42 protein-coding genes and 1 pseudogene (1 of these 43 running past the window's edge) are annotated in these 57,671 nt (G+C 72.5%); 18 read left to right on the forward strand and 25 right to left on the reverse strand.

Annotated features, from left to right (window positions below; translation table 11 throughout):
- The 3 genes and pseudogenes from ACZ6JE_RS08735 to ACZ6JE_RS08745 all read left to right on the forward strand — a co-directional run.
- Positions 1-287: pseudogene (locus ACZ6JE_RS08735) on the forward strand (hypothetical protein); the annotation flags it as partial.
- Positions 284-1,369 carry a glycosyltransferase family 4 protein gene (locus tag ACZ6JE_RS08740; RefSeq protein ID WP_464318711.1) on the forward strand — a complete coding sequence of 362 codons (1,086 nt, stop codon included), beginning with the start codon at positions 284-286 and terminating at the stop codon, positions 1,367-1,369. The pseudogene ACZ6JE_RS08735 and the gene ACZ6JE_RS08740, both read left to right, overlap by 4 nt.
- Complete coding sequence (locus ACZ6JE_RS08745; RefSeq protein WP_464318712.1) at positions 1,366-2,820, forward strand: tyrosine-protein kinase domain-containing protein; 1,455 nt, start codon at positions 1,366-1,368, stop codon at positions 2,818-2,820. Before ACZ6JE_RS08740 ends, ACZ6JE_RS08745 begins: the two co-directional genes overlap by 4 nt.
- A 236-nt stretch (positions 2,821-3,056) precedes the next feature.
- Here the strand turns inward: ACZ6JE_RS08745 and ACZ6JE_RS08750 are convergent, their stop codons facing one another.
- The 6 genes from ACZ6JE_RS08750 to ACZ6JE_RS08775 all read right to left on the reverse strand — a co-directional run bounded on the left by ACZ6JE_RS08750 (position 3,057) and on the right by ACZ6JE_RS08775 (position 9,641).
- A complete protein-coding gene (locus ACZ6JE_RS08750; protein ID WP_464318713.1) occupies positions 3,057-4,235 on the reverse strand; it encodes a glycosyltransferase in 1,179 nt (392 codons plus the stop codon).
- Positions 4,232-5,512: a hypothetical protein gene (locus ACZ6JE_RS08755; protein ID WP_464318714.1), complete on the reverse strand. Its 1,281-nt coding sequence runs from the start codon at positions 5,510-5,512 to the stop codon at positions 4,232-4,234. The genes ACZ6JE_RS08750 and ACZ6JE_RS08755 overlap by 4 nt, the downstream gene beginning before the upstream one ends.
- Positions 5,509-6,741 carry a hypothetical protein gene (locus ACZ6JE_RS08760; RefSeq protein ID WP_464318715.1) on the reverse strand — a complete coding sequence of 411 codons (1,233 nt, stop codon included), beginning with the start codon at positions 6,739-6,741 and terminating at the stop codon, positions 5,509-5,511. Before ACZ6JE_RS08760 ends, ACZ6JE_RS08755 begins: the two co-directional genes overlap by 4 nt.
- Positions 6,738-7,877, reverse strand: a complete 1,140-nt coding sequence (locus ACZ6JE_RS08765; RefSeq protein WP_464318716.1) for a glycosyltransferase — start codon at positions 7,875-7,877, stop codon at positions 6,738-6,740. The genes ACZ6JE_RS08760 and ACZ6JE_RS08765 overlap by 4 nt, the downstream gene beginning before the upstream one ends.
- An 8-nt stretch (positions 7,878-7,885) precedes the next feature.
- Entirely contained in the window at positions 7,886-9,142 is a 1,257-nt protein-coding gene (locus ACZ6JE_RS08770; RefSeq protein WP_192061562.1) for a nucleotide sugar dehydrogenase, read from the reverse strand.
- Between the two features lie 91 nt (positions 9,143-9,233).
- Positions 9,234-9,641: a DUF3151 domain-containing protein gene (locus tag ACZ6JE_RS08775; RefSeq protein WP_192061563.1), complete on the reverse strand. Its 408-nt coding sequence runs from the start codon at positions 9,639-9,641 to the stop codon at positions 9,234-9,236.
- Positions 9,642-9,741: 100 nt separating this feature from the next.
- On the opposite strand from ACZ6JE_RS08775, the gene ACZ6JE_RS08780 reads away from it, so the two are divergent.
- A complete protein-coding gene (locus ACZ6JE_RS08780) occupies positions 9,742-11,817 on the forward strand; it encodes a glycosyltransferase (RefSeq protein ID WP_464318717.1) in 2,076 nt (691 codons plus the stop codon).
- Here ACZ6JE_RS08780 and ACZ6JE_RS08785 read toward each other — a convergent pair.
- Complete coding sequence (locus tag ACZ6JE_RS08785) at positions 11,783-12,436, reverse strand: TrmH family RNA methyltransferase (RefSeq protein WP_192061565.1); 654 nt, start codon at positions 12,434-12,436, stop codon at positions 11,783-11,785. The genes ACZ6JE_RS08780 and ACZ6JE_RS08785 overlap by 35 nt on opposite strands.
- A 110-nt stretch (positions 12,437-12,546) precedes the next feature.
- Between ACZ6JE_RS08785 and ACZ6JE_RS08790 the strand changes: the two genes are divergently transcribed.
- On the forward strand, positions 12,547-13,359 hold the full coding sequence (locus ACZ6JE_RS08790) for an HAD-IIA family hydrolase (protein ID WP_192061566.1): 813 nt from the start codon (positions 12,547-12,549) through the stop codon (positions 13,357-13,359).
- A gap of 28 nt (positions 13,360-13,387) precedes the next feature.
- Here ACZ6JE_RS08790 and ACZ6JE_RS08795 read toward each other — a convergent pair whose 3' ends face one another.
- From ACZ6JE_RS08795 to pyrE, 5 genes are all read right to left on the reverse strand, one after another.
- Positions 13,388-14,425 carry a ketoacyl-ACP synthase III gene (locus tag ACZ6JE_RS08795; protein ID WP_320478122.1) on the reverse strand — a complete coding sequence of 346 codons (1,038 nt, stop codon included), beginning with the start codon at positions 14,423-14,425 and terminating at the stop codon, positions 13,388-13,390.
- Positions 14,422-15,093, reverse strand: a complete 672-nt coding sequence (locus ACZ6JE_RS08800; RefSeq protein WP_320478121.1) for a NeuD/PglB/VioB family sugar acetyltransferase — start codon at positions 15,091-15,093, stop codon at positions 14,422-14,424. The genes ACZ6JE_RS08795 and ACZ6JE_RS08800 overlap by 4 nt, the downstream gene beginning before the upstream one ends.
- Positions 15,090-15,317 (reverse strand): acyl carrier protein, encoded by a 228-nt coding sequence (locus tag ACZ6JE_RS08805; RefSeq protein WP_243213886.1) that lies wholly within the window; start codon positions 15,315-15,317, stop codon positions 15,090-15,092. Before ACZ6JE_RS08805 ends, ACZ6JE_RS08800 begins: the two co-directional genes overlap by 4 nt.
- Before the next feature lie 125 nt (positions 15,318-15,442).
- The gene (locus ACZ6JE_RS08810; protein WP_464318718.1) at positions 15,443-17,524 is read right to left on the reverse strand and encodes a hypothetical protein; all 2,082 of its coding nucleotides are present in this window, start codon (positions 17,522-17,524) and stop codon (positions 15,443-15,445) included.
- Positions 17,521-18,072 carry an orotate phosphoribosyltransferase gene (pyrE, locus tag ACZ6JE_RS08815; protein WP_320479449.1) on the reverse strand — a complete coding sequence of 184 codons (552 nt, stop codon included), beginning with the start codon at positions 18,070-18,072 and terminating at the stop codon, positions 17,521-17,523. Before pyrE ends, ACZ6JE_RS08810 begins: the two co-directional genes overlap by 4 nt.
- Positions 18,073-18,181: 109 nt before the next feature.
- On the opposite strand from pyrE, the gene ACZ6JE_RS08820 reads away from it, so the two are divergent.
- A complete protein-coding gene (locus ACZ6JE_RS08820) occupies positions 18,182-19,018 on the forward strand; it encodes an exodeoxyribonuclease III (RefSeq protein WP_464318719.1) in 837 nt (278 codons plus the stop codon).
- A 13-nt stretch (positions 19,019-19,031) separates the two neighbouring features.
- Here ACZ6JE_RS08820 and ACZ6JE_RS08825 read toward each other — a convergent pair whose 3' ends face one another.
- From ACZ6JE_RS08825 to ACZ6JE_RS08835, 3 genes are read right to left on the reverse strand one after another with little or no spacing between them, the layout of a single operon-like run.
- Positions 19,032-19,952, reverse strand: coding sequence for an AEC family transporter (locus ACZ6JE_RS08825; protein WP_192061573.1), 921 nt, complete (start codon positions 19,950-19,952; stop codon positions 19,032-19,034).
- 34 nt (positions 19,953-19,986) lie between these two features.
- The gene (locus tag ACZ6JE_RS08830; protein ID WP_320479448.1) at positions 19,987-20,703 is read right to left on the reverse strand and encodes a sugar transferase; all 717 of its coding nucleotides are present in this window, start codon (positions 20,701-20,703) and stop codon (positions 19,987-19,989) included.
- Positions 20,690-21,868: a DegT/DnrJ/EryC1/StrS family aminotransferase gene (locus ACZ6JE_RS08835; RefSeq protein ID WP_464318720.1), complete on the reverse strand. Its 1,179-nt coding sequence runs from the start codon at positions 21,866-21,868 to the stop codon at positions 20,690-20,692. Before ACZ6JE_RS08835 ends, ACZ6JE_RS08830 begins: the two co-directional genes overlap by 14 nt.
- Positions 21,869-21,971: 103 nt before the next feature.
- Between ACZ6JE_RS08835 and ACZ6JE_RS08840 the strand changes: the two genes are divergently transcribed.
- The 4 genes from ACZ6JE_RS08840 (at position 21,972) to ACZ6JE_RS08855 (ending at position 29,832) form a co-directional block, all read left to right on the forward strand.
- Positions 21,972-23,021 carry a threonine aldolase family protein gene (locus ACZ6JE_RS08840; protein ID WP_243213894.1) on the forward strand — a complete coding sequence of 350 codons (1,050 nt, stop codon included), beginning with the start codon at positions 21,972-21,974 and terminating at the stop codon, positions 23,019-23,021.
- 84 nt (positions 23,022-23,105) lie between these two features.
- Positions 23,106-25,622, forward strand: coding sequence for a M60 family metallopeptidase (locus tag ACZ6JE_RS08845; RefSeq protein WP_464318721.1), 2,517 nt, complete (start codon positions 23,106-23,108; stop codon positions 25,620-25,622).
- A gap of 125 nt (positions 25,623-25,747) precedes the next feature.
- Complete coding sequence (locus ACZ6JE_RS08850; protein WP_192061578.1) at positions 25,748-26,350, forward strand: nitroreductase family protein; 603 nt, start codon at positions 25,748-25,750, stop codon at positions 26,348-26,350.
- Positions 26,351-26,448: 98 nt separating this feature from the next.
- Complete coding sequence (locus ACZ6JE_RS08855) at positions 26,449-29,832, forward strand: M60 family metallopeptidase (protein ID WP_464318722.1); 3,384 nt, start codon at positions 26,449-26,451, stop codon at positions 29,830-29,832.
- Between the two features lie 138 nt (positions 29,833-29,970).
- Here the strand turns inward: ACZ6JE_RS08855 and ACZ6JE_RS08860 are convergent, their stop codons facing one another.
- The 4 genes from ACZ6JE_RS08860 to ACZ6JE_RS08875 form a co-directional block, all read right to left on the reverse strand.
- Positions 29,971-30,969: a glycosyltransferase family 4 protein gene (locus ACZ6JE_RS08860; RefSeq protein WP_464318723.1), complete on the reverse strand. Its 999-nt coding sequence runs from the start codon at positions 30,967-30,969 to the stop codon at positions 29,971-29,973.
- A gap of 32 nt (positions 30,970-31,001) precedes the next feature.
- Entirely contained in the window at positions 31,002-32,021 is a 1,020-nt protein-coding gene (gene galE / locus ACZ6JE_RS08865; RefSeq protein ID WP_464318724.1) for a UDP-glucose 4-epimerase GalE, read from the reverse strand.
- A 61-nt stretch (positions 32,022-32,082) separates the two neighbouring features.
- Entirely contained in the window at positions 32,083-33,435 is a 1,353-nt protein-coding gene (locus ACZ6JE_RS08870) for a hypothetical protein (protein WP_464318725.1), read from the reverse strand.
- Positions 33,432-34,955: an O-antigen polymerase gene (locus ACZ6JE_RS08875; RefSeq protein WP_464318726.1), complete on the reverse strand. Its 1,524-nt coding sequence runs from the start codon at positions 34,953-34,955 to the stop codon at positions 33,432-33,434. Before ACZ6JE_RS08875 ends, ACZ6JE_RS08870 begins: the two co-directional genes overlap by 4 nt.
- Before the next feature lie 124 nt (positions 34,956-35,079).
- Between ACZ6JE_RS08875 and ACZ6JE_RS08880 the strand changes: the two genes are divergently transcribed.
- Together ACZ6JE_RS08880 and ACZ6JE_RS08885 are read left to right on the forward strand one after the other, a co-directional pair.
- Positions 35,080-36,483: a tyrosine-protein kinase domain-containing protein gene (locus tag ACZ6JE_RS08880; protein WP_192061584.1), complete on the forward strand. Its 1,404-nt coding sequence runs from the start codon at positions 35,080-35,082 to the stop codon at positions 36,481-36,483.
- Between the two features lie 34 nt (positions 36,484-36,517).
- Complete coding sequence (locus ACZ6JE_RS08885; protein WP_464318727.1) at positions 36,518-37,135, forward strand: phosphoribosylanthranilate isomerase; 618 nt, start codon at positions 36,518-36,520, stop codon at positions 37,133-37,135.
- A 43-nt stretch (positions 37,136-37,178) separates the two neighbouring features.
- Here ACZ6JE_RS08885 and ACZ6JE_RS08890 read toward each other — a convergent pair whose 3' ends face one another.
- Entirely contained in the window at positions 37,179-39,368 is a 2,190-nt protein-coding gene (locus tag ACZ6JE_RS08890) for an ATP-dependent Clp protease ATP-binding subunit (protein WP_464318728.1), read from the reverse strand.
- Between the two features lie 153 nt (positions 39,369-39,521).
- Here ACZ6JE_RS08890 and ACZ6JE_RS08895 point away from each other — a divergent pair, with 153 nt between their 5' ends.
- From ACZ6JE_RS08895 to ACZ6JE_RS08910, 4 genes are all read left to right on the forward strand, one after another.
- Complete coding sequence (locus ACZ6JE_RS08895; RefSeq protein ID WP_464318729.1) at positions 39,522-43,319, forward strand: hypothetical protein; 3,798 nt, start codon at positions 39,522-39,524, stop codon at positions 43,317-43,319.
- A 53-nt stretch (positions 43,320-43,372) separates the two neighbouring features.
- The gene (locus tag ACZ6JE_RS08900) at positions 43,373-43,807 is read left to right on the forward strand and encodes a DUF3060 domain-containing protein (RefSeq protein ID WP_192061588.1); all 435 of its coding nucleotides are present in this window, start codon (positions 43,373-43,375) and stop codon (positions 43,805-43,807) included.
- A 160-nt stretch (positions 43,808-43,967) separates the two neighbouring features.
- Positions 43,968-47,408, forward strand: coding sequence for an Ig-like domain-containing protein (locus tag ACZ6JE_RS08905; protein WP_464318730.1), 3,441 nt, complete (start codon positions 43,968-43,970; stop codon positions 47,406-47,408).
- A complete protein-coding gene (locus ACZ6JE_RS08910; RefSeq protein ID WP_192061590.1) occupies positions 47,396-47,893 on the forward strand; it encodes a pilus assembly protein CpaE in 498 nt (165 codons plus the stop codon). Before ACZ6JE_RS08905 ends, ACZ6JE_RS08910 begins: the two co-directional genes overlap by 13 nt.
- Before the next feature lie 17 nt (positions 47,894-47,910).
- On the opposite strand, the gene ACZ6JE_RS08915 is transcribed toward ACZ6JE_RS08910, so the two are convergent.
- The 5 genes from ACZ6JE_RS08915 to dnaK form a co-directional block, all read right to left on the reverse strand.
- Positions 47,911-49,062: a class I SAM-dependent methyltransferase gene (locus ACZ6JE_RS08915; RefSeq protein ID WP_464318731.1), complete on the reverse strand. Its 1,152-nt coding sequence runs from the start codon at positions 49,060-49,062 to the stop codon at positions 47,911-47,913.
- Positions 49,063-49,096: 34 nt separating this feature from the next.
- Positions 49,097-49,504, reverse strand: coding sequence for a heat shock protein transcriptional repressor HspR (locus ACZ6JE_RS08920; RefSeq protein ID WP_192061599.1), 408 nt, complete (start codon positions 49,502-49,504; stop codon positions 49,097-49,099).
- A gap of 58 nt (positions 49,505-49,562) precedes the next feature.
- Positions 49,563-50,576 carry a DnaJ C-terminal domain-containing protein gene (locus tag ACZ6JE_RS08925; protein ID WP_192061592.1) on the reverse strand — a complete coding sequence of 338 codons (1,014 nt, stop codon included), beginning with the start codon at positions 50,574-50,576 and terminating at the stop codon, positions 49,563-49,565.
- Between the two features lie 140 nt (positions 50,577-50,716).
- The gene (locus ACZ6JE_RS08930) at positions 50,717-51,415 is read right to left on the reverse strand and encodes a nucleotide exchange factor GrpE (RefSeq protein WP_464318732.1); all 699 of its coding nucleotides are present in this window, start codon (positions 51,413-51,415) and stop codon (positions 50,717-50,719) included.
- Between the two features lie 8 nt (positions 51,416-51,423).
- Entirely contained in the window at positions 51,424-53,304 is a 1,881-nt protein-coding gene (gene dnaK / locus ACZ6JE_RS08935; RefSeq protein ID WP_192061593.1) for a molecular chaperone DnaK, read from the reverse strand.
- Positions 53,305-53,507: 203 nt separating this feature from the next.
- Between dnaK and ACZ6JE_RS08940 the strand changes: the two genes are divergently transcribed.
- Positions 53,508-54,890, forward strand: coding sequence for an MFS transporter (locus tag ACZ6JE_RS08940; RefSeq protein WP_464318733.1), 1,383 nt, complete (start codon positions 53,508-53,510; stop codon positions 54,888-54,890).
- 89 nt (positions 54,891-54,979) lie between these two features.
- Positions 54,980-57,671, forward strand: partial view of a hypothetical protein gene (locus ACZ6JE_RS08945; RefSeq protein ID WP_464318734.1) — the 5' portion only. 59 nt of this gene lie beyond the right edge of the window; the window shows 2,692 of its 2,751 coding nt (coding positions 1-2,692); the start codon lies at positions 54,980-54,982; its stop codon lies beyond the right edge, outside the window.

A 57,671-nucleotide genomic window follows, 5' to 3' on the forward strand; every position in this document is an offset into this window, starting at 1 on the left:
GCGGCGGGGGCGAGGTGGGGGGCGACATCATCAAGACCTACGAGTACCGGGCGGCCGGACTGCCCGTGCTGACGACCCCGGTCGACGGCTGCGATCGCCGCGGCCTCGACGAGGTCGCCGTCCTCCCCATCGATCGGCACGCCGAACGGATCGGCGACTGGCATCGGTCGGGCCCCCGCGTCGCCCGCCGCCCGGCCACCATCCCCCGCGAGGCGACCTGGCGGCTCAAGGCCGAGACCGTCCTCGGCGCCCTCGCCCCGGCGACGGTCGCGCGGAACCCCCGATGAGGGTGGCTCTCGTCGCCGCCCCGCTGATGGCCCGGAGCGGGGTGCACCGCTCGGCCCACGACCTCGTCGCGGCCGCCCGGGCGCGGGGTCTCCCCTGGACCGCCCTCCTCGGCATGCGACCCGACGCGGCCGGGGCGCCGATCGACGCCCCGGGGGTCACCGAGACCATGCTCGTGCGCCACGGCGTCGACGTGCTCCGCGAGGTGCATCGCGCCGTGCACGCCGACCCCGACGTCCGACGGGCCGACGTCGTGGTGTCGCTGGTGCCGCAGAGCGACATGGTGGTCGCGGCGTCGCGCGCCCTGCGCCACGCACCGCGGGTCGCCTGGGTGCGGGGTCTGCCCTGGCCCGCGGCGGGCGAGCAGCGTGGTCTCCGTCGACGGCTGCTCACCGCCCTCGAGTCCAGGGCGCTCCGCACCCTCGACGACGTCTGGGCGACCTCCCCGCTGCTCGCCGGCCAGGTGTCGAGGGCGCGGGTGCCCGCGATCGTGCCCGCCGGCGTACCCGGTCTCCCCCGCACGAGCCACGGCGATCAGGAGGGGCCGCTCGTCTGGGCGGGTCGGCTCTCGGTCGAGAAAGGGCCCGGCGAGTACCTCGATCTCGTGCGCCGCGTCGGGGGTCCGGCGCGCCTCCACGGCTCCGGTCCGCTGGAAGACGGACTCCGCCGTCGACGGATCCCCGGTCTCGACTGGGTCGGCTGGCTGCCGGCCGAACGACTCTGGCGCGACGCCGGCATCGCCGTGACGTCCTCGTACCGCGACGCCTTCGGCCGCAGTCCGGTCGAGGCCGCGTCGGCCGGCGTGCCCGTGCTGCTCAGCGACGGGACGGGCGCGGCACCGGCCCTGTACGTCGATCCCGAGCTCCGGCGGCGATTCGTGCTGCCCCTCGGCGACCACGACGCGTGGGACTCCGCCGTCCGCGACCTCCGCGGCGACGCCGATCTGCGGCGCCGAGTCTCGGACCACGTGCACGCGAACGCCTCCGAGCTGACCATCGAGCGATCCCTCGACCACGCGCTGCAGCGGCTGCGCGCACTGGCACCGCACCTCCACCCCACCACCGAACGGACGACAGGCTCATGACGCTTCTCGACCTCGTCGGCGCCCTGCGCCGGTCCGCCCTGCTCGTCGTCGCGATCACACTGGTCGGCGTCGCCGCCGGCGCGGCCGTCGTCGCGCTGACGACCCCGCTCTACACGTCGTCGACCCTCCTCTTCGTGTCGGTCCGTTCTGCGGCGGCCACGACGGCGGGCGAACTCGTCCAGGGCAACGCCGCCGCCCAGCAGAGGGTGCAGTCGTACGTCGGCGTCGCGACGAGCCCGCGGGTGCTGCAGCCCGTCGTCGACGAGCTCGACGACGGGACGACCCTCTCGTCGCTCGCCCCGCAGGTGTCCGCCGAGACCCCGGTGAACACCGTGAACATCCGCATCACGGTCGTCGACGCGGACCCGGCACGGGCCGCGAGTCTGGCCGGGGCGATCGCCGAGAGCTTCCGCACGGTCGTCGTCGACGAGCTCGAGACCCCCGCGCCCGGCGGCACGAGTCTCGTCGGGGTCGAGACGCTCGCTCCCCCGGTGGTCGCGACGGCGCCGTCCAGCCCCGACCTCGCCGTCGACGTGCTGCTGGGCGGCCTCGCCGGCCTGGCCGTCGGCGTCGCGGCCGCGGCGCTCCGAGCCCGTCTCGACACGCGGATCCGCAGTCGCGCCGACATCGAGGCGGTCACCGGCGGCACCCTCCTCGGGGCGCTCGGCTTCGACCGCGACGCCGAGCAGAGACCTCTGGTCGTCGCCGCCGACCCGCGCAGCCCGCATGCCGAGTCGTTCCGCTCGCTGCGGACGAGCGTGCAGTTCATCGGCCTCGACCGGACGGCGCGCTGCCTGGTCGTCACGTCCGCACTGCCCGCCGAGGGCAAGACGACGACCGTGGCGAACCTCGCGATCGCCCTCAGCGAGACCGGGTCGCGGGTGATCGTCGTCGACACCGACCTGCGCCTGCCTCGGCTCGCCGACGTGCTGGGCCTCGAGGGGGTCGTCGGGGTCTCCGACGTGCTACTCGGCAAGGCGAGTCTCGCCGACGCCGTCCAGCCGTGGGGGCGGGGCGGACTCGACGTGCTGCCGGCCGGGACGCTGCCGCCGAACCCGAGCGAGCTGCTGGGGAGCAACCGCATGGCCGATCTGCTCACCGAGCTCGCGCGGCACTACGACCACGTGCTGCTCGACGCCCCGCCGCTGCTGCCGGTCACCGATGCAGCCGTGTTGAGCCGCCTCGCCGACGGTGCGATCGTCGTGGCCGCGGCGGGCCGATCGACCCGAGGGCAGCTGACCGCCGCCCTCGAGATGCTGACGGCCCTCGACGCGACGTCGTTCGGCGTCGTCGCGACGATGCTTCCCGCGACCGGGCCGCAGGCGTACGGGTACGGGTACGGGTACGGGTACGGGTACGGGTCCGCCGGGCCGCAGGGGCGGAAGCGTGCCGCGGCCTCGGAGCCGCGCCCACCCCGCGCGACCGAGGAGCCCAGCCCCGCGCCGTCCTGAGCCCGGCCACACGCCCCGCCGCCTCCTCCACCTCGCCCCGTCTCCTCCACCTCGTGCGTGCAAATCGCGACCAAGTCGGCGTCTGAAGGCGGTTTCGGGGGCGATGAGGAGCGTTTCGGCACCGTTTTGTCGGGTTCGGCACGCCCAAGCCCACCGGCGCGGTCGGGTTCGGCCCGCCAGACGCCAGCGACACAGCCGTCCCCGCCCACTCAGCCGACGCAGCCGACTCAGCCGACTCAGCCGAGGAGGGCGCGCAGCTCGGTCTCGTAGGCGGCGCAGACGTCGCTCCACGCGTAGTGCCTCCGGGCCCGCCGCCGCCCCGCCTCGCCCAGCTCGGCCCGTCGCCCGGGGTCGTCGAGCAGATCCGTGACGGCGAGGGCGATCGCGCCGGGCTCGGGGGCGACGAAGACGCCGGCCGCGCCGAGCACCTCGCGGTTGTACACGGTGTCGCGGGCCACGACCGGGGCGCCGCAGATCATCGCCTGCACGAGTGCCGGGTTCGTGCCGCCGACGCTGTGCCCGTGGAAGTACACGCCCGCGTTCCGCCAGAGGGCGAAGAGACGGCGGTCGTCGCGGAGGTGCCCGAGGTGCACGATCTTCGGCGAGCGCGCCGCCAGCTCGGCCACGCGGTCGTCGAGCTCGCCGCCGTAGCCGCTCGACCCGACGATCACCACGGTGTGCCGGCGAGCGACGACCTCGGCCGCCGCGACGAACTCCGCGACCGTGTTCTCGGGGACGAAGCGGGCGACGAACAGCGCGTATCCGCCCGGCTCGAGGTGGGCGTCGGCGATCGACAGCTCGGCGGTGACGGGGTCGGGTTCGTCGGCTCCGTAGGGCACGAAGACCCCGTCGACCCCGAACTCGTCGAGCCAGCGGCGCTCGATCTCGCGGGCGTCGCAGACGATGCGGTCCGCCCAGCGCGCCGTCGCCACCGCCCCGCCGCGGAAGACCGCGCGAGCGACGCGACCCCACTTGGCGCGCTCCCACTCGATGCCGTCGACGTTGACGAGCGTCGGCACCCCGCGCCAGCGCAGCAGCGGCAGCCAGAAGCCGTTCGCGCAGTTCATCACCAAGGCGACGTCGGGGCGCCTCCGCACGGCATCGACGATCGCGGTCAACCCGTAGGTCAGCGTGCTGAGCGACCGGGTCTCGAGACCTCGGGTCTCGCGGCGCAGGATGCGCGGGTCGGCGCCATCGGCGCTCGTCGCCCCGGGTCGACCGTAGACGGTGACGTCCCACCCGGCGTCGGCGAGCGCGGGGGCGAGTCGGCGGACGGCCGTCTCGAACCCGCCGTAGTGGCTGGGGTAGCCGCGAGTCCCGATCACCGCGACTCGCGGGCGCCGCCCGGACGGGCCGAGGGGGCCGCCCGGGATCGCGGCGGCAGGACGACGGGACGGGTGGCGGGTGGGTGTCATGCGATGCTCTCCGGTCGGCGGGGGTCGGGCACGGTCGGTCGGCCCGCGAGCGCCGTCGCCCCGGCGGCGAGGACGGTCATGGAAGGCCAGAAGACGTAGTCGAAGGTCACGAGCATCCCGACGAAGACGGCGCAGAGGGCCCGGGCGAGGGGATCGCGCGTCGCGAGGGCGACGACGAGCACGGCGATCATCAGGGCGACGCCGATCACCCCCTGCGTGGCGAGGGTGGTGACGAGCTGGTTGTCGAGCACCCAGAACCCGTCTTGGGGGAACAGCCCCTCGTCGTAGAGCCGCTCGACCGTGCCCACGCCGCTGCCGAACAGGACCTCGGCGAACGGGCGACCGAGGAGGCGCGGCACCGATCGCAGGGTCCCGGCCCGGTTCTCGTACGAACCGGACGACAGGAACCGGTCGGACGCCACACCGAGCTCGTCGACGAACACGACGACGACGACCACGACCCCGAGGAGCGCCGCCGCGGCACGGACGACCCCGCGCCCCTCGGTGGCCGACACGATCAGCACCGCGACGGCGAGCACGGCGGCGAGCACGATGCTGCGACTGCCCGAGAGGAGCATCCCGGCGACGAGGGCCGAGCCGACGAGCACCCTGACCGGGCCGGGGACGCGGCGCCGCGCGGTGATCGTCACCACGAAGGCCACGCAGAGCACGACCCCGTAGGGGATGGGGTGCCCGAGCGTGCCCTGGACCCGCTCGAGCCCGCCGGGCAGGAGCGTGTTCACCAGCACGTACGCGTTCACGTCGCGGTGGCGCAGCCCCCAGGGCACCGGGTCGCCCGTGACGAACTCGACGACACCGAGCGCGACCTCGAGCAGGCCGAGCACGACGACGCCGACCCCGAGCACTCGGAGGTCGGTCTCCGTCACGCGCAGCAGGCACCACGCTGCGCCCACGGCGAGCAGGCCCACGCGCACCGTCAGACCGATGGCCTCGGGGTAGCCGACGGCGGTGGTCACGAGGGCGAGGCCGAACGACAGCCCCGTCAGCCCGACCACGATGCCGCCTCGCCGCCCCACGGGCGCCCCCGGCAGCACCGCGGCGACGGCCAGCAGCACGATCGCGCCGTGGACGGCCCCGGTGCGGACGCCCTCGGGGGCCGCCGACGACGCCGTGCCGACGAGCAGCCCGAGGGCGACCACGAGGAGGGCGCCCCGGCGTGCGGCGGAGGGCACGAGCAGAGCCCCCACCACCATGACGGCCAGGACGATCAGCCCCGCGGCGATGACACCCGGCCCGGTCGCCGGCATCCCGCTCACGCGACGGCCCCCGAGGAGGCGCGGTGCGCGCGGACGAGGAGGGGCACCACCACCGCCGCCTGCACCCCGATCGCCACGGCCTCGGCCGCCGCGAGACCCGCGAGGGCGCCGGTCGCACCGCCGACCGCTCCGCCCCACAGCACGCCCGTCACGCCGACCACGGCGGCGGCCGTCGCCGCGGTCGTCGTCGTGCGGACCGCGTCGAGCGTCACGAGGGCGAGCCCGAACGCCCTCGACTGGCAGGTCAGGGCGACGAGCAGCGCCGTCGCGACGACCGCCGACCCCTCGACCGTGACGGCACCCGTGAAGACGACCGCCACGACCGGCGGCATGGCCGTCAGCACCGTGACGGCCGACGCCGCGGCCAGGCCGGCGTTGAGGACGAGCGACGCGACCGTGCGGCGCGCGGCCACCGTCTCGTCGGGCGAGCCGACCCAGACCTGGAGTCGCTGGGGCACGACCGCGACGATGCCGAGCCCCGCGCGGGCCAGCCGGTCGACGGCGGCGAAGGCGGCCACGGAGCCGGGCGCGACTGCCTGCAGCAGCGCGGCCGGCAGGGTCTTGTACAGCGCGGTGACACCCCGCCCGGCGGTCACCACGAGCTGCCCGCGGACGATCGACGGCACGGCCAGCAGACGCTCGCGGGCCGGTGCGACCCGGACGCCCGCCGCCCGCGCGGTGGCGACCAGCGTGACCGTCACGGCGAGCAGCGAGGCGAGGCCGTACGCCTCGAGCGGCCCGCCGAAGGCGATGACCCCGGCAGCCGACAGGGCGAGGACGACCCGCGGCAGGGCCTCGCAGAGCAGCGTCAGCCCCGGTCGACCGAGACCCACGAAGAGCCAGGTCGGGCTGAGCGCACCACCGGCGACGCCGAGGGTCAGCAGCACCGCCGCCCCGCGGTGCTCGTCGACGAGCAGCGTCACGGTGACGACCGCGACGGGCGCGAGGACGGCGAGCGCGACGAGGCGAGAGGCGAGGGCGTCGTGGTGGATCTCGGCGTGCCTCTGCGGATCGCGCGCGACGCGCTGCGGGCCGACGACCACCCAGCCGAGCTCGGCGACCACGGCGACAGCGGCCCCGACGGACAGGGCGACGGCGCAGACCGCCCAGCCGTCGGCCCCGAAACGCGTCGTCACGGCCGGGACGACGGCGAACGGGGCGAGTGCGACGACGACGGGCGAGGCGCCGTAGAGCAGCAGGGTCGTCAGGTGCCCGACGAGGCGCCTCACCGTCCGACGCCCGGGACGCCCCGGTGCGCCCGCTCGCCGAGGTGCGCGCCGAAGTGGGCGTCGAGTCGAGCGAACCCGCGTGCGACGAGGGCCTCGAGCGCCGGTGCGATCGGTGCGGCTCGCTCGTCCGAAGCGATCGCCGAGGCTGCGACGGCGCCGGTGCCGCTCGGGCGCCCGCGCCTCTCGGCCACGTCGATCAACGCGGCGGCCAGGGAGGCGGCGTCGCCCGGCTCGGTCTGGACGAGCAGCGGCCCCACCACCGCCTGCAGCTCGTCGAGCGCCGCGCTGCGCTGCGTGACGACCGTCCGCCCGCAGGCGAGGCCCTGCCAGACCTTGTTGGCGACGACCGAGAGCGCCTTGGGCGAATCGCCGAAGACGCCGAGCACCACGTCGCTCCGCCCGATCAGGGCGGGGAGCTCGCTCTCGGCGACGGGGTCGACGAACCGGCAGGAGGCGCGGAGACCGTTCCGCTCGACGAGCCGGCGGATGCCGTCGCGGCGGGGTCCTCCCCCGACGAGCATCAGCTCGACCGGGCGTCGCCGCCGCACGAGGGCGAGCGCCTCGACGACCCTCTCGGTGCCGTGGAGGGGGATGTAGTTGCCGTAGTAGAGCACCCGGAGGACATCCGAGGGCGGGGGCGGCGGCAGATCACGGGCCCAGGCGGGGGCCCCGACGGGGAGGGCGACGACGGGCGTCGGCCCGGCCACGGGGCGGAGCGCCTCGGCGCGGGGCTCCGTGTCGATGAGGACCACGTCGGCGAGCCGGACGGCGAGCCGGTCGAGCAGTCGCAGCCGCAGCGCCCGTGCCGATCTCGGCGGGACGCCCCCCCAGTCGAGCACCGCCGTCTCGTGCAGCCCGATGAAGCGGTCGACCACGAGGCGGGCGCCCCGTGCTCTCGCCACCAGCCAGGCCCACGGCGCATGAGTCGTCCGCATCTCGGCCAGCACCACGACGTCGGCGTCACGGGAGCCCTGCCAGAGACCCCGGGCGTCGGCGAGCGCCCGGATGAGGCGCGAGCCGTGCCGCCGGCGGGCGACGACGGTGATCTGCGCACCGAATCGATCGGCCAGGTAGGCGCGGATGCGCGCGTTGCGGGGGTACGCGACGTCGTGGACGCCGTAGTAGAGGACTCTCACGGCCCGCCTCAGAGGGCGACGACGTGGTCGCCCGTCAGCACGTGGCGGGTGTCGAAGGTGGGCACGCCGTGCAGGAGCGACAGGTCGACGCCGTCGTGATCGGTGACGACGACGGCGGCGTCGACCTCGGCCACCACGTCGCGGACGAGATCGACCCGGCGGATGCCCGCGGGCCAGTAGCGCTCGTGCACGTGCGGGTCGACGGCGACGACCTCGGCGCCCTGCTGCAGCAGGGACTGGGCGATCTTCAGCGCCGGCGCCTCGCGCACATCGCCGGAGTTCTTCTTGTAGGCCAGACCCACGAGCAGCACGCGCGACCCGCGGACCGATCGAGAGCAGTCGTTGAGCATCGATTGGACCCGCTCGACGACGTGGTCGGGCATGTGCTCGTTGACGTCGTTCGCCAGATCGACGAACCGGAACGGCTGACCCAGCTGGCGACGCACCTGCCACGACAGGTAGCTCGGGTCGATCGGCAGGCAGTGCCCGCCGACGCCCGGGCCGGGGGTGAAGCGCATGAAGCCGAACGGCTTCGTGGAGGCCGCGTCGATGGCCTCCCACACGTCGACGCCGAGGCGGTGGGCGAACACGGCGAGCTCATTGACCAGCGCGACGTTGACGTGGCGGAAGGTGTTCTCGAGGAGCTTCGTCAGCTCGGCTTCGCGGGTGCCCGAGACCGGGACCGTGCGGAGGACGAGGTCGTCGTAGAACCGCGTGACGGCCGCCAGCGAGGCGGCGTCGATGCCCGAGACCACCTTGGGGGTCTCGACGAAGCCCCACTTGCGATTGCCCGGGTCGATGCGCTCGGGGCTGTACCCGACGTGGAAGTCCCGCCCGGCGCGGAGCCCGGAGCCGTGCTCGAGGAGGGGCACCACGAGCTCCTCCGTCGTGCCCGGGTACGTCGTCGACTCGAGGATGACGGTGGCGCCGTGCCGCAGTCGCCCCGACAACGACCTCGAGGCGCTCTCGACGAACGAGAGATCGGGCAGCCCGTCTCGGAGCGGCGTCGGGACGGTGATGACCGCGACGTCGAAGGCCTCGCCGATCTCGTCGTAGTCGGCGGTGACCCGGTAGCGACCCGAGTCGGAGGCCGCCCGCAGGGCCTCGTCGGTGACGTCGTCGACGTACGACGAACCCGCCAGGAGACCGCCGATGCGATCCAGGTCGAGATCGACGCCGACCACCCGGTACCCGACCTCGACCGCCCGCATGGCCAAGGGCAACCCGACGTACCCCTGCCCGACGACCACGACTGTGCTGCTCATGTCAACGCCCCTCTCGACGCCCCCTCGTGGGGAGTCTGGGACGATCTAAGCACAGACGATATAGCAACCGAAGAATATTACATGGGGCTGTTCATGACTCGATGCCGTCGACGGCCGCCGGGTCGGCGTCGTGCAGGAAGGTCGCGAGGCGCTCGACCTCGGAGGTCTCGCCGATGGCCGCCGCGCCCCGACGCAGCGCGTAGAGGGAGCGGAGCACCCCGCGGTTGGGCTCGTGACTCCACGGGACGGGCCCCTGACCGCGCCAGCCGGCGCCGCGGAGGGCGTCGAGTCCGCGGTGGTAGCCGACCCGTGCGTAGGCGTAGGCCTCGAGATGGGCCCCTCGCGCCTCCGTCTCGTCCGACAGGAGAGCCCAGGCCAGCGACGACCGAGGATGCGCGGCCGCCACCTCGGCGCGGCTCATGGTCTCGAGGGCGGCCAGCACCTCGGGCTCGGCGGGCAGGAGCGTCTCGGGCACACCGAGGAGATTCTGAGAGGGCATGCGGATCAGGTTATCCGGCGACGGGGCTGATCGCCTGACCCTTCCGATCAGCAGTATTTCATGTAAAGTATCTCATGTTTGCTGATCCGACTGGAGAATGATGTCCGAGCCCCACGAGCCCCTCGTATCCGTCGTCATCCCCGCCATCGCCGTCGACGACCATCTGCTCCAAGCGGTCTCGTCGGCGCTCGGCCAGACGTGGTCGCGGCTCGAGGTCGTCGTGGTGCTCGACGGGGCGACGGGGGACGAGAGCGACCTGCCGGTCGACCCGCGCCTCCTCGTGGTCCGCCTCGAGCGACGGAGCGGGACGCCCGTCGCCCTGAACACGGGGATCGCCGCATCGCACGGCGAGTTCGTCGCCCGCCTCGACGCGGACGACCTGGCCGAGCCCCAGCGCATCGCGCGACAGATGTCGGCCTTCGCGTCGCGACCCGAGCTCGTGGCCCTCGGGTCGTCCGTCACGGTCGTCGACGCCGACGGGGCACCCCTCCGGCACCTCGTCGCCCCCACCGGGCCCGATCTCCGACGCTTGCTGCTCACGCGGAACGCCCTGACGCACTCGGCCACGACCTACCGCCGCTCGGCGTTCGACCGCGTCGGCGGCTACGACACGCGCTGCACGCGCATGCAGGACTACGACCTGTGGCTCCGCCTTGCGACCGTCGGCCCGATCGACAACGTGCCCGAGGCGCTCATCTCCTACCGCGTGCACGACGGGCAGCACAGTCGGCGGACTCCGCCGTGGGGCCCGGCGACCCGCAGCGTGCTCGCCGGCCGACGCCGACTGGCGGCCGCGCTCGGCTCGCCGCCGGCGGCCCAGCGGGCCCGCGACGCGGTGTGGATCGCCGCCCAGTTCGTGCGTCACGTGGGCCTCCGCCGCCCCCGGTACCTCCCCTCCCGGCTGACGCGGGGTCCGCGCCGGGGCGTGCTGCTCGTCACGACCGCCGACGGCAGCCTCGACGTGCTCTACGCGGGTCAGCTGCGGCGCTGGATCGCGCGAGGTGTCGGCCCGCTCGCGGTCGCCTCCGCCGACACGGGCCGTCTGGCGGCGGTCGGGCGCCGGGAGCGCGTGGCGACGCACGCGCTCCCCCTCGTCCGCGAGCCGGCTCCCGTCGACGACGTGAAGGCGCTCGGGGCGGCGACGAGGCTGCTGCTGCGTCTTCGCCCTGCCGTCGTGGTCTACGGGACTCCCAAGGCCTCGCTGGTCACGGCCCTGGCGGCGACGATCGCTCGGGTGCCCCGACGGGTCCACGTGCTGCACGGGCTGCGGCTCGAGACCCAGACGGGTCTCCCCCGTCGCATCAGCCTTCTCGCGGAGCGCCTCGTGGCCGTGCTGTCGACCGAGACGGTGGCGGTGAGCCGCCCCCTCGTCGACGTCTGCCGCGAGCTCGGCATCCCGACCGGCCGCACGACCGTGCTGGGCCACGGCTCGGTGGGCGGCGTCGACGTCGAGCGCTTCGAGGCGGCGGGTCGCGACCCCGAGCGGCGGCGCACCGTCCGGTCGGCGCACGGCCTCGACGACGACGACCTCGTCGTGGGCTTCGTCGGGCGGGCCTCCGTCGACAAGGGACTCGTCGAGCTCGTCTCGGCGGTCGACCGGCTCCGCCGGGAGGGCCTCGCCGCGCACCTCGTGATCGTGGGCCCCGACGAGGGCCTGGCCGACCTCCCGCCCGAGACCCGTCGGCTGCTCGGCCAGGAGGGGTTCGCCCTGCACGGTCCCGTCGACCACGCGTCCGAGGTGCTGGCCGCGTTCGACGCGTTCTGCCTCCCCTCGCACCGCGAGGGGCTGGGCTCGGTCGTGCTCGAGGCGAGCTGCGCCGGGGTGCCCGTCGTCGTGAGCGACGCCCCGGCCCTCGCCGAGGTCGTGAGAGACGGCGTCACCGGGCTCGTCGTCCCCCGACGGGACGACGTCGCGCTCGCGGACGCCCTCCGCGCCGTCCTGACCGATCGGCGAGTCGCCTCGGCCCTCGCCACGGCCGCCGCAGCCTCGGTGGCCGAGCGCTTCGATCACCGCGACGTCTGGGATCGGGCCGCCGAGCACCTCCTCGGGCACCTCAGCGCGGCGGGCGCTGCGGGCGCCGCAGACCCGGCGAGCGCTGCGGACCTCGCCAGCGCCGCGGACCTCGCGGGCGCAGCGGGCGTCAGAACCGGTGTCGACGCACCCACGCGTGCATGACCACGGCGGCCGCCGCCGACGCGTTGATGCTGCGGGTCGAGCCGAACTGCGAGATCTCGAGCACGGCGTCGGAGGCCGCGATGGCCTCGTCGCTGAGACCCGGGCCCTCCTGACCGAAGAGCAGCACGCAGCGCTCGGGCAGGTCGAACGTCTCGATGGGCACCGATCCCTCGACGTTGTCGACCGCCAGGACGGGCAGCCCGGCCTCCCGCGACCACGCCAGGAAGGACGCGACGTCGGGGTGGTGCAGCACGTGCTGGTAGCGGTCGGTGACCATCGCCCCGCGCTTGTTCCACCGCCGCCGACCGACGATGTGGACGGTGTCGGCGGCGAAGGCGTTCGCGCTCCGCACGATCGACCCGATGTTCATGTCGTGCTGCCAGTTCTCGATGGCCACGTGGAAGGGATGGCGGTGCTCGTCGAGATCGGCGACGATCGCCTCCATCGTCCAGTACCGGTACCGGTCGATCACGTTGCGGGAGTCGCCGTCGCGGAGCAGCTCGACGTCGTAGCGCTCGTCGACGGGCCAGTCGGACTCGCCGCCCGGCCAGGGCCCCACGCCGTGCAGGGGCTGCAGGGCATCGGCCGGCGTCGGGTCGGAGGCGTCGTCCTGGGGCATCAGGCCAGGGTACGGGTGTCCGCGTCGAGGAGGCGCGCCTCCTGAGCTCCTGGAACGTCGCGTCGTGATGGCGAGGGCGGGAGCCGGGGGCACCTCAGTAAGGTGGCCGCATGGCTACCCGCGACGAAGTCGAATGCTGGCTCACCGACATGGACGGCGTGCTCGTGCACGAGAACCATGCTCTGCCGGGGGCGGCCGCACTGATCCAGCAGTGGCAGGACGAGGGCACCCCGTACCTGGTGCTGACGAACAACTCGATCTTCACACCGCGCGACCTCGCGGCCCGGCTGCGGGCCTCGGGGCTCGACGTGCCCGAGGAGCGCATCTGGACGTCCGCGCTCGCGACCGCCGACTTCTGCCGCTCGCAGATGCCGAACGGCTCGGCGTTCGTGATCGGCGAGGCCGGCATGACCACGGCGATGCACGAGGCCGGGTTCATCATGACCGAGACCGCCCCCGACTACGTCGTCGTGGGTGAGACGCGCAACTACTCGTTCGACGCCATCACCAAGGCCGTGCGACTGATCCGCAGCGGCTCGCGCTTCATCGTGACGAACCCCGACGCGACCGGACCGAGCGCCGAGGGGGTGCTGCCCGCCACCGGGGCCATCGCGGCGATGATCCAGGCGGCGACGGGGAAGTCGCCGTACGTGGTCGGCAAGCCGAACCCGATGATGTTCCGGTCGGCCATGAACCGCATCGGCGCGCACAGCGAGAACACGGCGATGATCGGCGACCGGATGGACACCGACATCATGGCGGGCATCGAGGCCGGCCTGCACACCATCCTCGTGATGACCGGCATCAGCGACCAGGCCGAGATCGAGCGGTACCCCTTCAGGCCGAACGAGATCCTGACCGGAGTGCACGAGCTCGTGCGGGCCGAGCCGGTCGAATCCGACGTCGTCCCGTCGGAGTTCTGACCCTCTGCTCGGCCCGCTCGACGGCGGATCAGAGGTCGACGACCACCGCCGCCCAGGACAGGCCGACGCCGAACCCGACGAACAGGGCCTTTTGCCCGCGGGACACCTGCCCGCTCGCCAGCCCGGCTTCGAGCGCCAGGGGGATGGACGACGACGTCGTATTGCCCACGTCGTGCATCGCGACGACGAACCGGGCCGGATCGATGCCGAGCTTCTTGCGCAGGGTCTCGAGCATGAAGGCGTTCGCCTGATGCAGGACGAACACGTCGATGTCGTCCATCGTGAAGCCGGCCAGCTCGAGTGAGCGGTCGACGACCTCCGGGACCACCCGCAGCGAGAACGTGAACACCTCGGGGCCGTTCATGTAGAGGTCGCGCCCCGACGGCGTCAACCCGCGGGCCGCCGGCAGCGACTTCGGAGCGAGCACCGACGGGTCGGCGAACCCGCCACCGGGGACGATCAGGTGCTCCACCCCCGACCCGTCGGTGCCGTAGGCGAAACCGGTGAGGGCCGGCGCCTCCGCCGACGCCGTCACGAGGGAGGCGCTGGCGCCGTCGCCGAAGAGCGACCGCAGCTGCCGGTCGGCCGGGTTGATGAAGCGCGAGATCGTATCGACGGTCACGAGCAGGATCGTCCGGGCCTGCCCCGACTCGATCAGGCCCTTCGCGACCCCGAGGGCGTAGACGTAGCCCGAGCAGCCCACGGTGAGGTCGAGCGCGCCCACATGGTTCCGGAGACCGAGCCGGTGCTGCACGAGAGAGGAGGTCGACGGCATGGTGAAATCGGGGCTCTGCGTGCAGAGGAGCAGGAAGTCGACGTCGTCGCGATCGACGCCGTGCTCGCGGAAGAGACGCTCGGCCGCGCCGACGGCCAGGTCGGACGAGGTCTCGCCGTCGACCACGTGGCGGCTGACGATGCCCGTCTTCGCCGCGAGGCGGTCGATGTTCTCGGGGGCGAATTCGCGGTTCAGCTCGTCGTTGTCGACGACCCGCGGGGGGACGAACGACGCGACCGGCCCGAGGGCGGCGTAGCGGAAGGGAGCCGAGGAGGCGCGGGTCGTGCTCATCGCGCCGCCCCCGGGAGCATCACGGCCGGCACCCCGAAGACCGTCGACCCGGGGCGGACCCGGCGGAGGACGACGCTGCCGGCGCCGACGCGGGCAGAGGCGCCGACCTCGACGCCCGGGCGCAGGATGGCGCCCGTGGCGACGAACGCCCGGTCGCCGACCGTCACCCCGCCGAGCAGGGCGGCCCCGCCGCTGACGGTGGCGACGTCGCCGACGACGACGTCGTGACCCAGGGCGGCGGACGTCTGGAGCCAGACGTGCGCCCCGACCGTCACATCGGTCGAGACCACGACGAACGGATAGACGACCGACCCCTCGCCGATGCTCGACCCCGGGAGGAGGACGGCGGTGTCGTGGACGAAGGTCGCGTAGACGGCCCCGGCGGCATCGAGCCGCTCGACCACGGACGCCCGCGACCGCGGCTCGCCGATCGCGCACAGCACGAGGTCGGAGGAGTCGGGGACGTACGCGTCGATCGTGGAGACGACGGGTGCCGGAGACCCGGGTCGTTCGCCGGAGTCGTCGATGAAGACGACCTCGTCGATGCGCTGGTCGGCGAGGAACCTCGGCGACGACCGCACCATGGCGAGCAGCTCGCGGCCGGCCCCGCCGGCGCCGACGAGGACGAGGCGACGACGCGTCTCGACGGGATCGAGACCCCCGGTCACGCGATGACGGGTGCGGTCAGGGCCTGGACGTCGGCCAGCGTGACGCAACGAGCCAGCGCCTCGGCGTCGACGACGACACCGCACGCGGAGTCGGCCTCAGCGATGAACATCGCGTTGGAGAGGGAGTCCCAGCCGATGTCGGAGAGGCGGTCGGTCAGTGCCACGGAGCCGGGCTCGGCGTCGACGAGATCGGCGGCGAGGGTGAGCAGGTCGGTGTCGTTCATGTGTCCTCACGGGGTCGAGGAGCACGGCTGTGCTCCGACCATCATGCTACCCGTGGTACATGTATTTCACAATATCAATCCTCACTTTCGGTGAGGCGCACCGGTCGGCCCGGAGGGCGGCCGGTTCAGAGCAGGGCCGAGACCACCGCCTCGGGTCGCATCATCGCGTCCGACGCGATGGCGGCCAGCACCGCCGGGCCGCCGGTGGAGGCCGCCTCGGGTGCGGCGAAGGCCGATCCGACGAGGAGGAACAGGACCAGCAGGGCGAGCACGACGACGACACCGGCCGCCACCCCCAGCAGGATCTTGCGTTCGCGAGGCCACGTCTCGATGCCGCCACCCGAGGAGGTGCGGCGCGGCCGGGTCTCGTCACCGCGCCTCCTCGGACCGGGCTCGTCGATCGGGGCCGACGACCCGGATGGGGCGGAGAAGCCGGCGAAGGGGTCGGACTCGGGCTCCGGCGCCGCCGAACCGCGACGTCTCGGCCCGGGCTCGTCGTCGTCGCCGAACAACGGGACGAAGGGCGCATCGGACGGCGTCGACCGTGCCCGGCGAGGCAGGACCGAGGTCGCGGCGTCGTCGGCCGGCTCGTCGTCGACGACGTCGTGCTGCCCACGCTCGGAAGGGTCGTGCGCGCCTCGCCTCGCGCTGGACTCCGAGTCGTCGGAATCGACGGGGTCGACTTCGTCGGAGAGCGACCACGAACCGGCAGGCAGGGTCTCGGCGGAGTCCGGTTCGGCGACGGGCTGGCGGACGATGCCGAGGATCTCGGTGAACGTCGGTTCGTACTCGTCGTCGCGGTCGGAGGGCGACGGATCGCCTGCGGCGTCGCGCGGAGCCGGTTCGGGCGCAGTCGCCGCGGGCGCCACGGCCGGCGGGGGCAGCTGACCCGCCGCCTCGGCGAGACGTCGCTCGCGGCGCGTCATCTCGTGGTGCTCCTCCACCCACCAGGGGTCGGCCGACGAGGCGGCGGCCGGCGTCGTCGCGCCGACGGGGGCCGCGTCGGAGTCGCGGCCGGGGGTCTGGACGGACTCGGGACGGGATGCGGGCTCGGGCTCGGGTGTGGGATCGCGTGCGGGCTCGGGCTCGGGCTCGGGTGTGGGATCGCGTGCGGGCTCGGGCTCGGGTGCAGGTTCGGCCTCGGCCTCGGCCTCGGGTGCAGGCTCGGCCGCGGGCTCGGGCTCGGGTGCAGGTTCGGCCTCGGCCTCGGCCTCGGGTGCAGGCTCGGCCGCGGGCTCGGGGTCGGGTGCCGCCTCGACCATAGGCTCCGGCGGAGTGCCGGAGGGGGCGTCGGGCACCGGCAGCGCCCGGGTCTCGTTCAGGGGTGCGGGCTCGGGTGGATCGACGACGGGAGGGGCGTGGTCGACGACCCGCTCCTCCTCGGGGCGGTCGTCGGCGGGCAAGGTGAACGCCCGGGTCTCGGCGTCGGAGGTCACGATGTCGTGCGCCTGCGTCGGCGGCAGGTCGTCTTCGAGGTGCGGCTCGGGCTCCGGCTCAGGCTCAGGCCCCGGCTCGGGCTCGGGCTCGGGCTCGGAGGGCAGCGCGCTCCAGTCGAAGGTGCGCGGCTCGGCGGCGAGGTCGGAAGCAGTCGGAGTCGTGAGGATCGCGGTGAACGGGCCCGGCTCGTCCGTGGACGGAGAGCGCGGAGGATCGGCAGGAGCCGAGGGGGCCGGCGACGATGCGGGCGCGGGGGTCTCGTGCGGGGGCTGCTGCTCGCGAGACGGAACCGCGGGGGCCTCGCGCTCGTCGGCCGCAGCCTCAGAGGCGTCGGACGGAGGTTCGGTCGGGGTCGGCTCGGCCGAGGCGGCCCGGCGCAGCGCCGCGAGATCGAGCGCCATGGGGTGCCCGGAGCTGCGCGAGACGGTCGACTCGTCGGTCGGCGCCGGGGGGACGGGCAGGGACGGTGCGCGGCGCGGCACGACGGGGACCACCGGGACGGACGCGTCGACGGCGCTGGGCGACGAGGGCTCGGGGTCAGTCGCGGGGGTGGGGGACATCGCGGGCCGGATCTGCAGCTCGGGCTCTGACGGCTCCGTCACCGGCTCCGCCGCCGCCTCCGGAACGGGTTCGGGCTGCTCGGTGTCGTCGGGCTCGGGCTCGGGCTCGGGCTCGGGCTCGGGCTCGGGGCCACCGAACTGCGCGGCGAGCCAGTCGGCGGGGTCGCGCTCGGCATCGTCGGCGTCGCGACCGGTGGCCTCGTCGGTCACGGCCGCAACCCGAGATCGTCGAGATCGATGGCGGCGAGATACGGGTAGCCGGCGGCCTCGATGACCTCGCGGGCGCCGGTGCTGCGGTCGACGACGACGGCCACGGCGGCGATCTCGGCGCCGACGGCCTCGAGCGCCCTGGCGGCCGCGAGCGGCGAGCCTCCGGTCGTCGACGTGTCTTCGAGCACGACGACCCGCTTGCCGGCGAGCTCGGGGCCCTCGACCTGCTTGCCCCGCCCGTGGTCTTTGGGCTCTTTGCGGACCACGAACGCGTCGTAGTCCTTGCCGAGCGCGACGCCCTGGTGCAGCACGGCGGCGGCGATCGGGTCGGCGCCCATGGTCAGACCGCCGACGGCGAAGACGTCGGGGACCTCGTCGATGAGGTCGACCATGACCCGGCCGATCAGCGGAGCGACCCGGTGGTCGAGGCTGACCTTGCGGAGGTCGATGTAGTAGGTCGCCTTCTTGCCGCTCGTCAGAGTGAAGTCGCCGTGGAAGACGGCTTCGGAGCCGATGAAGTCGATGAGCTGTGTGCGTGCGTCGGTCACGCGCCCAATGGTACGGCAGACCCCTCCACAGGCACCGGCTCGGCCTCCTGTCGACCACGGGGGCGGCGGCACGGGACCGGCACCGCGCCTCCCCGGTAGCGTGGTCGGCATGCGAGTCGCCACCTGGAACGTCAACTCCGTCCGCGCCCGAGTGGGCCGTGTCGTCGACTGGCTGGTGCGTGAGGACATCGACGTCGTCGGCCTGCAGGAGATCAAGTGCAAGCCCGAGCAGTTCCCGTTCGACGCGTTCCGCGAGGCGGGCTACGAGGTCGAGCTGCACGGCCTCAGCCAGTGGAACGGCGTGGCCTTCGCCAGCCGCCTGCCGATGGACGACGTCGAGATCACCTTCCCCTCGCAGCCCGGCTTCGCGAAGGGCCAGGAGGGCCCCGATCAGCCGAAGGAGGCCCGCGCCATCGGCGTCACCGTCGAGGGCGTCCGACTCTGGAGCCTCTACGTGCCCAACGGCCGCGAGCTCGGCGACCCCCATTACGACTACAAGCTCGACTGGCTGGCGAAGCTCGCCGCCGAGACCCGGGCATGGCTCGCCGAGAAGCCCGATCTGCCCCTGGCCCTGATGGGCGACTGGAACGTCGCGCCTCTCGACGCCGACGTCTGGGACATGTCGGTCTTCGAGGGCAGCACGCACGTCAGCGCTCCGGAGCGCGAGGCCTTCGCCCGGTTCGAGCAGGTCGGCCTCACCGACGTCGTCCGCCCGCGGATCCCCGAGGGCTACACCTACTGGGACTACAAGCAGCTCCGGTTCCCGAAGAACGAGGGCATGCGGATCGACTTCATCTTGGGCTCGAGCGCGTTCGCCGACCTCGTGACCTCGGCGGCCATCCACCGCGACGAGCGGAAGGGCGACGCCCCGAGCGACCACGTGCCCGTCGTGGTCGACCTCGACCTCGACACCGAGCTGGACGACGATCGGCCGATGATCTTCTGATCGGGGGCGCAGGCTACGCGAGCAGCGCCGCGATGACGACGAGCACCGGCACCGCGACGATGGTCGTGACGAGCACCGTGTCGCGGGCGACGACCACCCCCGTCCGATAGCGCTGCGCGTAGTTGAAGACGTTCTGCGCCGACGGCAGCCCGGCCAGCACGACCGCCACGAACAGCTCGTGCCCCTCGAAGCCGAAGACGAACGCACCCAGCAGCCACGCGACGAGCGGCATCACGCCGAGCTTCAGCACGGTCGCGAGCACGACGTCGGCGCGACCCTCCCGGGCCTGCAGCGGTCGCGACCCGACGAGCGACATGCCGAACGAGATCAGCACCACGGGCACCGCGGCGCCGCCGACGAGCACGAACGGCTGCATCACGGCCTCGGGGATCTCGAACCCGGTCACGGCGACGACGACGCCGAGGGCCGACCCGATCAGCAGCGGGTTCGTGAACGGCCGCGCGATCGTCCGGCCGAGGCTGCTGCCGCGATTGGTGGCGGTGTCCATGACGGCGAGCACGATCGGCGTGAGCACCAGCAGCTGGAACAGCAGGACGGGCGCGACGAACGTGGCGCTGCCCAGCACGTAGGTGGCGACGGGCAGACCGATGTTGTTCGCGTTCACGTACGCGCCTCCCATCGTCCCGATGGCGGTCTCGGCCGCCGACCTCTTCAGCACGAGCTTCAGCACCAGCACCGAGATCACGGCCGCGACGAGCGACGCGGCGGCGCTGACCACCAGGAGGCGCGAGAACAGCAGATGGACGTCGGCTTGCGAGATCGTCGTGAACAGCAGGCAGGGCGTCAGCACGAAGAACACCATGCGCGACAGCACGTGGTGCCCCTGCGGCCCGAGGAGGTCGATGCGGCCGACGACGTAGCCGACGGCGATCACCGCCCCGATGATCCCGAACCCGATCAGCACTCCGCCCATGCACCCATCTTGGTGCAGACGGCAGGCGACGCGGTCAGGCCGTGCGCTCGGCCGCCCCCCGGAACTCCGTCATCGTCGCGACGCCGTCGGCCGAGACCCCCTCGCGCGACAGGACCACGCGCACCGTCCGAAGGAGGATCCGCGCGTCGAGCAGCGGGGACGCCTCGTCGACGTAGCGGACGTCGAGGGCGAGGCGGTCCTCCCACGGGATCGCATTGCGGCCGGCCACCTGCGCCAGCCCGGTCAGCCCGGGGGCGACCTCGTGCCTCCTCGCCTGCTGCGGGGTGTAGCGGTCGAGGTAGATCGGCGGCAGGGGCCGCGGGCCGACGAGACCCATGTCGCCCCGGACGACGTTGACGAGACCCGGCAGCTCGTCGAGGCTCGTCGACCGCAGCAGAGCACCGAACCGCGTCAGACGGTCGGCGTCGGAGACGAGCCCCCGGCTCGGATCGACGGGCAGCATGCTGCGGAACTTCCAGAGTCGGAAGACCCGGCCGTCTCGACCCGCACGGTCTTGACGGAAGAGGATCGGGCGACCGAGCCGCAGGGCGACCGCCGCGGCCGTCACGAGCAGCACGGGCGACAGCACGACGAGTGCGAGGGAGGCGGTGGTCGCCTCGAACGCCCGCCGCGCGACCCGCGCAGGACGTGAGCGCCAGGCCGCACGCGAGCGCCAGCCCGCACGCGAGACCCCGGCCGGCCGGGTGTTCGGGGAGGCGCGACGCGTCGGCGCCCCGTCACGCACGGACACCCGCCGCATCGAGAGCGGCCGACAGGCGGGAGCAGACCCGGTCGAGATCGTCGTCGTCGAGCACGGAGCCGCTCGGCAGACTGAGGCCCCGGTCGAAGAGCGACTCCGCAGCCCCCGTCACCAGCTGCCCGTTCGACGCGAACACCGGCTGCAGATGCAGGGGCTTCCAGAGGCGGCGGGTCTCGATCCCATCCGCCGCGAGGGCGGTTCCGACGATCGCGACGGCGGCGGGGTCGTCGAAGACGAGCGACGTCAGCCAGGCGTTGTCGGCGTGGCCGGCGTGGCCGGCGGTGAGGCCGGCGTCGGACCCGGCGTCGAGCCCGCCGTCGTGCAGCAGTCGCACACCGGGTCGACCGGCGATCAGCGATCGGTATCGCTCGCGGATCGCGTGCCGCCGGGCGATCATCTCGCCCAGTCTGGAGAGCTGCGCCCGACCGAGAGCCGCCAGGACGTTGCTGAGCCGGTAGTTGTAGCCGATCTCGTCGTGCTCGTAGTGCGCCACCGGGAGGCGCGCCTGACTCGCTACGCGCCGCGCATCGGCCGCGAGCTCGGCGTCGTCGGTCAGCAGCATGCCGCCGCCCGAGGTGGTCATGATCTTGTTCCCGTTGAACGACACAGCCGAGGCGCGGCCGAACGAGCCCGCCGGACGCCCGTGGCGGCTCGCCCCGAACGACTCGGCGCTGTCGCAGAGCACCGGCACGCCGTGGGCCTCGGCGACCGCGCCGATGCGCTCCAGATCGGCCACCTGCCCGTAGATGTCGACCGGCAGCACGGCCGAGACGGCCTTCCCCGAAGCGGCGAGCGCCGTGAGGGCCTCGTCGAGCAGATCGGGGCACAGGTTGCCGGTCTCGGGGCTGCAGTCGACGAAGTAGGGCACGGCGCCGGCGTGGACGGCGGCGTTGGCCGTGGCGGCGAAGGTGAACGAGGTCGTCACGACGAGCGAGCCCGGGAAGACGCCGAGACCGCGGAGGCCGAGATGGAGGGCCGCCGTGCCGGAGGACAGGGCGACGCCGTGACCCGCCCCGGCCCGGTCGGCCACCTCGCGCTCGAAGGCGTCGACCTCGGGGCCGAGCGGTGCGACCCAGCCCGAGCGGAGCGCGCGGTCGACGGCGTCGCGCTCGGCCTCGCCGATGTCGGGTGCGGACAGATGGATTCGCGACGCCATGGGTCTCCTCGGTGTATGTGACATACGGATATTACACGTGACGGAGGCTCACGTCGATGGCCGACCCGCGCCTCCTCGGCCCGCGGTGGTCGATGATGGAGGGGTGACGCGACTCCACGACCCCTCGGCCCACTCGTTCGCCTCCGACAACTACGCGGGGGCCCACCCCGAGGTGCTGCAGGCCCTGATCGACGCGAACGGCGGCCACGTCGGCTCGTACGGCGCCGACCCCTACACGCGGAGGCTCGCCGAGGTCGTCGTCGAGCAGTTCGGCGAGGGCGCCTCGATCGACCCGGTGCTGACCGGCACGGGCGCCAACGTGGCCGCGCTGCAGGCGCTGACGCCCCGCTGGGGCGCCGTGATCTGCGCGACGACCGCCCACGTCTACACCGACGAGGGCGGCGCCCCCGAGCGCCTCGGCGGCATCAAGCTGCTGACCGTGCCGACGCCCGACGGCAAGCTCACCCCCGAGCTGATCGACCGCCAGGCGCACGGCCGCGGCGACCAGCAGCGCCCCCAGCCGCTCGCGGTGACCATCACGCAGAGCACCGAGCTCGGCACCGTCTACACGCCCGACGAGCTGCGGGCGATCACCGACCACGCGCACTCGCTCGACATGCGGGTGCATCTCGACGGCGCCCGCCTCGCCAACGCGGCGGCCTCGCTCGGCGTGCCCCTGCGGGCGATCACCCGCGACGTCGGCGTCGACTCCGTCTCGTTCGGCGGCACCAAGAACGGCCTCGTGCTCGGCGAATCGATCGTGACCTTCACCGAGGAGGCGCGGGCCGGCCTGGTCTTCCTCCGCAAGATGGACGCGCAGCTGCTCTCGAAGATGCGGTTCGTCTCGGCGCAGTTCCTGGCGATGCTCGACGACGACCTGTGGCTGCGGTCGGCGACGCAGGCGAACGCCATGGCCACCCGACTCGCGTCCGGCCTCGCCGACCTGCCCGGAGTCACGATCACGCAGGCGGTCGACGCGAACGCCGTGTTCGTGGTGCTGCCCCGGCACGCGGTCGAGCCCCTGCGCGAGCTGCACCGCTTCTACGACTGGAACCGCGCCTCCGGCGAGGTCCGCCTGATGTGCTCGTTCGACACGACGCCCGAGCAGGTGGATCGATTCGTGGGCGATGCGGGCGCGCTGCTGCGCCCATGATGACATTTCTGCATATGTAATATGTGATGTAACATGAGGTCTTGTTCAGATCCGGCGTCCCGACGCCCCGAACCGAGGACCCTCATGACATCGCTCCGCCTGCGCAACGCTCTGACCGCAGGGCTCGTGCTCGCCCTCGCCGCCCCACTGGTCGTGGCGTCGAGCCCGCATCCGGCCGCGGCCGCGACCTCGGCGTCGGCGTCGGCCGCGACCGCGGCGACGCTCTTGTCCGACGCCGTGCCCGGCGGCCCCCGTCCGACCTCGATCCGCCTCAGCGACGACGACGCGTCGACCACCGTGCTCGTCCACGGGCTCGGCTCCGCGAGCCAGGCGCAAGGCCGCGAGAACCGGTCGATGCGCCACAGCGACCGCCAGCCGACCGGGCGCTTCGCGTCGAACGGCGACACCCTGACCGTGACCGTCCCCGACGACGCCCCCGCCATGTCGATCGCCATCGGCCTGTTCGGGCCGCACGCGGCGTACAACGACGGAGCCGACCGCGGCCAGTGGTCGAGCGCGCTCACCCCGGGCGTGAACACGATCACCGCACCCCTCGACGGCATGGTGCACCTGACCAGCACCGTCGAGGGCGGTTCCGCCGACGTGATCGTCGAGGGCGGACGCCCCGTCCCGGTGTTCATCGCCGGTCAGACCACGAACGAGGCGCTGCGAGCCGAGATGACGCGCCTCGCCGACGCCCCGTTCGTCCAGGTGATCGGCGACCGCTTCTTCGGGGACTTCCAGACCGATGCGACGGGCACGGTGATCGTCCGGGTCGACATGGAGACCCGGGTCGCCGAACTCGACCACGCCATCGAGGTCACGAACCGCACCTACGGTCTGCGCGACGACGGAACCGGACTCGCCCGCAAGTCCGGTCACCGCATCTACGTCGCGGCGCCGGACACCGGCGGCGGCTACGCGAGCGCGACGCACGAGCGCGTGAACTTCCCCGTCCGGACGGGGGCCGCAGGCGACCTCTTCCGTGCCTCCGCAGACGACCAGTGGGGCTGGTGGCACGAGATCGGTCACACCTATCAGACCCCGACCTTCAACTGGGCCGGTCAGGGCGAGGTGCTCGTCAACCTCTCGCCCCTCCACATCCAATCGAGCAACGGGTGGCCGAACCGACTCGACCGCATGGTGGGCGGCTTCGACTCGTTCTTCGCGCAGCCGGTCGAGGAGCGGGTGTACATGTCGGAGGGCAATGTCTGGACTCGGCTCTTCCTCTACGACCAGCTGCGCCGGGCGTTCGGCGACGACTTCTACCCCCGGGTGAACCAGGAGTACCGCGTCATGCGCGCCCTGGGCGAGCAGCAGCCCTCGGGCGCCGAGGCCCAGCGGCAGCTGTTCGCGGTGACGACGTCGCGCGTCGCCGACCGGGATCTCTCGGAGTACTTCCGACAGTGGGGCTTCGCTCTGGACGACGAGACGAAGGCCGCCCTCGCCGAGCTGCCGCCCCTGCAGAACCCGATCTGGGAGAACCGGCTGTCGACCGAGCCCGTCGTCGAGCGCGCGGTGCCCGCGTACACCGTCCCGGTGGGCGCGCTCGACGCCGTCGACGAGTCGGTCACCCTCGGTCAGCGCGCCCTCGTGACACCGCCGACGACGCGCGACCTCCGCGACTCCGACGGCGCCGGCGAGGTCGAGGTGCTCGGCACGAGCCTCGACGCGGCGGGTGTCGGCACGGGCGCGGGCGCGGCACGTCTCACCGCCGTGAACGACACCGGCGTCCGCGAGGTCCTCTCGACGCCGGTGACCGTCACCCCCGGCTCTTCCTTCCAGTTCAGGGGCCGGCAGGACCGCGTCGTCGCGACCCTCGCCCTCGAGCCGACGACCGACGAGCTCCGGATGACGGCGGGGACGACCTACACGGCGCACTCGGACTTCGGCGCCGACGAGTACGTCGGAGCGACCGTGTACGACGCCAGGGGTCGCGAGCAGAGCTCCTTCTCCATCGCTGGGCGCGACACCGCCCATGCCGCCGCGGCGGCGTTCGACGGGACCTCCGTCGGCGAGGACTGGTACATCACGATCCGCCACCGGGAGGCGGGCAGTCGCATGTCGCGCTGGGACGCCGACAGCCCCGTCGGGCGGAACGACGCGAGGACGCAGCACTACCGGGTGGTCGACGACCGGCTGACCGCCGTCGACTCCGTCCCGACCGCGCCCGACGGCTCGATCTCCGCCGTGCCGGCGAACGGCACGGTGCTGCTGAGCCGCGGTTCGTCGACCGCCATCCCCGTCACGATGGAGGCGGTGGACCGGGTCACGTCGCTCGAGACCGAGCTCGTGCTCACGGCCCCTGCGGGCACCGTGTTCTCCGGATCGCAGGAGGCGCTGGTCACCGAACTGCGCCTCCCCGGCCGGTCGTGGGCCGCCACCGGCAGCATCACCGCCACGGACGGCGTGCCGAGCGACGACGGTCGGACGCTGACGCTCACGGTCCGCGGGGCGAGCGGGCTCGATCTGCCCGACGGCGCGCGTCTGCGCTGGACACCCGTGGTCGCCGTCCCCGACGAGGGAGCGCCGATCGGCGGCGGCCTCGACTGGACCCTGACGGGCACCGCCGGGGGTGCGGCGGTCGCGACCGGGAGCTGACGACCGGCCGTGGGCGGGACGGCGGGCGAGGAGGCGCGGGAATGACGGGTGCGCCCTGATGCGTTACAGGATCGGCGGCCCGATGACGCGCCTCCTCGCCCCCTCCCCCAGCAGAAAGACGCGCCATGTCGATCACCGAGACCACCTCGTCCACCGCCGCCCGCACCGCCGTCACCAGCGTCCCGATCGTCAGCGAGCTCGCCGAGCGCTGGAGCCCGCGCTCGTTCGACGCCGCCGCCACGGTCAGCGACCAGCAGCTCGACGCCCTGCTCGAGGCCGCCCGCTGGGCGCCGTCGGCCAACAACAGCCAGCCGGCGCGCTTCGTCGTCGCCCGACGCGGCACGCACCACTTCGACACGATCGTCGACGCCCTCGTCGGGTTCAACGCCGGCTGGGCCGTGAACGCGTCCGCCCTGATCGTCGCGATCGCCGAGACCTCGTCGGTCGAGGGCGACCTGCGCCCCACCGCCGAGTACGACCTCGGCCAGGCCGTCGCCCACCTCTCGGTCCAGGCGCAGGCCGAGGGTCTGCACACCCACCAGATGGCCGGTGTCGAGTTCGAGCGCATCGTCGCGGCGTTCGACCTCGCCGAGAACCTCAAGCCGATGACGGTCACGGCGGTCGGCGTCGTCGACAGCGCCGACAAGCTGGCCGACGCCCTCGCCGAGCGCGAGACGGCGCCCCGCACGCGCCTGCCCCTCGGCGAGCTCGTCGTCGCCCGCAGCTAGGACCCCGGCGAGGCCGCCCGCCTGATGGCGGCCCTGACGCTTTCTCAGGTGTGTGATATTCTATATGAGATTTCATTGTCTCAGGGAGCATCATGCACATGCGTATCGCCCGTTCCGCCCTCACGACCGTCGTCGTGGCGGCGTTGACCGCCCCGCTGCTCGTCGGCGCCGCGCCGCAGCCGGTGGCGGCGGCCGCGCCCGGCGACTCGAGCCCGTCCGCGGGGCCGTCGTCGAGCCACGGCGCGTCCGACGCCGTCGTCACGTCGTCGACCCCCGGCGGCCCCCGACCGACGTCGATCCGCCTCAGCGAGGACGACGCGACGACGACGGTGCTCGTGCACGGCCTCGGCGACGCGCAGACGGAGCGACAGCGCGAGAACCGCCGGATGCGGCACAGCGACCTGCAGCCGACGGCCCGCTACGTCCGCGCCGGTGAGGAGCTGACCGTGACCGTACCCGAGGGCGCGCCCGCCCTCTCGCTCGTGATCGGTCTCTACGGAGCCCACTCCGAGCACAACGGCGGCGGGGCGCGCAACCGCCAGAACTCGGCACTCACCCCGGGCGTCAACGTCGTCACGGCGTCGCTCGACGGCATGGTCTTCCTGCGGAGCACCGTCGACGGCGGTTCCGCCGACGTCGAGCTCTCGGGCGGCGAGCCCGTCCCGTCGTTCGTGCTCGGCCAGACGACGAACGACGAGCTGCGCGCCGAGATGGCCCGCCTCCCCGACGCCCCGTTCGTCACCGTGATCGGCGAGCGCATCTTCGGCGACTTCCAGCGATCGCGCACCGGCGCGCAGATCCTCGCCGCGGACGTCCCCGCGCGGGTGGCCATGTGGGATCGCAGCGTCGAGATCACCAACGACACCTACGGCCTGCACGACGGCGCCACGGGTGTCGCCCGCAAGGCCCCGCATCGCATCTACGTCGCGTCGCCCGACAACATCCCCGGCGCGTACGCGACGGCCGGCGACGAGAGCATCAACTTCCCGGCGAACGGGGCCGCCCGCGACCTGTTCGTGCGCGACGAGACCCGCCTCTGGGGCTTCTGGCACGAGATCGGTCACACCTATCAGGCCCCGAACTACCTCTGGGCGGGGTTGAGCGAGGTCACGGTGAACATCTCGCCGCTGCACATCGAGTCGGCGCAGGGCTGGTCGAGCACCATCGACTCCCCCGGTCACCTCAGCACCCTCGACCGCTACTTCGCCCGCCCGGTGGAGGAGCGTTCGTACGCGTCGTCGGGCACGAACGAGATCGTCTTCGACCACCTGCGTCGGGGGTTCGGCGACGAGTTCTACCCTCGCCTCAACCAGGAGATGCGAGTCATCGCCGCCCGGGGCGAGAGCGATTCGCTGACCGACGAGGCGAAACGCCAGCTGTTCGCGATCACGGCGGCCCGGGTGGCCGACCGAGACCTCCGCGAGTTCTTCCGCCAGTGGGGCATCGCCCTGTCGCCGGCCACGTCGACCGCGATGGCCGAGCTGCCGGCTCTCGCGGAGCCCATCTGGCGGAACCGGCACAGTCGCGACCGGATCCGCGAGTACACGATGCCGGCCTTCACCTACCCGACGGGATCGATCGACCGGATCGACGAGCAGGTCGCCGTCGGACAGCGACAGCTGGCCACCGCCCCCGAGGCGACGGGGCTCGCGAACTCCGACGGCGTCGGGTCGATCCGGGTTCAGGATCACACCGTCCGCGCGAACGCGGCGGGGGTCGGTGCCGGAACGGCGGGAGTGACGGTCGCGAACGAGTCGGGCATCCGCGAGATGTTCTCGACTCCGCTCACCGTGCGACCCGGCAGCATGTTCGAGTTCATCGGCATCGCGTCCCGCTACATCGGCTGGATGGCGCTCGAGCCCGCCACGCACGAACTGCGGTTCTCCGCCTCGTCCGGCTACCCCAGCCACGACAGCTTCCGCGGGCGGGAGTACGTCGGCGTGACGGTCTACGACGACCGCGGTCGCGAACGCTCGTCGCTCTCCATCGAGGGCCAGGACACCGCCCACTCGGTCGCGAAGGCCTTCGACGGCAGTCGCGCCGAGGACGGCTGGTACGTCGTCGTCCGACACCGCGAGGCGAACACGCGCCTGATCTGGTGGGACGACGACATCCAGCAGCCGCGCGATGCGGCGACCGTGCGCCTCCTGAAGGTCGACGGCACCCGCCTCGTGCCCGTGACGGCGATCCCCGGTCGCGGGGCCGCGGCGACGGTCGCTCGGGGCCTGCCCGGCGAGACCACCGACACCGCGCGGGTGGACGTCCGATCGCGTCAATCGGGCGTGATGACGGTCGAGGCGCCCGCCGGCACGACGATCGCCGATGTTCAGGTCCGTCGCACGAGCGACGACCACGCGTGGCCGTCCATCGACTACGCCTACGCCGACGACCGGCGCCGCGTGACGATCACGAGTCGGACCGGTGACGGCTCCGTCGCCTACGGCCCCGGCGGCGACAACCACGTCACCGTCTCGTTCGACGTCGCGGAGGACGCCCCCGCCGACACCCTGCTCGGCGGCGGGCTCGCCGAGGTGACCGCGGTCGGCGGGTCGATCGCCCTCGCCGGGGCTCACGTGTCCGTCTCCACGTCGTCCGTCGAGCACGGTGCGCTCTCGCCGAGGTCCGCTGAGCAGGTCACGCTGGCTCGAGGCGGCACCACCCGCGTGCCGTTCGAGGTCGCCGTCTCGACCGCGGCCCTCACGCGACCCACGGGGACGATCACCCTGACGGCGCCGACCGGCAGCACCTTCGCCGCCGGCCAGGACACGATCCGCGGCGCCTGGTACCGCGACGACCTCCCCGACGGAAGAGGCATGCGCCTGACCGGCACCCGCTCGGCCGACGGGACCCGGTACGAGTACTCGTGGGCGCCCATCGACGATGCGGCACCGAACTGGTCGTCGCCCCGGCACGAGGTGCTGCGCTGGTCGCTCGACGTCGTGACCGCCCGAGACGCCGACCCGGGGGCCAGCGCCCTCGGCTACGCCGTCACCGGCACCTCGGAGACCGGCGCCTTCGACGCCCGCGGCGGCACGCCCACCATCCCGGAGGGCGTCGCGAGCCTCGTCGCCGGCCAGGTCGACGAGACGGTGACCCTGCTGCGGGGAGGGTCGGCCCCCGTCCCGTTCGTCGTCCAGACCACGACCGCCCTCGACGGGCTCACCGGTCGCCTGGAGCTCATCGCTCCTGCCGGCACCGTGTTCACCGACGCCGAGGAGGCGCTGGTCACCCGGGTGCGCGCCCCCGGAGGCCGGTGGGTCGCCACCCCCGACCTGGTGGTCGACGACGCGACGCTCGGGCGCGAGGGGCGCTCGATGACCCTGTCGGTGCGGACGACCGGCGATCTCGGGCTCGAACCCGGTTCGGAGATCCGCTGGGCCGCAGACGTCGAGGTCACGACCGGCGCGGCCCTCGGTGACGCCGACCTCCGCTGGGTCTTCAGCGGCGAGGCCGACGGACGAGAGGTCGCTGCGCGCGACTGACACCTCGGCGTGCCGGCGGCGGCGTCGTCCGCCGCCGACTGCCCGTCGACGACAGCCCGGACCGATCGGGCGGCACCACACGGACGAGGAGGCGCGACCTGCCAGACAGGTCGCGCCTCCTCGGTCTCTCCGGTCGCGTCAGCCGGCCAGGCCGCGGTAGAGCTCGATGTGCGCCGCGACCATCCGCTCGATCGAGAAGCGCTCGCGCATCGGGGCGGCGTTGTCGGCGAAGCCCGCCGCGACGTCCTCGTAGTCGCGCATCAGGTCGAGCGTGAGCGGCAGCAGACTGCCGACATCGGCGACCTCGAGCACGGGGTGGGCGGCCGGCAGCTGCTCGACGACACCGCCGACCCGGAACGAGATCACCGGCAGCCCCGAGAAGCCGCTCTCGGTGACGACCGTGGGCTGCGCCTCCGTCCGCGACGCCACGACCAGGAAGTGCGCGTCGAGCAGGCGCCGCCCGAGCTCGGCACGGGTCTGCGGGCCGACGAAGGTCACGGCGTCGGCCACCCCGAGCTCGGCCGCGAGCCGCTCGAGCTCGGGCCGGAGGGTCTCGCGCTGCGACACGATGTCGAGCACGGCGGGGACCCCTTCACGGCGCAGGTCGGCGATCAGTCGCACCGTGAGGTCGACCCGCTTGAGCTCGATCAGCTGCCCGACCGAGACGAACCGCCAGGGCTCGCCCCCGGCCGGTCGCCGACGGAGGCGCGACGGGAAGTGCGAGGGCTCGACGCCGTTCGCGATGACGTGCATCCGTGCGGGGTCGACCCCGTCGACGGTGTCGAGCACGAGGGCACGCTCGGTCTCGCTCATCACCACCAGGGCGTCGCTGTGCCGATACGCGCCGGCGAGCACCCGCTGCTGCAGCCGCGAGGCGGGGGCCTCGGTCTTGTGCCGCGTGAAGACGACCTTCGACCGGGTCGGGGCGAGCAGACGCACGCACGACCTGGTCAGGTGGTTCAGGTGGACGACGTCGTAACCCCGCCAGCTGGTGTGCAGAACGGGGGCGACGGGGGTGACGTCGATGCCGGCCGCGACGAGACCGTCGAGGAGGAGCGACTCGCCCGACTCCTGCAGGTTGCGAGCACGGAACTCGGGGGGTGCGCCGAAGATGGCGGCGTCGAGGAGGACGCGCATGATGATGACTCCTGTCGAAGGGGGCGGGACGGTCAGACGGATGCGACCGCGGTGGTGTCGTGGAGGCCGGAGGCCCGCGCGGCGTCGGCCCAGCGCAGGGCGTCGGCGATGCCGTCGTCGACGGTCAGGCGCGCCTCCCAGCCGAGCAGGTCGCGGGCGGCCGAGACGTCGGCGAAGGCACCGGCCGTGTCGCCGACCCGCCGCCCCGCGACCTCGACCCGGGGGGCGTCGCCGACGACGCGCGCGAAGGCCTCGACCAGCTCGAGGACGGTCGTGCCCCGACCGGTGCCGAGATTGAGGGCCCGGAACGGCCTGGACGCGTCGACGACCTCGTCGAACCGGTCGACGACGAGGGCGTGAGCCTCGGCGAGATCCCAGACGTGCACGTAGTCGCGCACCCCCGAACCGTCTCGGGTCGGCCAGTCGAGGCCGGTGACGGTGAAGGGCGACCCCGCCTGCCAGGCGGAGACCAGTCTGCCGAGCGCATGACTCGGCGTCGGCAGCTGAAGACCGGTGCGGAGCGCCGGATCGGCCCCGATGGGGTTGAAGTAGCGGAGGGCGACGGCCCGGAGGCCGCCGGCCGTCGCGCCGGCCTCGAGCACGCGCTCGACGACGGCCTTGGTGTCGGCGTACGGACTGAGCGGCGCCAGCGGCGACCCCTCGTGCACGACGCCGTCGATCGGCGTCTCGTAGATCGCCGCCGACGAGCTGAAGACGACGCGATCGAGGCCGTTGCGCGTGAGGCTCGTCAGGAGGGAGACGGTGCGGGCGACGTTGCAGTCGAAATAGCCGAGCGGATCGGCGACCGAGTCGGGCACGACGATCTTGGCGGCGCAGTGCACGACGACGTCGATGTCGGGGTTCTCGCGGGCGATCCGATCGATCAGGGCCGCGTCGGCGATGTCGCCCCGGTAGAAGCGGTGGCGATCGGCGAAGGCCGCGACACCCGTCGACAGATCGTCGAGCACGATCACGTCGTGCCCTCGGTCGGCGCAGGCCGAGGCGATGGTGCTGCCGATGAACCCGGCGCCGCCGGTGATGAGAACCGTCACGGCCTCCCCTTCGTCTGTCTTCGTAGGCCGCTTTGTAGAATATCACATTGCTGACAGATATTCAGAGATGTGTGACGGGCCCTCGGTCCGATCTCGGACGTCGGACGAGTCGCGCCGACCTGACGAGGGCGCAGACGACCGCGCCGACGAGCACCGACGCCATCAGCCACAGCTGCGGGTCGCCCACCCCGGGGGCCGACACGGCCACGAGGCAGACGGCGACCGACGCGGCCGTCGCCACGAGGTCGCTCGCCAGCCAGACGCGCAGGTGCCCCCGAGCGGCGCAGACCATCGAGAGGGCCGTCGCCACGCCGCGGACGACGGCGGCGGCCAGCAGGACGACGCCCGCCACGACGACGCCCGGGTACCGGTCGGTCAGCAGCCCGGCGGCGCCCCACTGCACGACCCCGGCGATCAGCGCGCAGGCGAGGCAGACCGCGCCGACGATCGCGACGAACCGGTCGGCACGGAGGGGCGATCGACCCGACCGCGGGTCGATCACCAGACGCCCGACCATGTTCTTGCCCAGATAGACGGGCACGAGCAGCACCAGCGCGGCGAAGCGGTTGGCGACGGCGAAGGTCGCCACGGCCTCGAGTCCCCCGACCATCTGCAGCGCCCACAGCACGACCCACGGCCCGATCTGACCCGCCGAGGCCGCGGCGAGCCCGGTCAGCGTCACGCCTCGATCGCCGGTCGACGCCGCGGTCACTCCTGCGGTCACCCCTGCGGACGACGCCGGTCGCGACCCGAGGAGCGCCTCGACACCCGGCCGACGGGAACACCGGGCGACGGCCGCCAGGACCCAGAGAGCGACGACGGCGTCGAGCAGCACGAGACCGACGGCCGCGCCGAGGGCCCCCGCCCACAGCCCGCCGGCGACGGCCAGAAGACCCGAGACGAGACCCCGGGACCCGTCGACGACCGCGGTCGACACGGTGCGCCCCGACCCCGCCAGCACGCCGACGAAGGTCTCGGTCACCGTGATGCCGCCGGCGGCGAGACCCACCGCGAACGCGGCGAGCGCGAGCTCGGGATGCCCGTAGACGACCGAGAGACCGACCGAGACGACGGCGCCGTCGGCGAGCGCCACGGCGCCGAACCAGCGCTTGCGACCGCGGACGGCCTCGGCGAAGGCGACGAGAGGGGATTCCCTCGCCGCGCCTCCTGCACCCTCCGTCGCGGTGCGACGACGGGCCGCCGAAGCCGCCGCCGACACGGCGAAGGCGGAGCTGCTCAGCGAGGCGACGCCGAAGACCGTCGCCTGCACGAGCGAGAACAGCCCGAACTCCGTCGGCGAGACGACGAGCGCCAGGGTGGTCAGCGCGACGAACTGGACGCCCTTGCCCGCCAGCCCGGAGGCGGCGGCCACCGCCGGGCCCGACCAGGAGGCGCGCGAGGGTCGGGCGGTCACGGCGCCGCCACCGCAGACACGGGCTCCGGGGCCGTGGCCGTGGCCGTCGCCGTCGCCGTCGCCGTCGCCGGGAGCCTCGCCGCACGGTCCGCCGCCTGCTGCACGGCCCGCTCGGCGGATCGATGGCGGATCGAACCGAGCCAGATCGAGAAGACCACGGCCGCGAGACCGAGCAGGATCGTGGTGACGGTCGTCGTGGAGGTCGACCGCACCGTGGCGAGCAGCGCGGAGAAGACGACGCCGTAGACCGCCGCGTCGACGGGACGACCGAGGCCTCGGCGGTCCCACCGACCGAAGGTCATGCCGAAAGCGACGAACAGGAGGGCCGAACCGGTGGTGCCGAAGTTCAGGAACGACTCGGCCACGATCGAGTAGCCGATCGCGTAGTGCTCGACCCTGTCGCGCAGCAGCGTGCCCACGAGGCGCGGATCGACCGCCGAGTACTCACGGTCGACCCCGGCGAGCAGCTCGACGAATCGGATGGTGCCGACCGCGAAGGTCATGCCGTGACGATGGGCCTCACCCTGATCGACCCACGACACGGTCTCGACGACTGGTCTCAGGGTCGCGCCCATCTCGACGGTCGCCGCGAGCGGGGAGCCGAGCATCTCGCCGACGCTCGTGTCGGCGAGACCGTCGTCGCGGATGCGTTCGACGCTGCTGACGACGACGAGTCCCGTCACGACCACCAGCACCGCGATCACCTGACGCGGCATGGGACGGAGGCGCGCGAGGACGACCACGAGGCCGACGAGGGCGTAGAGCGCCGACGACCGCGACCCCATCACCAGAGTGCTCGCGGCGAAGACGCCGAAGAACACCAGCCCGACCGTCCGGACGGACGACCTGCGGCCCGCGACGACGAGCGACATGCCCGAGAGCGTGAAGGTGATGCCGGCGGTGAGCGACGGGTTGGCCGCGACGGTCGCGTCGTACAGCCGCTTGCCCCCCTGCCCGAGCAGCAGCCCGGGCTCGACGAGGGCGATCGTGCCGAGGACGTAGGCGACCGTGACGACGACGATGACCGTGCCGGTGAGGGTCATGGCCGCCTCCGTCTGCGCGCGCGCCCGCCCCGCCTCGTCGTCGAGCGCCTGCACGGCGGGACCGGAGCCGGTCGGCCGCCGTCGTCCGAGCAGGACGTAGCCGAGCGTGAAGGCGAGCAGAGCCTGGGCCACGAGCCAGACGGCCCGGAGGACCTGGCCGTTCGGGGTGAACCACAGCGAGAAGTAGTCGACGTCGTCGCCCGGGATGTCGGCCCCGGCGAGGGAGAACGCCACGAGCGGCACATGGAAGAGGACGAGCACGACGAAGAACATCGGCCCTCCGCTCCAGAGCCCGAGGGGGGCAGATCGGACGAGCAGACCGGTGCAGACGACCGCCACGACCACGGTGAGGCCGAACACGCGCATCTCGGCACCCACCCCGGTCGGGACCCCGGAGAGGAGCGACCACACCAGGACGATGGCGACCGCGAGGGCGGCGATCGCACGTGAGAGGCCGAGACTTCCAGGAGAGGACATGAGTGACATAGTAGAATATCATGTTGATATGGGCAACAGCAATCTGAGGGCCCATCACTCCCTTGTGATCGATCCTCAGATGTGTATAGGATGCTACATATCAATACTCAGCCCAGGGAGAACCGTGACCTCATCCACCGTCGGCGACGTGGCCAAGAAGAACTGGCTCCTCCTGATCGCGTCACTCGTGCTCGGCGCCTTCGGGGGTGTCGGCCTCGCCTCGATCCAGCCGCCGCTGTACACGTCGACCACGCAGGTCTACGTCTCGGTGGACCTCACCGTCACGCAGAGTGCGAACGATCTCCTCCAGGGCGGCAACGCCGCCGAGCAGCGCGTCCGGTCGTATCTCGACCTCGTGACGAAGTCGACGGTGCTCGAGCCCGTCGCCGAACACCTCGGCGTGACCCGCCAGTCCCTCGCGACGCAGGTGTCGGCCTCATCACCCTCGCGCAGCGTGCTCATCGACATCACCGCGACGGACCCCGATCCGACCCGGGCCCGCGACATCGCGGACGCCGTCAGCGAGCGCTTCCGGGACGTCGTCGAGAACGAGATCGAGCGCCCCGCCGGCTCCGACGCATCGTCCGTCACCCTGCTGGTCACCGAGCCGGCCGAGATCCCCTCCACCCGGTCGTCGCCGTCGCTGCGGACCAACGCGGTGATCGGCGCACTCGTCGGCCTCCTCCTCGGCCTCGTGGCGGCCGCCGCTCGCATGGTGCTCGACACTCGCATCCACGGGGCGGCCGACGTCGAGGCGTCGTTCGCCCCGCCGGTCGTCGGCTCGGTCCCGTTCGTCCGCGACACCGCGGAGCGCCCGCTGATCGTGCAGCACGCCAACCGCGGTCGGGCCGCCGAGGCCTTCCGCACGCTGCGCGCGAACCTCCGCTTCCTCGACAACGGCGCATCGAAGCGAGCGTTCGTCGTCAGCTCGGCCCAGCAGTCGGAGGGCAAGTCCACGACGGTGACCAACCTCGCCGTCGTCCTGGCCGAGACGGGAGCCCGGGTGGCGCTCGTCGACGGCGACCTCCGACGCCCCCGCGTGGCCGACATCATGGGGCTCGAGGGGGCCGTCGGCCTCACCGACGTCCTGATCGGCCGCTTCGAGCTCGACGACGTGCTGCAGCCGTGGGGCGCTCACGCGCTCAGCGTCCTGCCGGCCGGCAGTGTGCCGCCGAACCCCAGCGAGCTGCTCGGATCGGCGCAGATGCAGCTGCTGGTCGAGTCGCTGACCTCGCGCTTCGACTACGTGCTGATCGACGCGCCCCCGGTGCTGCCGGTCGCCGATGCGACCCTGCTGGGCGCCATCACGAACGGCGTGCTGATGGTCGCCGCCGCCAAGAGGTCGAAGCGCGCCGAGCTCGCCGCCGCCCTCCGGGCCTTCGACATCGCCGACGTCCGCTGCCTCGGCGTCGTCGTCACCATGACCCGCTCCAAGAAGGCGAGCGACGGCTACGGCTCGGGGTACTACGACCAGGGCGCGTCCGACGGTCGGCCCTCTTCGAGCCCGGCACCGCGCCTCCCGGTGTGACCCTCGCGGTCGACCTCGGGGCAGACTGTCCGTCATGCGCACCTGGGTGAAGATCTGCGGACTCACGACCGACGAAGCCGTCGACGCCTCCGTCGAGGCGGGCGCCGACGCGGTGGGGTTCGTGCTGGCCGCGGGCAGTCCGCGCACCCTGCAGCCATCCGCCGCGCGACTGCTGGTCGGCCGGGTGCCGTCGTCGGTCGAGACGGTGGGCGTGTTCCGCGGCCAGGCCGTCGCGGAGGTCGTCGAGCTGGCACGCGCCGCGGGGGTCGCGACCGTGCAGCTGCACGGAGACGAGTCGCCGGGCGACGTGGCCACGGTGCAGGCCGCGGGGTTCCGGGTCATCCGGGCCGTGAGCGTCGACGCGTACGCCGACGAGTCCGAGGAGGCGCGGCGCGGGTTCCGTGAAGACGCACTGCTCATCGATGCGCTCGCCCCCGGCGCCGGCGCCACCTTCGACGGCGCCCCCCTGCTGGCCGCTCCGCCGCATCGCGACTGGATCCTGGCCGGCGGTCTCTCCCCCGAGACCGTCGCCGCCCGCATCGACGAGCTGCGACCCGCAGGGGTCGACGTCAGCTCGGGCGTCGAGTCGTCCCGCGGGGTGAAGGACGTCGAGCTGATCCGCGCCTTCGTGGCCGCGGCCCGAGCCGACTAGAACAGGTCGGGCCAGGTCGGGTCGGGTCTGCGGCCAGTCGGGTCTAGGGCAGGTCGTCGAGCACCTCGGCCTCGGGTTCGACCACGTCGAAGCGGGCGACCGTGAGCGAGTCGCCTCCCGGAGCGACCTCGACGCGGACGGTGTCGCCGTCGACGACGTCGCAGCCGAGCAGCGCCATCGCGAGCTTGTCGTCGATCTGCCGCTGCATCAGCCGGCGCAGCGGTCGTGCGCCGTAGATCGGGTCGTGCCCGCGCTCCGCGAGCCAGGCGCGGGCGTCTGGGGTGACCGCCAGCGACAGGCGACGATCGGTCAGGCGGCGGCCGAGACGGTCGACGTAGAGCGACACGATCTGCCCGAGGTCGTCGGCGGTGAGCGTCGAGAACACCACGATGTCGTCGAGACGGTTCACGAACTCGGGCTTGAAGGCCTGCCGGACGAGCCCCTGCACGAGCTCCTCCTTCTCGGGGTCGCTCAGGGTCGGATCGGTGATGACCTGCGACCCGAGGTTCGAGGTCAGCACGAGGATCGTGTTCCGGAAGTCGACCGTGCGCCCCTGGCCGTCGGTCAGCCGGCCGTCGTCGAGCACCTGCAGCAGCACGTCGAAGACCTCGGGGTGCGCCTTCTCGACCTCGTCCATCAGCACGATGCTGTACGGACGGCGGCGGACGGCCTCGGTCAGCTGACCGCCGGCCTCGTACCCGACGTACCCGGGAGGCGCGCCCACGAGACGGGACACGCTGTGCTTCTCGCCGTACTCGCTCATGTCGATGCGGACGAGGGCCTTCTCGTCGTCGAAGAGGAAGTCGGCGAGCGCCTTGGCGAGCTCGGTCTTGCCGACGCCGGTCGGCCCGAGGAACAGGAACGAGCCCGTGGGGCGGTCGGGGTCGCTGATGCCCGCGCGGGTGCGCCGGACGGCCTCGCTGACCGCCGAGACGGCCGCGCGTTGACCGATGATGCGCCTCCCGAGCTCGCTCTCGAGGTGCAGCAGCTTCTCGGTCTCGCCGCTGAGGAGGCGCCCCACCGGGATGCCCGTCCAGGCCGCGACGACCTCGGCGATGTCGGAGTCGGCGACCGAGTCGCTGACCAGGCGGTCGCCGGACTTCTCGAACGACTCGGCGTCGTGCAGTCTCTTCTCGATGTCGGGGATGCGTTCGTAGCTGATGCGGGCGGCGTCCTCGTAGCGTCCCTCGCGGAGCGCCCGGTCGGCGTCGATGCGCGCCTCGTTGAGGTCGCTGCGGAGGGTGCCGATGCCCTGCAGGGCCGCCTTCTCGGCCTGCCACCGTGCGTTCAGATCGTCGTAGGCGGCCTGCTGCTGCTCGATCTGCTCCCGCAGGGCGGCGAGTCGGGCCTTCGCCGCGTCGTCGGTCTCCTTCTTGAGGGCTAGCTCTTCGATCTGGAGGCGCACCAGGCCCCGGTAGAGCTGGTCGAGCTCGACCGGCGACGAGTCGATCTCCATCTTGAGTCGCGAGCCCGCCTCGTCGACGAGGTCGATGGCCTTGTCGGGCAGCTGGCGACTGGGGATGTAGCGGTTCGACAGGGAGGCGGCCGCCACGAGGGCGCCGTCGGTGATCGTGACACCGTGATGCGCCTCGTAGCGCTCTTTGAGGCCACGCAGGATGGCCACGGTGTCCTCCACGCTCGGCTCGCCGACGTAGACCTGCTGGAACCGGCGCTCGAGCGCGGCGTCCTTCTCGATGTACTGGCGGTACTCGTCGAGGGTGGTGGCGCCGATCAGACGGAGCTCGCCCCGGGCGAGCATCGGCTTGAGCATGTTCGAGGCGGCGACCGAGCCCTCACCGCCGCCGGCGCCCATCAGCGTGTGCAGCTCGTCGATGAACGTGATCACCTGGCCGTCGCTCTTGGTGATCTCCTTGAGGACGTCCTTCAGGCGCTCCTCGAACTCGCCCCGGTACTTCGCGCCGGCCACGAGGGCGGCCAGGTCGAGGCTGATGAGCCGCTTGTCTTTGAGACTGTCGGCGACGTCGCCGGCCACGATGCGCTGCGCGAGACCCTCGACGACGGCGGTCTTGCCGACACCGGGCTCGCCGATCAGCACGGGGTTGTTCTTGGTGCGGCGGGTCAGGACCTGGCTGATGCGGCGGATCTCGGAGTCGCGACCGATGACGGGGTCGAGCTTGCCGCTGCGGGCGATCGCGGTGAGGTCGACGCCGTACTTCTCGAGAGCCGACTTCTGCTTCTGGTCGGAGGCCGGGGCACCCTGCATGTTCGCCATGGAACAGCCTTTCTCGAAACTTGAGTGGGACGGACTCAAGTTTACGCGCGGGCGCTCGAAACACAAGCGGTCCTCTGTTTGGAATTACAGATGTTTTAAGTAAGCATGTCATCTGCTGCGCCGCGTCCGACGGCGCCTCACGAAAGCGATCACATGAGAAGAACCATCCGGAGACTGCTGACCGGCGGGGTCGTCGCAGCACTCCTCGCCGGGGGCATGACCCTCCCCGCGTCAGCAGCGCCTGCGCCCACCTCGTTCAGTTCACCATTGGTCTTCCAGAATCCCACGGGCGGTTACATCGCCTACTCCCCCGGGCCACCTGTCGGCGACATCGAAATGCGGAGCTTCCGCGCGACGACCCACGCGACCTACTCTCAAGCCGCTGGGTCGGCCGTCTCGGTCTCTCTGCCGGACCCCGGCGCCGGCGACGCCATCGTCAAACTCGCCGGCGGTGAATGCCTGACCACCCTCGATGGGGCGGGGCCGGGTCGCACCCTCGTCGCATCGAAGGCCTACTGCGGCGGGTACGGCTACACCTGGTCCGTCACGCGGGATGGCCGCGTCATCTCGTTCTTCGGCTCCACGGGCATGGGGCCGACCCAGCCAGCTCAGACGGGATACTGGCCGTTCACCGGTCTGCGCCCTCTCCTCTCCGCCGGAGGCTATCCGCTCGGAGGCAGCCGATTCGAGGCCGACCCGCTCGTCGTGCGCGTCGACCGCGTGAACGACATCGCCCGCACAGCCGTCCTGTCGGGTACGGCGACGAAGAACGCCCAGGTCCGAGCTCAGGGTCGGACGACGACCGCGGACCCGACGACCGGCATCTGGTCGCTCGATGTCCGTGATCTCGCGGTAGGGGCCAACAACATCGATGTGATCCAGCGAGTCGGAGGCGTCGATCGGGACACCCAGACGGCACGCATCGACATCGTCGAGGGCGGGCGAGTGGTGCCGGCGCCGGTCTCGCGCGTCGAGCTGGCGCGAGGCGGCGAGACCGAGGTGCCCTTCATCGTCTCGAACCGAGCCGTCCGAGCGAGCATGACGGGCGTCGTCGAGCTGACGGCCCCCGAGGGGTCGACCTTCACACCGGGGCAGACACGCGTCACCGCAGGCGTGAACACCGCCGGCGAGGGCTCGACCTGGACCCCGCTTCCCCGTCTCGACCTCACGAACGGCCGGGTCGGAGACGGCGGCCGGACGATGACCTTCGATCTGGCCAGCGGCTCGGGGACTCTGGCCGCGGGTCAGTACTACCGCTACGGGCTGTCCGTGACGACCCCCGCCTCCTCGGCTCCCCTCGAGTCGAGCATGAGCTACGTGTACCGCGGCGACAGCTCGGCCGGCGACTACCGGGCCGCCGGCAGCACCGCGACCACCGTCGTGGGCTCGGCGGACATCGACACCCGCGTAGGGGCCAGCACGCCCGGCGGCACCACGGACTGGGGACGCAGCGACGTCCAGGCGACCGAGGTGCAGGGGGCGATGACGCTGACCGCCCCCGAGAGCACCCGCTTCGCCGACGCCGAGGCCCGGCGCACCTCCGACGACACGGCCCGCGACGACCACCGCGTCGCCTACTCGAACGATCGACGCACGGTCACGATCGACGGGCCGACCGACGGCTCCGCGGTCTGGGGCTCCGCGCACCAGTACGCCGCGTTCCGTCTGACCCTCGACGCCGACTCCGAGCCCGGTGCCGTGCTGACGGGCGGCGAGGTCGCCGTCCGCGGCGCCGGCGGTGCCACGCTGGCCGAAGGGGCGTTCCAGGTCGCGGTCGACGAGGCCGTGCCCACCCTGACCGCCGAGATCACCCTGCTCGACGACGTCACACGACCCGCCACCATCGGCGGCGTCGGCGACGACGGAGGCACGGTGACCGTCCGTGAGGGCGACGCCGTGCTCGGTGAGGCGCGCGTCGTCGACGGTCGCTGGTCGCTCGACGTCCCCGTCTCGGTCGGACCCGGCCGCCACACCCTCACGGCCTCGCAGTCGGTCGACGGACGCCCGTTCGGCAGCGTCGAGGCCGCGCTCGACCTCGGCGCCGCCGTCGACGTCGTCGAACCGGCGAACGGCAAGATCGTCCCCGGCCGGACGACCGTGCGGGGCACGGGCGCACCCCGAGCCGAGATCACCGTCACCGCGGCGGGCACCACGGTCGACACGACCGTCACAGCGGACGGAGCCTGGGAGGCGCGGGTCGAGATCCGCCCCGGCCACACCGCCGTCGCCGTGACCGCGTCGCAGCACGCCCGCGGCGACATCGTCACCACCGACACGGCGCAGGTCGTGCCGGACGCCCCGCAGGAGCTCCGCGAGGTGCTCATCACCGAGCCGTCGTCGCACTTCTACACGCCGCTCGAGGGCACCATCGTCGAGGGGACGGCCACGCCGTACGCGAGCGTCGACATCCGCGTCCAGTGGGGCTTCACCATCGCCACGGTCGAGGCCGACGTCGACGGTCGATGGGCCTTCGATAGGGCGTTCGGGCCCTCGGCCCGGTACGAGCTGACGGCCACGCAGACGCTGGTCGACGGCAAGACGTCGTCCTCCCCCGTCTTCGAGCTGTACGCCGACGGCTCGTTCGTGCCCGTCATCGTGACCAGCCACGAAGACGGCGGCACCTACGTGCCCGGCAGCGTGACCTTCACCGGCCGTGCGACGCAGGGCGCCTACATCGAGGCGCGCAATCAGTACGATCGCCTGCTGTTCTCGACCCGCGCCTCCCAGATGGCCGGCGTCTGGACGGCCTCGACCGGACTCGGACCCGTCGCGACGTACGAGATCACCGTCACCCAGAAGGCCCCCGACGGCACGACGGGGCAGACCAGGCTGACCCTCTCGCCCGACCTGCCGTTCCGCGACCTGGCGGTGACCAGCCATGTCGACGGGGAGACGTACCGGCCGGGTCCCGTGCTGTTCACCGGCACGGGCACGCCGACCGGACGCGTCGTCGCGACGAACCAGTTCGGCGTCGTCGTCGGCGAGACCACGATCGCCACGGACGGCAGCTGGTCGTTCCGACGCGATCTCGGACCGGACGCCGATTACGACCTGACGTTCACCCAGCGGTTCCGTGACGAGGAGGACTCGGTGCGACTGCGCCTGCTCGCCCCCGTCTGGCAGCCGATCACGATGACCAGCCCGTCGATCGGCGACCGCTACACGCCGGGCGAACCGACCGAGTTCACCGGCCGGGCCACCCCCTTCTCGACCATCACGGCCACCACCGCGCTCGGCGGGACGCTCTTCTCGGTCGAGACGGGAGCCGACGGCGTCTGGCGGAGCACCCGGGTCTACGGCCCGGACAACGTGTACCGGATCGACATCGCCCAGGTGGCGCGGAACGGCCGCACCGACTCCCTCGACACCTTCGTCTGGGCTCCGGACCTCCCGTGGGCACCGCTCGCCGTGACCAGTCACGTCTCCGGCGAGACCTACCGGCCGGGCGAGATCGAGCTGCGCGGGACGGGAGCCCCCGGTGCCGTGGTCGAGATCACGAACCAGTGGGGGACCCTGATGGGCCGCCCCGAGGTCGGCGGCGACGGGACCTGGTCGATGCGCCGGACTCTCGGACCGACCGCGGACTACGTGCTGCGCCTGGTCATGACGAAGGACGGACGACAGGACGAGATCGCGGGGTTCGAGCTCCGCTCTCCCCGGTTCAGCGACATCGAGCTGACCGCCCCGAGCCCCGGCGAGGGATACATCGAGGGTCGCGACTACACGGTGACGGGGCGGGCGACGCCGTTCGCCACCATCCGCGCGACGACGTCCCTCGGCAATCCGCTCTTCGAGACCACGGCGGACCGCGACGGTCGGTGGGCCCACACCCGGCGCTTCGGCCCCACGCACGTCTACGTGATCGACCTCACGCAGGAGACGCGCGCCGGAGAGACCGGCGGGTACCCGCGATTCACGTTCGCACCGGCCGACGAGGCGGGCGGCTCCTGATGCGGGCCACCCGGCGCGCCACGACAGACGAGACGATCGACGAGAGGAACACCATGACCAGACGACCGACGCGATCCCTGCGACTCCTCGCGGCCCTCGGGGCGGCGGCGCTCCTGACCGGATGCACCACCGGTGACGACGATCCGGACGGGGGCCCGTCGTCACCGACGCCGGCCGTCGCGACGACGGAGGCGAGCCAGACCGTCTACGGAGAGTGCGTCGACGGGGTGGCCACCATCCTCGCCGACGACCTCGACGGACGCTTCGAGCTCGGCGACTGCTCGACCGTGAGCGTCGTCGGGGTGGACGGCGACATCGTCCTCGGCCAGGTCGAGCGCCTCGTCCTCGAGGGCGACCGGAACACCGTCGTCGTCGCGGAGGTCGCACACGTCGCGTTCGGCGGGAACGGCAACGTCGTCGAGCACGGCGGCGCCGAACCCGAGGTCGTCGACGACGGCGACGAGAACCGGATCGCGCCGACCGACTGAGTCCGCGGAGCGGCACGACGCGCACCACCCAGAGGGGCATCGCCGGCGGCGGTGCCCCTCTGGCATGTCGTCCGTGTCGCTTATTCCGATGACATGTGTCATTAATGAGAGTCGTGATCCTCGACCGGGATCCTCCGACGACCAGAAAGACGACCAGCACATGAAACGACTCCCTCAGGCGGCGGGCGCTCTCGCTCTCGCCGCCGTCCTGCTCGGCGGGGTCCTCACGCCGCCGGCGGTGGCGTCGACCGTCACCCCGAATCCGTTCACGACCCCGCTGGCGTTCCGCTCGGCCGACGGCGGCTACGTGGCCTACCGGGAGAGCCCCGAACCCGACGACGACGGCCGGTACTCGTTCCGCGCCACCCGGCACGCGGAGCTGGCCGATGCGCTCACCACCGCCACGCGCGTGGCCCTGCCCGAGCCCGGCGCGGCGGCGGCTCCGGTCAGCCTGCCCACCGGCGACGCGTGCCTGACGTCCCTGCCGGTCGGATCCGACGCGCTCACGCTCGTCGCCGCGCCCGACGCCTGCGACGACCCCGCGGGGCTCTGGCTGGTGACGCGCGAGGGTCAGGTGCGGCCCTCGTCGGGCGACGTCGGACTCGGCGCGGTCCAGGCGGCCGACCCGTCGGTGTGGCCCAACACGGGCCTCCGACCCGCGCTGACGGCACCGGCGGCGCCCCTCGCCGACCGACGGTTCGATCGCCGCCCGCTCGAGGCCGAGCTGGTCCAGGTGAACGACATCGCCCGCACGGCCGTCATCACGGGAACGGCCACCTCGTTCGCCTCCGTGCGGGTCGGTGCCGTGCGGGCCGACGTCCGAGAGGACGGGACCTTCCGGATCACCGCGACGCGACTCGCCATCGGGCACAACGAGCTCCGGATCGAGCAGGTCGTGGCCGGCGAGGTCGTCGACGCGGTCGCCCTCGACGCCGACGTCGTCGACGGCGGCCGCATCCTCCCCGCGGCAGGCCCCACCGTCGACCTCGAGCGCGGATCCGACACCGGCGTGCTCCTCGGAGTCACGACGATCGACGACTTCGCCCGCCTCGAGGGCGTGGCCGAGATCACCGCGCCGAGCGGCACGACCCTCTCGGCGGGCCAGACGACGCTGTCCGCCGAACGTCGCGGCTCCGACGGGACGTGGGCGCCCGACACCAGGCTGGATCTCGTCGGCGGGACGACCGCGGCCGACGGTCGCCGCGCCTCCTACGATCTGCACTGGCGTGATGCGGCCGAGGTGCTGCCGTCCGGGAGCGAGGTCCGGTGGACGGTCGACGTCGCCACGCCGGCATCCGCGTCCGCTGCGGCGGGTTCGCTCGGCTTCGGCTTCTCGGGGACGGGTGCCCCCAGCGACTTCCGCGCCGTCGGCTCGACGCCGACCACCATCACGGTGCCGCCCCGCGAGGTGACGGCCCAGGTGACGCTGCCCGACGCGCTCGACGAGCGTGCGGTGGTGTCCGGCGAAGGCCACGAGGGGGCTCGCATCGAGATGAGCGTCGACGACGCCCCTCTCGGGACGACCGAGGTCGTCGACGAGGCCTGGGCGCTCGAGATCGACCCCGACCTCGGCCCGGATCGGCACGTGCTCGACGTCGTGCAGAGCATCGACGGCGCACCCGCCGGACGCACGAGCGCCGAGGTCGACTTCGGACCGGCGGTCGACCTGGTCGCGCCCGTCTCGGGCCAGGTCGTCCCCGGCGGGACGACCGTGTCGGGCACCGGTGCGCCCGGGGCCGAGGTCACCGTGGAGGTCGACGGCCGCTCGGAGACCGCGGCCGTCGTGGACGGCGCGTGGTCCGTCGAGGTGGAGCTGCCGCCGTCGCACGACGAGAGCACCATCGAGGTCGCCCAGCGGGCACGGGGAGACGTCCGGTCGGCCGACCGGGTGCGGGTCGTCGCGGACGCTCGACAGGAGCTCTCGCCGGTCGTCGTCGACGGACCGGCCGACGGCTGGTACCGCAGCGGCGAAGCCACCACCCTCTCGGGGACGGCGACGCCGTACGCCCGCGTCGTGGTCCGCAACCAGTGGACGAACGAGGCCGGTCGCGCCGTGGCGGACGCCGACGGCGCCTGGTCGTTCGAACGCGCGTGGGGGCCGACGGCCGCCTACCGGCTGACCGCGACGCAGACCCTGGTCGACGGCCGCACCTCGTCGTCGGCCGAGTTCACCCTGCTCCCCCTGGGCTCGTTCCGAGCACTCGAGGTCACCAGCCACGCGGCGAACGACAGCTACGTGCCGGGCCTCACGACCTTCAGCGGCGTCGCGACCCCCGGGGCGTGGGTGACGGCGACCAACCAGTGGGATCGACGCCTCTTCGCCACGCGGGCGTCGCAGACCACCGGCGAGTGGAGCGCGCCGGCCGAACTCGGTCCGGTGGCCGACTACGACGTGCGGATCTCGCAGACGGCGCCCGACGGGCAGCCCGACCAGGTCCGACTGCGCCTGACGCCCATCATCGGGTGGGTGCCGGCGACCGTGACCAGCCACGTCGACGGCGGCGAGTACGTGCCGGGTCCCGTGACGCTGGCCGGCGCGGGCACTCCCCGGGCGACGATCGCCATCACCAACCAGTGGGGCGTCTCGATGGGCACCACGACCGTCGGCACCGACGGGCGCTGGTCGGTCCGTCGCGACATGGGGCCTCGAGCCTCGTACGCGCTGACCGTCGTCCAGACCCGCGGATCGGAGACGAACACCGTCGAGCTCGTGCTGAACCCGCCGGCCTGGCGGGCACTGCAGCTGCTCAGCCCGGAGGTCGGCGACCGCTACGAGCCGGGTGCGCGGACCGAGTTCCGCGGAGTCGCGACTCCGCACTCGACCGTGACGGTGACGACCGACCTCGGCTCGGTGCTCTTCCAGGCGCCGGTCGCCGCGGACGGCACCTGGTCGAACACCCGGGCGTACGGCCCCGTCCGGACGTACACGCTGACGATCGAGCAGGCGGCGACGACCGACCAGGGCGACGCGCTGCGGTTCGTCTGGGCGCCCGACATCGCCCTGCGGCCGGTCGCCGTGACCAGCCACGACGACGGCGAGACCTACCGCCCGGGTCCCGTCACGCTCGGCGGCACGGGCACGCCAGGCGCCACCGTGCGGGTGACGAACCAGTGGGGTGCGGCCATGGGCACGTCGGAGGTCGATCTCGACGGCCGCTGGAGCATCCAGCGCGAGCTCGGGCCGCGGAGCGACTACATCCTCACCGTGCAGCAGGACAGAGCGGGCGAGACCGACGAGACGCGCCTCACCCTCCTCGCACCCGTCTGGCAGCGCATGACCATCGACTCCCCGGTGGTCGACGACGGTTACGACAGGGACGTCGACGTGAGGTTCGCCGGACGCGCGACGCCGTTCGCGACGATCGACGTCTCGACGGCCTCCGGGGTGCAGCTCGCGGCCCCCACGGCCGACCGGAACGGCGACTGGTCGTTCACCCGCCGGTTCGGCCCCGAGCACGTGTACACGCTCGTCTTCACGCAGCAGGCCGCGGGCCACGCCGACGACGCGCTCGACCCGATCCGGTTCGGGCCGGCCGGCGCCCGAGGCGCGTCGGGCCGCATCGGCTCGGGCGAGCGCAGACTGGGACGATGCTCGATGTGACTCTGGCCCGCCGCCTCCACGACGCCGGGCTGCGCTGGCATCCGACCACCGGCGACCGGTTCGTCATCGATCGAGGCGAGTTCGTCGGCGACGTCTTCACCATCAGCGAGATGACCATCGAGGCCCACGAGTACCCGACGGGCACCGTCCTCGGCTTCAACGGGACGACCGAGTGGGCGCTCGACTCCGTCGCCGCCGACCAGTCGCTCTGGCTGCCCCGGGAAGACCAGCTGAGGGCCCTGCTGGCGCGGTCGTTCCGCTCGTTGACCCGCGCCTCCTCGGCCGACGGCGACGGCGACGGCGACGGCTCCGGCGACACGGCCACGGCCACGGACGTCGACGAGGCGGACCCGACAGCCGAGCGGATCGTCTACGAGGTCCGGGTCGACTCGTCGGGCGGAGAGCGCGTCTTCCGGGCCGCCGACCCCGAGGACGCCTACGCCGCCGCCCTGCTGGCCTACATCGACGCGTCACTGAGCCTCTAGGCCGGCTCGAGCCGACCTCAGCGTCGGACGGAGACCGTCACCGTGAACTTGGCGGTGCGGGCGACCTGTCGCGTGGGGCCCACGGCGCGCTCGAGCGCACCGCGGTAGGCGAGCGGCGAGTTCCACACGCACCAGAGCTCGCCGCCGGGGGCGAGCATCCGAGCCGCGGCGTCGAACAGCTTGTGCGCGATGCCGGCATGCACCGTCGCCCCGACGTGGAACGGCGGATTGAGCAGCACCAGATCGACCGCCCCGTCGGGGATCAACGACCCGGCGTCGTCGCGCCGCACCTCCACCCGGTCGGCGACCCCGTTGGCGGCGGCCGTCGCCTCAGCAGACGACACGGCGGCCCACGACTGGTCGGTGGCGATCACCCGCCAGCCGGGGTGGTCGCGCGCCCACGACGTGGCGAGCACGCCCGTTCCGCAGCCGAGATCGACCGCGAGCGGGGTCTCGTGCGCAGGCGAAGCCCCGGGCCTAGCCCCCGGCGCAGCCCCGGGCTCCACCCCGCTGAGCGCCTCGAGCAGCGCCCGCGTGCCGATGTCGACGGTGGATCCGGCGAACGCGGCGCCGTGGGCGACGACGACCAGATCACCGTGGCGGGAGGTGCGCGGCCAGTCGGGCGCGCCTCCTCGGACCGGCCCCGTCGCGGTGACGACGCGCGACTTCTGTCGGGCCAGCCCCGCCGTCACCGAGGCGAAGCGACGCGCGAGGACGTCGTTCATCGCGGTGGTCATGTGCTTGACGCGCCCGCCGGCAAAGACCTGGACGTCGGGGTCGGCGTGCCGGGCCACGAGCGCCGCGATCTCGTCGAGGGCGTCGAGCCCCCGGGGCAGCTGCAGCAGCACGACCCGGGCGCCGTCGACGAGCGCGGCGTCGAGCGCATGCCCGACGACCACGGCCGACGACCCCAGCCTCTCGCTGTTGGCGGCGAGCGCCAGTTCGCCCGAACGGCCGTCCTGGTGCGAGCGGATCGGGTGCGCGCCGACGAGGTCGGCTGCGCCGAGGGCGAGGGCGCCGTAGCGATCGCCGATCACCGTGACCCGGTCGGGATGGGCGACCAGCGCCTCCTCGGCGGTGTCGAGCAGCAGCCGGTCGGTGGCGTCGTGGGCCAGCAGCTCGGGCGCCTCGACGTCGGGCCATCGGCGGAGCCGGTCGAAGTCGATCACCCCGACACGGTACCGGTGCGGCGGTGAGCCCGCGTCAGCGGAGCGGACGCCAGACGACGAGCGACGTCTGGCGTGCCGGGCGGGTGCCGTGCTTGAGCGGCACCACGCCGCTCTCGCCGGCGGCGAAGACGCGGCTGCCGGGGCGGTTGACGAGCTCGTCGGCGAGTGCCCGCTCGAGCTCGCGCACCCGCGAGTTCAGGGCGGTCACCTGGTTCTCGAGCTCGAGGATGCGCTTGATGCCCTCGAGCGAGACGCCCTCGCCGCCGAGGCGCGAGATCTCGCGCAGCTGCACGACGTCGCGCATCGAGTAGCGACGCGACTTGCCGGCCGTCCGCTGCGGCACGACCAGACCGAGCCGGTCGTACTGCCGCAGCGTCTGAGCGTGCATGCCGGCCAGCTCGGCCGCGGTCGCGATGGCGAAGATCGGCGACGACTCGTCCATCGCCCAGCCGGTCGCCGGGTCGGCCGGGTCTCTGCGCTCGGTCATCGTCGTCGTCCGATCAGGCCCGGGCGCGGGCGATCAGGTCGTCGCGCGGGTTCTCGGCCGGCAGCGCGGCGGCCAGCGCCTCGACGGCCTCGCGGGCCTTGTCGTTCAGATGCGCCGGCACGGCCACCTGCACCGTGGCGAGCAGGTCGCCGGTGCCGTTCTTGGTCGCGACACCGCGCCCCTTGACCCGCAGCACGCGGCCGCTCGGAGTGCCGGCCGCGACGCGCAGACGCACCGGGTCGCCGCCGAGGGTCGGCACCTCGATGGTCGCGCCGAGCGCCGCCTCGGCGAACGTCACGGGCACGTCGACACGGAGGTTCTGGCCGTCGAGCTCGAAGACGGGGTGCTTCCGCACCGCGATCGTCAGCACGAGGTCGCCGGCCTCGCCGCCGTCGGGGCTGGGCTCGCCGCGACCGCGGAGGCGGATCTTCTGGCCGTCGTGCACGCCCGCCGGGATCTTGACCTTCATCGGCTTGCCGTTGGAGGCCTGCAGCGAGATGGTCTCGCCCACGATGGCGGTCTGGAAGTCGAGCGTGGTCGTGGCCGTCATGTCGCGGCCCTTCTGCGGCCCGCCGAACCCGCGGTAGCCGCCGCTGGTCTGACCGAAGCCGCCCCCGCCGCCGCCGAACATGCCGCTGAAGATGTCGTCGAAGCCGCCGCCACCGCCGCCGGGCTGCCGGTACTGCGTGCGCTGACCGCCGCCGCCCTGCCCGAACATGCCGCCGAAGACGTCCTCGAAGCCGCCGCCTCGGGCGCCGGGGCCGCCGCTGCCGGCCGAGAAGCGGGCACCGCCGCCCATGGCGCGCACCTGGTCGTACTCTTTGCGCTGCTCGGGGTCGGCGAGCACCGAGTGGGCCTCGCTGACCTCTTTGAACTTCGCCTCGCTGGCCGCGTCGCCCGGGTTGGAGTCGGGGTGGTACTTGCGAGCGAGCTTGCGGTACACCTTCTTCAACTCGGCGGGGGTGACGTCTTTGGAGACACCGAGGACGGCGTAGAAGTCTTTATCGAACCAGTCCTGACTCGCCATGCGGCACCTCCTTCCATGGATCTTGGCCGCCCGCGAGGGGCTGCCGGAGAGAATGTGGGAGGCGGTGGGCGCCGTCTCGAGGCGCCCACCGCCCCCCCCCCCCCCCCCCCCCCGGTCGCGACTCCCGTCGCGGTGTGGTTCTACTGCGGTGCGTGCACCGCGACCTTGGCGGCCCGGATGACCCGGTCGCCGATCTTGTAGCCGGGCTCGATCACGTCGGCGACCGTGTTGACGGTCACGTCGGGGCTCGGCAGCTGCACGAGGGCGTCGTGCATGGTCGGGTCGAAGACGTCGCCCTTCGCGCCGATCTGCACGAGCCCGAACTTGTCGAGACCCCCGCGGATCTTCTGCGCGATGACGGTCATCGGACCCTCGGCGAGGTCGCCGTGCTGCTCGGCGCGGACGAGGTCGTCGAGCGCGGGCAGCAGCGACCGGACGACCTCGGCGACGACGGCCTCGCGGTTCGCCTCGCGGTCGCGCTCGACGCGACGGCGGAAGTTCACCAGCTCGGCCTGCGCACGGAGCATGTCCTGGCGCATGTCGGCGACGAGATCGCGGCTCGCCTCGTCGAGGATGGCCTCGTCTTCGGCGCTCATCGAAGCCGCGGCCTCGGCCGCCCCTTCGGGCGCCTCGGCGTCGCTCGGCACCTCGACGTCGGGCGCCTCGACGGTCGGGAGGTCGTCGACCCCGTCGACCGCTGCGGTGCCGCCGTCTTCGGACGGGACGTCGGCGCTCGCCTCGGGCCGGACCTCGCCGGTCTCGGGGTCGAGTCGCCGCTTGTCTCGGACGACCGGCTCGGACTGCTCGTCGTCGGCGGGACGGTTCTGCTCGTCAGTCATGCGGGCCTCTACTTCTTGTCGTTGTCGTCGTCGTCCACGACCTCGGCGTCGACGATGTCCTCGTCGTCGGCCGGGGTCTGACCGTCGCCCTCGGAGCCCTCGGGCCCGGCGGCACCCGCGGCACCGGCCTGGTCGGCCTGGCCCTGCGAGTAGATGGCCTGGCCGAGCTTCGACTGGCTCTCGTTGAGCTTGTCGAAGGCGGGCTTGACGGCGGACTCGTCGTCGCCGGCGAGGGCCGACTTCAGCGCGTCGACGTCGGCCTGGACCTCGGACTTGACGTCGGCGGGGAGCTTGTCGTCGTTGTCCTTGATCAGCTTCTCGATCGAGTAGACGAGCTGCTCGGCGTTGTTGCGGGTCTCGTTGGCCTCGCGACGCGCCTTGTCTTCGGCGGCGTGCTCCTCCGCCTCGCGGACCATGCGCTCGATGTCGTCCTTCGAGAGCGACGAGCCGCCGGAGATGACCATCGACTGCTCGGTGCCGGTGCCCTTGTCTTTCGCGGACACGTGCACGATGCCGTTGGCGTCGATGTCGAAGGTGACCTCGATCTGCGGCACGCCACGCGGGGCGGGGGCGATGCCGGTCAGCTCGAAGGTGCCGAGGTTCTTGTTGTCGCGGGTGAACTCGCGCTCGCCCTGGAAGACCTGGATGGCGACGGACGGCTGGTTGTCGTCGGCCGTCGTGAAGGTCTCGCTGCGCTTGGTCGGGATGGCCGTGTTGCGCTCGATGAGCTTGGTCATCGCGCCGCCCTTGGTCTCGATGCCGAGGCTCAGCGGGGTGACGTCGATCAGCAGGACGTCCTTGCGCTCGCCCTTCAGCACGCCGGCCTGCAGGGCGGCGCCCACGGCCACGACCTCGTCGGGGTTCACGCCCTTGTTGGGCTCACGACCTCCGGTCAGCTGCTTGACGACCTCGGTGACGGCCGGCATGCGGGTCGAACCGCCGACGAGGACGACGTGCGAGATGTCGCCGACCTTGACACCGGCCTCCTTGATGACGTCGTTGAAGGGCTTCTTGGTGCGGTCGAGGAGGTCGCTCGTCCACTGCTCGAACTGCGAACGCGAGATGGTCTCGTCGAGGTTGAGCGGGCCGTCGGCCGTCAGCGTGAGGTAGGGCAGCTGGATGCTGGTCGAGGTGCTCGACGACAGCTCCTTCTTGGCCTGCTCGGCGGCCTCCTTGAGGCGCTGCTTCGCGATCTTGTCGGTCGACAGGTCGACGCCGTTGTTGTCCTTGAACTTCTTGATCAGGTGCTCGACGATGCGGTTGTCCCAGTCGTCGCCGCCGAGGCGGTTGTCACCCGAGGTGCTGCGCACCTGGATGGTGGAGAAGTCGTCGTCTTTGCCCACTTCGAGCAGCGAGACGTCGAAGGTTCCGCCACCGAGGTCGAAGACGAGGATGAGCTCGTCCTCCTTGCCCTTGTCGAGGCCGTAGGCCAGGGCCGCGGCGGTGGGCTCGTTGATGATGCGGAGCACGTTGAGACCCGCGATCTCGCCGGCCTCCTTCGTGGCCTGACGCTCGGAGTCGTTGAAGTACGCGGGCACGGTCACGACCGCGTCGGTGACCTCTTCGCCAAGGTACTGCTCGGCGTCGCGCTTCAGCTTCGCGAGGATGCGCGCGCTGATCTCCTGGGGCGTGTACTTCTTGTCGTCGATCTCGACCTTCCAGTCGGTGCCGACGTGACGCTTGACCGACGCGATGGTGCGGTCGACGTTGGTGACGGCCTGGCGCTTGGCGGTCTCGCCGACCAGCACCTCGCCGTCCTTCGTGAACGCGACGACCGAGGGGGTCGTGCGCAGACCCTCGGCGTTCGCGATGACGGTGGGCTCGCCGCCCTCGAGGACGCTGACGACCGAGTTGGTGGTTCCGAGGTCGATTCCTACTGCACGTGCCATGTGCTGTTCTCCTTCGTGGTGCGCTGTTGCGGAAACTTGTGGGGCCGGCCTTGAGTCGGCCAGGCTCAACTTTACTCGCGCCCTCGCCGAGGTCAAGCTGTGAAGCTGAAAGTTGAGCCAGAAACACTCAAGTCTCGAACGGGGGTCGCCCCCGCAGGAGGCGCGGTGCCGGCAGGACACCCCCGCCGACTAGGTTGACCCCCATGACCGCAGCGCAGACGCTCGCCGACACCGCACCGATCCCCCGTGGCCGGGTGATCTCGTGGGCGCTCTGGGACTGGGGCTCGGCCGCGTTCAACGCCGTCGTCACCTCGTTCGTCTTCAGCACCTATCTGGCGAGCGGCGCGTTCGTCGACCCCGCGATCGTCGCGTCGGCGGGGGATGACACCCGCAACGCGGCCCTCGTGCTCGCCAAGGCCGAGAACGCGACGGTCATCTCGACCGCGCTGACGATCGCCGGCATCCTCATCGCGCTGCTCGCACCCGTGCTCGGTCAGCGGAGCGACGGCTCCGGCCGACGCAAGCTGTGGCTCGCGGTCAACACCGGCCTCGTCGTGGCGGCGATGGCCGCGATGGTCCTCGTCGCCCCGGTGCCGGGCTACCTCGTGTTCGGCGCGGCCCTGCTCGCCGTCGGCAACATCTTCTTCGAGTTCGCCAGCGTCAACTACAACGCGATGCTCGTGCAGGTCTCGACGCCCAAGACCATCGGCAAGGTGTCGGGATTCGGCTGGGGACTCGGCTACGTCGGCGGCATCGTGCTGCTGCTGGTGCTGCTCGTCGCGTTCCTGCAGAGCTTCGGCGTCGACGGCCGCGGCGGCCTCCTCGCCGTGCCGACCGGGACGGAAGGAGGCGCGTGGGACGTCCGCTGGGCCGTCCTCGTCTCCGCCGCGTGGTTCGCCGTGTTCGCGGTGCCGGTGCTGCTCGCGGTGCCCGAACCGCCCGCCACCGCGGCACGCGCGCGGGTGGGGCTGTGGGGTTCGTACCGCCTCCTCGGCTCCACGATCGCGAAGCTCTGGCGGACCAACCGCCAGGTGCTGCTGTTCCTGCTGGCCAGCGCGGTGTTCCGCGACGGCCTCGCAGCGGTGTTCACCTTCGGCGCGATCATCGCGGCGCAGGTGTTCGGCTTCACCCCGAGCATGGTCATCTACTTCGCGGTCGGGGCGAACCTCGTGGCCGGCATCGGCACGTTCGTCGGCGGCTGGCTCGACGATCGGCTCGGGGCGAAGACGATCATCGTCGGGTCGCTCGTCGGTCTCGTGATCGCCGCCTTCGCCGTGCTCGCCATCGGGACGGCGACGGATCTCTTCTGGGTCTTCGGCCTGGCGCTCGCCCTCTTCGTCGGGCCGATCCAGTCGGCGAGCCGGTCGTTCCTCGCCCGCGTCACGCCGCCGGGGCGCGAGGGCGAGATCTTCGGCCTCTACGCCACGACGGGGCGCGCGGTGAGCTTCCTGGCCCCGGGGCTCTTCACGCTGTTCGTCTCGGCGACGGGCGACACGCGCTACGGCATCGTCGGCATCGCCCTCGTGCTGCTCGCCGGGCTCCTGCTGATGCTTCCGGTGAAGGGCGTCCAGCGGTCCATCGACTGACTCCCACGGTCTCGATGAGGGCGATTCGAATGTAATATACGAGTCGGCCGCCCCGATCGGTCTTCCCTGCACCTCATCCGAGAGAAGACATGAAGAAGAAGATCACCACCGGGCTGGCCATGGCCGGTCTCGCCGCACTCACCCTGGGGACGGCCTCACCCGTCGCCGCAGAACCGGGCTCCGGGGCCCCCGTCGCGAACGAGACCACGGCCGCGGCGTCACCGTCCTCGACATCCACCTCGGCGACCGCCGCCGCAGCACCTCGCATCGCCTCCATCGAGCCGTCCGACCGCGACGAGCTGTCGGTCATGGGCATGGCCCCGGGCGCCCGCGTCGTGGGCATCCGCGTCGAGGGCGGACCGAGCGAAGGCGCCGGTGTCGTCGACGGCCGCTTCGCCGCCCTCATCGACATCGCCCACCTCGGCAAGAACGCCACGCTGATCTCGTACACCCCGCAGGGCGTGGTCGAGGTCGACTTCGTCCTCGAGCCCCAGTACGCCGAGGGCGAGAACGAGGCGCCCGGCACGCCCGTCATCCACGCCGTCAGCCAGTACGACGACGACAGCTTCGTCATCGAGGGCACCGTGGCGCACCAGCCCGATCTGTTCTCGAAGACCGAGGTGTGGGCCAACCGATCCGGGATGTCATGGGACTTCCCGTCCGAGAACGGGTCGTTCTCGCTCACCGTGCCCGCCTCGCGCGCCGGCGAGATCATCGACGTGACCGCCTACTACCGGGGCCACGCGAGTGAAACTGCCCAGGTCGAGCTCGTCGAGACCGAGCGCAACACCGCCTCCGAGGTCCACCCGCTCGAGGTCGAGTCGCCTACGGCGGGCGACGTGCTGGCGGCCCCCGAGGCGACGTTCACGGGGTCCGGGATCCCGAACTCGCAGATCGTCGTGAGCCGCGACGAGAAGACGAACCGCGCCTCCTCGACCCTGTGCGAGACCCGCGTGACCTCGCTCGGCGACTGGAGCTGCACCTCGCCGGCGCTTCCCGCCGGGAGCTACGACACCGTCGTGACCGAGACGCCCACCTGGACCACCGCGCCGGAGCAGACCGCGGGCACCGCGTTCTCCGTCGCCGACACCACGCCCGATCCCGGCGCGTCGAACACCGGCGGCCCCGCGACCCCGATCCTGTCGTCGGTGACGGAAGAGGCCGACGGCAGCCTGATCGTCCGTGCCATCGTCAACGGCGCGGGCCAGGCCCGCATCGAGGTCGGCGACCACAGCGAGACCCTGCCCCGCGGGCAGCACGGTCGATTCCCGTTCACGCTCGACGGATCGATGCTCGGCCAGACCGCGACGATCACGGGTGTGTCCCCTGAGGGCGATGGCGACTCCATCGAGATCGATCTGACCCCGACCGAGGCCCCGGCGGGCTCGCCGCTGGCAGCCCCGCAGGCGCACGGCGTGACGAAGTCCGAGGGCGAGCCGTTCTACGTCCAGGGCACGACCTCGTACTTCGACGACGAGTACTCCGTCCCGTCGGTGATCGCGCAGGTCGACGGCGAGTTCATCGGTGCGACGGGGGCCACCTGGAACGGCGCGTTCTTCATCGCCATCCCGGCCGAGTACGCCGGTCAGGACATCGACCTCATCACGGTCCGGAACGCCGAACTCTCCGAGGCGACCACGATCACGGTCGAGCCGACCGAGGGCAACACGGCCTCCGAGGCGTTCCCGCTCGAGGTGACCTCGCCCGCCGAGGGTGAGAGCGTCACCCCCGACCTGACCTCCCTGGTCGGCGAGGGCATCCCCGGCGCGCGGATCTCGATCGAGTCGTCGGCCACCGAAGGCGACGCGCCGCTCATCACGAGTGTGCTCGGCGACGGCAGCTGGAGCGTGCCCGTCACTGCTCCCCTGCTGGCCGGCGACCACGAGATGACCGTCACCGAGACGCCGTACTGGCCGGGCGTGGCCTCGGTCACCTCGGCCCGCTCGTTCACCGTCTCCGACGGCTCCGACGGCTCCGAAGACGGCGACGACTCCGAAGGCGGCGAGTCCGACGAGCGAGCGATCACCGTCACCACACCGGTCGACGGCAGCACCTTCGCCGCCGGCAGCGTCGTGACCTACACCGGCACGGCCACCCCTGAGGCCACCGTCTCGGTCCGTCTCGGCTACGGCTTGGCGCCCCTGGTCGCCGAAGCGGACGAGAACGGGAACTGGACCGTGTCCCGCTGGCTCGGCAACGCGCCGTACACCGCGACCATCACGCAGTCGAAGGACGGCAAGCAGATCGGTGAGCGTCACACCGGCCCGACGATCACCCCCGCCGCGACGACCGCACCTGTCGTCGTCACCGCGCCCGTCGATGGCAGCACCTTCGCCGCCGGCAGCGTCGTGACCTACACCGGTACCGCCACCCCGGAGGCCACCGTCTCGGTCCGCCTCGGCTACGGCCTGGCACCGCTGGTCGCCGAAGCCGACGAGAACGGGAACTGGACCGTCTCGCGCTGGCTCGGCAACGCGCCCTACACGGCGACCATCACGCAATCGAAGGACGGCAAGCAGATCGGCGGGTCGCACACCGGCCCGACGATCACGCCTGCCGCGACGACCGCACCGGTCGTCGTGACCGCACCCGTCGACGGCAGCACCTTCGCCGCGGGCAGCGTCGTGACGTTCACCGGCACCGCCACCCCGGGTGCCGACATCGCCGTGCACCTCGGCTACGGACTCGCACCCGTCACCGGGACCGCGAACGCCTCCGGCGACTGGAGCGTCTCGCGCTGGCTCGGCAACGCGCCCTACACCGCCAAGGTGATCCAGTCCA

Source organism: Frigoribacterium sp. AC759 (assembly GCF_979256015.1).

Bases quoted from the DNA above. Each gene is read 5' to 3' on its own strand.
- ACZ6JE_RS08740 (WP_464318711.1), top strand. From the start codon at position 284: ATGAGGGTGGCTCTCGTCGCCGCCCCGCTGATGGCCCGGAGCGGGGTG.
- ACZ6JE_RS08745 (WP_464318712.1), top strand. From the start codon at position 1,366: ATGACGCTTCTCGACCTCGTCGGCGCCCTGCGCCGGTCCGCCCTGCTC.
- ACZ6JE_RS08750 (WP_464318713.1), bottom strand. From the start codon at position 4,235: ATGACACCCACCCGCCACCCGTCCCGTCGTCCTGCCGCCGCGATCCCG.
- ACZ6JE_RS08770 (WP_192061562.1), bottom strand. From the start codon at position 9,142: ATGAGCAGCACAGTCGTGGTCGTCGGGCAGGGGTACGTCGGGTTGCCC.
- ACZ6JE_RS08775 (WP_192061563.1), bottom strand. From the start codon at position 9,641: ATGCCCTCTCAGAATCTCCTCGGTGTGCCCGAGACGCTCCTGCCCGCC.
- ACZ6JE_RS08780 (WP_464318717.1), top strand. From the start codon at position 9,742: ATGTCCGAGCCCCACGAGCCCCTCGTATCCGTCGTCATCCCCGCCATC.
- ACZ6JE_RS08785 (WP_192061565.1), bottom strand. From the start codon at position 12,436: ATGCCCCAGGACGACGCCTCCGACCCGACGCCGGCCGATGCCCTGCAG.
- ACZ6JE_RS08790 (WP_192061566.1), top strand. From the start codon at position 12,547: ATGGCTACCCGCGACGAAGTCGAATGCTGGCTCACCGACATGGACGGC.
- ACZ6JE_RS08795 (WP_320478122.1), bottom strand. From the start codon at position 14,425: ATGAGCACGACCCGCGCCTCCTCGGCTCCCTTCCGCTACGCCGCCCTC.
- ACZ6JE_RS08805 (WP_243213886.1), bottom strand. From the start codon at position 15,317: ATGAACGACACCGACCTGCTCACCCTCGCCGCCGATCTCGTCGACGCC.
- ACZ6JE_RS08820 (WP_464318719.1), top strand. From the start codon at position 18,182: ATGCGAGTCGCCACCTGGAACGTCAACTCCGTCCGCGCCCGAGTGGGC.
- ACZ6JE_RS08825 (WP_192061573.1), bottom strand. From the start codon at position 19,952: ATGGGCGGAGTGCTGATCGGGTTCGGGATCATCGGGGCGGTGATCGCC.
- ACZ6JE_RS08835 (WP_464318720.1), bottom strand. From the start codon at position 21,868: ATGGCGTCGCGAATCCATCTGTCCGCACCCGACATCGGCGAGGCCGAG.
- ACZ6JE_RS08845 (WP_464318721.1), top strand. From the start codon at position 23,106: ATGACATCGCTCCGCCTGCGCAACGCTCTGACCGCAGGGCTCGTGCTC.
- ACZ6JE_RS08850 (WP_192061578.1), top strand. From the start codon at position 25,748: ATGTCGATCACCGAGACCACCTCGTCCACCGCCGCCCGCACCGCCGTC.
- ACZ6JE_RS08855 (WP_464318722.1), top strand. From the start codon at position 26,449: ATGCGTATCGCCCGTTCCGCCCTCACGACCGTCGTCGTGGCGGCGTTG.
- ACZ6JE_RS08860 (WP_464318723.1), bottom strand. From the start codon at position 30,969: ATGCGCGTCCTCCTCGACGCCGCCATCTTCGGCGCACCCCCCGAGTTC.
- ACZ6JE_RS08875 (WP_464318726.1), bottom strand. From the start codon at position 34,955: ATGTCCTCTCCTGGAAGTCTCGGCCTCTCACGTGCGATCGCCGCCCTC.
- ACZ6JE_RS08885 (WP_464318727.1), top strand. From the start codon at position 36,518: ATGCGCACCTGGGTGAAGATCTGCGGACTCACGACCGACGAAGCCGTC.
- ACZ6JE_RS08890 (WP_464318728.1), bottom strand. From the start codon at position 39,368: ATGGCGAACATGCAGGGTGCCCCGGCCTCCGACCAGAAGCAGAAGTCG.
- ACZ6JE_RS08895 (WP_464318729.1), top strand. From the start codon at position 39,522: ATGAGAAGAACCATCCGGAGACTGCTGACCGGCGGGGTCGTCGCAGCA.
- ACZ6JE_RS08900 (WP_192061588.1), top strand. From the start codon at position 43,373: ATGACCAGACGACCGACGCGATCCCTGCGACTCCTCGCGGCCCTCGGG.
- ACZ6JE_RS08905 (WP_464318730.1), top strand. From the start codon at position 43,968: ATGAAACGACTCCCTCAGGCGGCGGGCGCTCTCGCTCTCGCCGCCGTC.
- ACZ6JE_RS08910 (WP_192061590.1), top strand. From the start codon at position 47,396: ATGCTCGATGTGACTCTGGCCCGCCGCCTCCACGACGCCGGGCTGCGC.
- ACZ6JE_RS08920 (WP_192061599.1), bottom strand. From the start codon at position 49,504: ATGGACGAGTCGTCGCCGATCTTCGCCATCGCGACCGCGGCCGAGCTG.
- ACZ6JE_RS08925 (WP_192061592.1), bottom strand. From the start codon at position 50,576: ATGGCGAGTCAGGACTGGTTCGATAAAGACTTCTACGCCGTCCTCGGT.
- ACZ6JE_RS08930 (WP_464318732.1), bottom strand. From the start codon at position 51,415: ATGACTGACGAGCAGAACCGTCCCGCCGACGACGAGCAGTCCGAGCCG.
- dnaK (WP_192061593.1), bottom strand. From the start codon at position 53,304: ATGGCACGTGCAGTAGGAATCGACCTCGGAACCACCAACTCGGTCGTC.
- ACZ6JE_RS08940 (WP_464318733.1), top strand. From the start codon at position 53,508: ATGACCGCAGCGCAGACGCTCGCCGACACCGCACCGATCCCCCGTGGC.